This is a genomic window from Fictibacillus iocasae (assembly GCF_042665465.1).
Taxonomy (GTDB): domain Bacteria; phylum Bacillota; class Bacilli; order Bacillales; family Fictibacillaceae; genus Fictibacillus; species Fictibacillus iocasae.
The window spans coordinates 115,344-169,712 of sequence record NZ_JBHTCP010000014.1; the positions used below are offsets into that span (position 1 = coordinate 115,344).

At 43.4% G+C, this 54,369-nt stretch carries 60 protein-coding genes, 1 tRNA gene and 1 other annotated feature (1 of these 62 cut by a window edge); of the genes, 39 read left to right on the forward strand and 22 right to left on the reverse strand.

Annotation, left to right across the window (positions count from 1 at the left end; translation table 11 throughout):
* The 4 genes from ACFQPF_RS08870 to ACFQPF_RS08880 all read left to right on the forward strand — a co-directional run.
* Positions 1 to 219 carry the end of a beta-ketoacyl-ACP synthase III gene (locus ACFQPF_RS08870; protein ID WP_379748711.1) on the forward strand. Its footprint begins 714 nt before the window's first position, so only the last 219 of its 933 coding nucleotides appear in the window; its start codon lies off the left edge, out of view; it ends in the stop codon at positions 217 to 219.
* A 30-nt stretch (positions 220 to 249) separates the two neighbouring features.
* Positions 250 to 1,488, forward strand: a complete 1,239-nt coding sequence (fabF, locus tag ACFQPF_RS08875; protein WP_379748713.1) for a beta-ketoacyl-ACP synthase II — start codon at positions 250 to 252, stop codon at positions 1,486 to 1,488.
* Between the two features lie 148 nt (positions 1,489 to 1,636).
* Positions 1,637 to 1,879 (forward strand): YuzI family membrane protein, encoded by a 243-nt coding sequence (locus ACFQPF_RS18525; protein WP_486599202.1) that lies wholly within the window; start codon positions 1,637 to 1,639, stop codon positions 1,877 to 1,879.
* 57 nt (positions 1,880 to 1,936) lie between these two features.
* Positions 1,937 to 2,683: a YjbA family protein gene (locus ACFQPF_RS08880; RefSeq protein ID WP_379748715.1), complete on the forward strand. Its 747-nt coding sequence runs from the start codon at positions 1,937 to 1,939 to the stop codon at positions 2,681 to 2,683.
* A gap of 56 nt (positions 2,684 to 2,739) precedes the next feature.
* Here the strand turns inward: ACFQPF_RS08880 and trpS are convergent, their stop codons facing one another.
* Together trpS and ACFQPF_RS08890 are read right to left on the reverse strand one after the other, a co-directional pair.
* The gene (gene trpS / locus ACFQPF_RS08885; RefSeq protein ID WP_379748717.1) at positions 2,740 to 3,729 is read right to left on the reverse strand and encodes a tryptophan--tRNA ligase; all 990 of its coding nucleotides are present in this window, start codon (positions 3,727 to 3,729) and stop codon (positions 2,740 to 2,742) included.
* Positions 3,730 to 3,784: 55 nt separating this feature from the next.
* Positions 3,785 to 4,032, reverse strand: a binding site (T-box leader).
* A 27-nt stretch (positions 4,033 to 4,059) separates the two neighbouring features.
* Complete coding sequence (locus ACFQPF_RS08890) at positions 4,060 to 4,428, reverse strand: DUF3899 domain-containing protein (protein ID WP_379748719.1); 369 nt, start codon at positions 4,426 to 4,428, stop codon at positions 4,060 to 4,062.
* Positions 4,429 to 4,837: 409 nt separating this feature from the next.
* On the opposite strand from ACFQPF_RS08890, the gene ACFQPF_RS08895 reads away from it, so the two are divergent.
* From ACFQPF_RS08895 to ACFQPF_RS08920, 6 genes are all read left to right on the forward strand, one after another.
* Positions 4,838 to 6,511: a peptide ABC transporter substrate-binding protein gene (locus ACFQPF_RS08895; RefSeq protein WP_379748721.1), complete on the forward strand. Its 1,674-nt coding sequence runs from the start codon at positions 4,838 to 4,840 to the stop codon at positions 6,509 to 6,511.
* Between the two features lie 201 nt (positions 6,512 to 6,712).
* Entirely contained in the window at positions 6,713 to 7,639 is a 927-nt protein-coding gene (opp3b, locus tag ACFQPF_RS08900; protein ID WP_379748723.1) for an oligopeptide ABC transporter permease, read from the forward strand.
* Positions 7,640 to 7,641: 2 nt separating this feature from the next.
* Positions 7,642 to 8,664 carry an oligopeptide ABC transporter permease gene (gene opp3C, locus ACFQPF_RS08905; RefSeq protein WP_379748725.1) on the forward strand — a complete coding sequence of 341 codons (1,023 nt, stop codon included), beginning with the start codon at positions 7,642 to 7,644 and terminating at the stop codon, positions 8,662 to 8,664.
* Positions 8,665 to 8,675: 11 nt separating this feature from the next.
* Positions 8,676 to 9,695 (forward strand): ABC transporter ATP-binding protein, encoded by a 1,020-nt coding sequence (locus ACFQPF_RS08910; protein ID WP_379748727.1) that lies wholly within the window; start codon positions 8,676 to 8,678, stop codon positions 9,693 to 9,695.
* Positions 9,695 to 10,690: an ABC transporter ATP-binding protein gene (locus ACFQPF_RS08915; protein WP_379748729.1), complete on the forward strand. Its 996-nt coding sequence runs from the start codon at positions 9,695 to 9,697 to the stop codon at positions 10,688 to 10,690. The genes ACFQPF_RS08910 and ACFQPF_RS08915 overlap by 1 nt, the downstream gene beginning before the upstream one ends.
* A gap of 143 nt (positions 10,691 to 10,833) precedes the next feature.
* Positions 10,834 to 11,682 (forward strand): DegV family protein, encoded by an 849-nt coding sequence (locus ACFQPF_RS08920; RefSeq protein WP_379748731.1) that lies wholly within the window; start codon positions 10,834 to 10,836, stop codon positions 11,680 to 11,682.
* 33 nt (positions 11,683 to 11,715) lie between these two features.
* Here ACFQPF_RS08920 and ACFQPF_RS08925 read toward each other — a convergent pair whose 3' ends face one another.
* The 3 genes from ACFQPF_RS08925 to ACFQPF_RS08935 all read right to left on the reverse strand — a co-directional run bounded on the left by ACFQPF_RS08925 (position 11,716) and on the right by ACFQPF_RS08935 (position 14,387).
* Positions 11,716 to 12,255 (reverse strand): HD domain-containing protein, encoded by a 540-nt coding sequence (locus ACFQPF_RS08925; protein WP_379748733.1) that lies wholly within the window; start codon positions 12,253 to 12,255, stop codon positions 11,716 to 11,718.
* Positions 12,256 to 12,347: 92 nt separating this feature from the next.
* Positions 12,348 to 14,108: a UbiD family decarboxylase gene (locus tag ACFQPF_RS08930; RefSeq protein ID WP_379748735.1), complete on the reverse strand. Its 1,761-nt coding sequence runs from the start codon at positions 14,106 to 14,108 to the stop codon at positions 12,348 to 12,350.
* A gap of 93 nt (positions 14,109 to 14,201) precedes the next feature.
* Complete coding sequence (locus ACFQPF_RS08935) at positions 14,202 to 14,387, reverse strand: hypothetical protein (protein ID WP_379748737.1); 186 nt, start codon at positions 14,385 to 14,387, stop codon at positions 14,202 to 14,204.
* Positions 14,388 to 14,492: 105 nt separating this feature from the next.
* Between ACFQPF_RS08935 and ACFQPF_RS08940 the strand changes: the two genes are divergently transcribed.
* The 3 genes from ACFQPF_RS08940 (at position 14,493) to spxA (ending at position 16,058) form a co-directional block, all read left to right on the forward strand.
* Positions 14,493 to 15,065, forward strand: a complete 573-nt coding sequence (locus tag ACFQPF_RS08940) for a GNAT family N-acetyltransferase (RefSeq protein ID WP_379748739.1) — start codon at positions 14,493 to 14,495, stop codon at positions 15,063 to 15,065.
* A gap of 36 nt (positions 15,066 to 15,101) precedes the next feature.
* Entirely contained in the window at positions 15,102 to 15,236 is a 135-nt protein-coding gene (locus ACFQPF_RS08945; protein ID WP_379748741.1) for a hypothetical protein, read from the forward strand.
* Between the two features lie 423 nt (positions 15,237 to 15,659).
* Complete coding sequence (spxA, locus tag ACFQPF_RS08950) at positions 15,660 to 16,058, forward strand: transcriptional regulator SpxA (RefSeq protein WP_379748743.1); 399 nt, start codon at positions 15,660 to 15,662, stop codon at positions 16,056 to 16,058.
* A gap of 44 nt (positions 16,059 to 16,102) precedes the next feature.
* Here the strand turns inward: spxA and ACFQPF_RS08955 are convergent, their stop codons facing one another.
* The gene (locus ACFQPF_RS08955) at positions 16,103 to 16,771 is read right to left on the reverse strand and encodes a TerC family protein (protein WP_379748745.1); all 669 of its coding nucleotides are present in this window, start codon (positions 16,769 to 16,771) and stop codon (positions 16,103 to 16,105) included.
* A gap of 300 nt (positions 16,772 to 17,071) precedes the next feature.
* Between ACFQPF_RS08955 and mecA the strand changes: the two genes are divergently transcribed.
* The 4 genes from mecA to pepF all read left to right on the forward strand — a co-directional run bounded on the left by mecA (position 17,072) and on the right by pepF (position 22,632).
* Positions 17,072 to 17,746, forward strand: coding sequence for an adaptor protein MecA (mecA, locus tag ACFQPF_RS08960; protein ID WP_379748747.1), 675 nt, complete (start codon positions 17,072 to 17,074; stop codon positions 17,744 to 17,746).
* Positions 17,747 to 17,979: 233 nt separating this feature from the next.
* Entirely contained in the window at positions 17,980 to 19,491 is a 1,512-nt protein-coding gene (gene cls / locus ACFQPF_RS08965; protein ID WP_379748749.1) for a cardiolipin synthase, read from the forward strand.
* 81 nt (positions 19,492 to 19,572) lie between these two features.
* Complete coding sequence (locus ACFQPF_RS08970) at positions 19,573 to 20,757, forward strand: competence protein CoiA (RefSeq protein WP_379748751.1); 1,185 nt, start codon at positions 19,573 to 19,575, stop codon at positions 20,755 to 20,757.
* Positions 20,758 to 20,811: 54 nt separating this feature from the next.
* Positions 20,812 to 22,632 (forward strand): oligoendopeptidase F, encoded by a 1,821-nt coding sequence (gene pepF / locus ACFQPF_RS08975; RefSeq protein WP_379748753.1) that lies wholly within the window; start codon positions 20,812 to 20,814, stop codon positions 22,630 to 22,632.
* A 388-nt stretch (positions 22,633 to 23,020) separates the two neighbouring features.
* Here the strand turns inward: pepF and ACFQPF_RS08980 are convergent, their stop codons facing one another.
* The 4 genes from ACFQPF_RS08980 to ACFQPF_RS08995 all read right to left on the reverse strand — a co-directional run bounded on the left by ACFQPF_RS08980 (position 23,021) and on the right by ACFQPF_RS08995 (position 26,289).
* Positions 23,021 to 23,911 (reverse strand): ClpXP adapter SpxH family protein, encoded by an 891-nt coding sequence (locus ACFQPF_RS08980; protein WP_379748755.1) that lies wholly within the window; start codon positions 23,909 to 23,911, stop codon positions 23,021 to 23,023.
* Positions 23,898 to 24,317: a globin domain-containing protein gene (locus tag ACFQPF_RS08985; RefSeq protein WP_379748757.1), complete on the reverse strand. Its 420-nt coding sequence runs from the start codon at positions 24,315 to 24,317 to the stop codon at positions 23,898 to 23,900. The genes ACFQPF_RS08980 and ACFQPF_RS08985 overlap by 14 nt, the downstream gene beginning before the upstream one ends.
* A 699-nt stretch (positions 24,318 to 25,016) precedes the next feature.
* Entirely contained in the window at positions 25,017 to 25,658 is a 642-nt protein-coding gene (locus tag ACFQPF_RS08990; protein WP_379748759.1) for a lytic transglycosylase domain-containing protein, read from the reverse strand.
* A 52-nt stretch (positions 25,659 to 25,710) separates the two neighbouring features.
* Complete coding sequence (locus tag ACFQPF_RS08995) at positions 25,711 to 26,289, reverse strand: CYTH domain-containing protein (protein ID WP_379748761.1); 579 nt, start codon at positions 26,287 to 26,289, stop codon at positions 25,711 to 25,713.
* Between the two features lie 124 nt (positions 26,290 to 26,413).
* On the opposite strand from ACFQPF_RS08995, the gene ACFQPF_RS09000 reads away from it, so the two are divergent.
* The 4 genes from ACFQPF_RS09000 to ACFQPF_RS09015 are packed head-to-tail and all read left to right on the forward strand — an operon-like array spanning position 26,414 to position 29,180.
* Complete coding sequence (locus ACFQPF_RS09000) at positions 26,414 to 26,821, forward strand: UPF0738 family protein (RefSeq protein ID WP_379748763.1); 408 nt, start codon at positions 26,414 to 26,416, stop codon at positions 26,819 to 26,821.
* A gap of 2 nt (positions 26,822 to 26,823) precedes the next feature.
* A complete protein-coding gene (gene yjbM, locus ACFQPF_RS09005; protein ID WP_379748837.1) occupies positions 26,824 to 27,465 on the forward strand; it encodes a GTP diphosphokinase in 642 nt (213 codons plus the stop codon).
* An 18-nt stretch (positions 27,466 to 27,483) separates the two neighbouring features.
* Positions 27,484 to 28,284, forward strand: coding sequence for an NAD kinase (locus ACFQPF_RS09010; protein WP_379748765.1), 801 nt, complete (start codon positions 27,484 to 27,486; stop codon positions 28,282 to 28,284).
* Entirely contained in the window at positions 28,281 to 29,180 is a 900-nt protein-coding gene (locus ACFQPF_RS09015) for an RluA family pseudouridine synthase (RefSeq protein WP_379748767.1), read from the forward strand. The genes ACFQPF_RS09010 and ACFQPF_RS09015 overlap by 4 nt, the downstream gene beginning before the upstream one ends.
* Before the next feature lie 39 nt (positions 29,181 to 29,219).
* On the opposite strand, the gene prpE is transcribed toward ACFQPF_RS09015, so the two are convergent.
* The 3 genes from prpE to ACFQPF_RS09030 all read right to left on the reverse strand — a co-directional run bounded on the left by prpE (position 29,220) and on the right by ACFQPF_RS09030 (position 32,483).
* The gene (prpE, locus tag ACFQPF_RS09020; RefSeq protein WP_379748769.1) at positions 29,220 to 29,957 is read right to left on the reverse strand and encodes a bis(5'-nucleosyl)-tetraphosphatase PrpE; all 738 of its coding nucleotides are present in this window, start codon (positions 29,955 to 29,957) and stop codon (positions 29,220 to 29,222) included.
* Positions 29,958 to 30,023: 66 nt separating this feature from the next.
* Positions 30,024 to 31,169: a rod shape-determining protein RodA gene (gene rodA, locus ACFQPF_RS09025; RefSeq protein ID WP_379748771.1), complete on the reverse strand. Its 1,146-nt coding sequence runs from the start codon at positions 31,167 to 31,169 to the stop codon at positions 30,024 to 30,026.
* Positions 31,170 to 32,120: 951 nt separating this feature from the next.
* Positions 32,121 to 32,483, reverse strand: coding sequence for a hypothetical protein (locus ACFQPF_RS09030; RefSeq protein WP_379748773.1), 363 nt, complete (start codon positions 32,481 to 32,483; stop codon positions 32,121 to 32,123).
* A 283-nt stretch (positions 32,484 to 32,766) separates the two neighbouring features.
* Here ACFQPF_RS09030 and ACFQPF_RS09035 point away from each other — a divergent pair, with 283 nt between their 5' ends.
* From ACFQPF_RS09035 to ACFQPF_RS09045, 3 genes are all read left to right on the forward strand, one after another.
* The gene (locus ACFQPF_RS09035; RefSeq protein WP_379748775.1) at positions 32,767 to 33,006 is read left to right on the forward strand and encodes a hypothetical protein; all 240 of its coding nucleotides are present in this window, start codon (positions 32,767 to 32,769) and stop codon (positions 33,004 to 33,006) included.
* 142 nt (positions 33,007 to 33,148) lie between these two features.
* Positions 33,149 to 34,075 (forward strand): glycosyltransferase family protein, encoded by a 927-nt coding sequence (locus ACFQPF_RS09040; RefSeq protein ID WP_379748777.1) that lies wholly within the window; start codon positions 33,149 to 33,151, stop codon positions 34,073 to 34,075.
* A 13-nt stretch (positions 34,076 to 34,088) separates the two neighbouring features.
* Entirely contained in the window at positions 34,089 to 34,811 is a 723-nt protein-coding gene (locus ACFQPF_RS09045; RefSeq protein WP_379748779.1) for a glycosyltransferase family 2 protein, read from the forward strand.
* A gap of 59 nt (positions 34,812 to 34,870) precedes the next feature.
* Here the strand turns inward: ACFQPF_RS09045 and ACFQPF_RS09050 are convergent, their stop codons facing one another.
* The gene (locus ACFQPF_RS09050) at positions 34,871 to 35,944 is read right to left on the reverse strand and encodes a glycosyltransferase family 4 protein (RefSeq protein WP_379748781.1); all 1,074 of its coding nucleotides are present in this window, start codon (positions 35,942 to 35,944) and stop codon (positions 34,871 to 34,873) included.
* A gap of 217 nt (positions 35,945 to 36,161) precedes the next feature.
* Here ACFQPF_RS09050 and wecB point away from each other — a divergent pair, with 217 nt between their 5' ends.
* The 7 genes from wecB (at position 36,162) to cysC (ending at position 42,780) form a co-directional block, all read left to right on the forward strand.
* Positions 36,162 to 37,253 (forward strand): non-hydrolyzing UDP-N-acetylglucosamine 2-epimerase, encoded by a 1,092-nt coding sequence (gene wecB / locus ACFQPF_RS09055; RefSeq protein WP_379748783.1) that lies wholly within the window; start codon positions 36,162 to 36,164, stop codon positions 37,251 to 37,253.
* The gene (locus tag ACFQPF_RS09060) at positions 37,246 to 38,232 is read left to right on the forward strand and encodes a polysaccharide biosynthesis protein (protein WP_379748785.1); all 987 of its coding nucleotides are present in this window, start codon (positions 37,246 to 37,248) and stop codon (positions 38,230 to 38,232) included. Before wecB ends, ACFQPF_RS09060 begins: the two co-directional genes overlap by 8 nt.
* Positions 38,229 to 39,053 carry a dTDP-4-dehydrorhamnose reductase family protein gene (locus ACFQPF_RS09065; protein ID WP_379748787.1) on the forward strand — a complete coding sequence of 275 codons (825 nt, stop codon included), beginning with the start codon at positions 38,229 to 38,231 and terminating at the stop codon, positions 39,051 to 39,053. The genes ACFQPF_RS09060 and ACFQPF_RS09065 overlap by 4 nt, the downstream gene beginning before the upstream one ends.
* On the forward strand, positions 39,050 to 39,952 hold the full coding sequence (locus tag ACFQPF_RS09070) for an NAD-dependent epimerase/dehydratase family protein (protein ID WP_379748789.1): 903 nt from the start codon (positions 39,050 to 39,052) through the stop codon (positions 39,950 to 39,952). Before ACFQPF_RS09065 ends, ACFQPF_RS09070 begins: the two co-directional genes overlap by 4 nt.
* A 20-nt stretch (positions 39,953 to 39,972) precedes the next feature.
* A complete protein-coding gene (locus ACFQPF_RS09075) occupies positions 39,973 to 40,995 on the forward strand; it encodes a glycosyltransferase family 4 protein (protein WP_379748791.1) in 1,023 nt (340 codons plus the stop codon).
* Positions 40,996 to 41,089: 94 nt separating this feature from the next.
* The gene (gene sat / locus ACFQPF_RS09080; protein ID WP_379748839.1) at positions 41,090 to 42,181 is read left to right on the forward strand and encodes a sulfate adenylyltransferase; all 1,092 of its coding nucleotides are present in this window, start codon (positions 41,090 to 41,092) and stop codon (positions 42,179 to 42,181) included.
* A gap of 8 nt (positions 42,182 to 42,189) precedes the next feature.
* Positions 42,190 to 42,780, forward strand: a complete 591-nt coding sequence (cysC, locus tag ACFQPF_RS09085; protein WP_379748793.1) for an adenylyl-sulfate kinase — start codon at positions 42,190 to 42,192, stop codon at positions 42,778 to 42,780.
* Between the two features lie 50 nt (positions 42,781 to 42,830).
* Here the strand turns inward: cysC and ACFQPF_RS09090 are convergent, their stop codons facing one another.
* The 3 genes from ACFQPF_RS09090 to ACFQPF_RS09100 all read right to left on the reverse strand — a co-directional run bounded on the left by ACFQPF_RS09090 (position 42,831) and on the right by ACFQPF_RS09100 (position 45,335).
* Complete coding sequence (locus ACFQPF_RS09090) at positions 42,831 to 44,072, reverse strand: S8 family peptidase (protein WP_379748795.1); 1,242 nt, start codon at positions 44,070 to 44,072, stop codon at positions 42,831 to 42,833.
* A 179-nt stretch (positions 44,073 to 44,251) separates the two neighbouring features.
* A complete protein-coding gene (locus ACFQPF_RS09095) occupies positions 44,252 to 44,404 on the reverse strand; it encodes a hypothetical protein (RefSeq protein WP_379748797.1) in 153 nt (50 codons plus the stop codon).
* The gene (locus ACFQPF_RS09100; protein WP_379748799.1) at positions 44,397 to 45,335 is read right to left on the reverse strand and encodes a hypothetical protein; all 939 of its coding nucleotides are present in this window, start codon (positions 45,333 to 45,335) and stop codon (positions 44,397 to 44,399) included. The genes ACFQPF_RS09095 and ACFQPF_RS09100 overlap by 8 nt, the downstream gene beginning before the upstream one ends.
* A 116-nt stretch (positions 45,336 to 45,451) precedes the next feature.
* Between ACFQPF_RS09100 and ACFQPF_RS09105 the strand changes: the two genes are divergently transcribed.
* The 4 genes from ACFQPF_RS09105 to ACFQPF_RS09120 all read left to right on the forward strand — a co-directional run bounded on the left by ACFQPF_RS09105 (position 45,452) and on the right by ACFQPF_RS09120 (position 48,497).
* A complete protein-coding gene (locus tag ACFQPF_RS09105) occupies positions 45,452 to 46,630 on the forward strand; it encodes a BMQ_0737 family morphogenetic spore coat protein (protein WP_379748801.1) in 1,179 nt (392 codons plus the stop codon).
* A 119-nt stretch (positions 46,631 to 46,749) separates the two neighbouring features.
* On the forward strand, positions 46,750 to 47,646 hold the full coding sequence (locus ACFQPF_RS09110; RefSeq protein ID WP_379748803.1) for a hypothetical protein: 897 nt from the start codon (positions 46,750 to 46,752) through the stop codon (positions 47,644 to 47,646).
* 68 nt (positions 47,647 to 47,714) lie between these two features.
* Positions 47,715 to 48,182, forward strand: a complete 468-nt coding sequence (locus tag ACFQPF_RS09115) for a hypothetical protein (protein WP_379748805.1) — start codon at positions 47,715 to 47,717, stop codon at positions 48,180 to 48,182.
* A gap of 99 nt (positions 48,183 to 48,281) precedes the next feature.
* Entirely contained in the window at positions 48,282 to 48,497 is a 216-nt protein-coding gene (locus ACFQPF_RS09120) for a hypothetical protein (RefSeq protein WP_379748807.1), read from the forward strand.
* Here the strand turns inward: ACFQPF_RS09120 and ACFQPF_RS09125 are convergent.
* The 4 genes from ACFQPF_RS09125 to ACFQPF_RS09140 form a co-directional block, all read right to left on the reverse strand.
* Positions 48,481 to 49,182, reverse strand: coding sequence for a DUF421 domain-containing protein (locus ACFQPF_RS09125; RefSeq protein WP_379748809.1), 702 nt, complete (start codon positions 49,180 to 49,182; stop codon positions 48,481 to 48,483). The two genes, ACFQPF_RS09120 and ACFQPF_RS09125, sit on opposite strands and share 17 nt — an antisense overlap.
* 71 nt (positions 49,183 to 49,253) lie before the next feature.
* Positions 49,254 to 49,688 (reverse strand): GNAT family N-acetyltransferase, encoded by a 435-nt coding sequence (locus ACFQPF_RS09130; protein ID WP_379748811.1) that lies wholly within the window; start codon positions 49,686 to 49,688, stop codon positions 49,254 to 49,256.
* Between the two features lies 1 nt (position 49,689).
* Entirely contained in the window at positions 49,690 to 50,211 is a 522-nt protein-coding gene (locus ACFQPF_RS09135; RefSeq protein WP_379748813.1) for a YjcG family protein, read from the reverse strand.
* A 62-nt stretch (positions 50,212 to 50,273) separates the two neighbouring features.
* Complete coding sequence (locus ACFQPF_RS09140; protein WP_379748815.1) at positions 50,274 to 51,002, reverse strand: alpha/beta hydrolase; 729 nt, start codon at positions 51,000 to 51,002, stop codon at positions 50,274 to 50,276.
* Between the two features lie 134 nt (positions 51,003 to 51,136).
* On the opposite strand from ACFQPF_RS09140, the gene ACFQPF_RS09145 reads away from it, so the two are divergent.
* Both ACFQPF_RS09145 and ACFQPF_RS09150 read left to right on the forward strand, forming a co-directional pair.
* A complete protein-coding gene (locus ACFQPF_RS09145) occupies positions 51,137 to 51,691 on the forward strand; it encodes a phosphatidylglycerophosphatase A family protein (protein WP_379748817.1) in 555 nt (184 codons plus the stop codon).
* A 176-nt stretch (positions 51,692 to 51,867) separates the two neighbouring features.
* Positions 51,868 to 51,943 (forward strand) — tRNA-Val (locus ACFQPF_RS09150).
* A gap of 189 nt (positions 51,944 to 52,132) precedes the next feature.
* Here ACFQPF_RS09150 and ACFQPF_RS09155 read toward each other — a convergent pair.
* Positions 52,133 to 52,279 (reverse strand): Spo0E family sporulation regulatory protein-aspartic acid phosphatase, encoded by a 147-nt coding sequence (locus ACFQPF_RS09155; RefSeq protein ID WP_379748819.1) that lies wholly within the window; start codon positions 52,277 to 52,279, stop codon positions 52,133 to 52,135.
* A 130-nt stretch (positions 52,280 to 52,409) separates the two neighbouring features.
* On the opposite strand from ACFQPF_RS09155, the gene ACFQPF_RS09160 reads away from it, so the two are divergent.
* Both ACFQPF_RS09160 and ACFQPF_RS09165 read left to right on the forward strand, forming a co-directional pair.
* Positions 52,410 to 53,147 carry an SDR family oxidoreductase gene (locus ACFQPF_RS09160; protein WP_379748821.1) on the forward strand — a complete coding sequence of 246 codons (738 nt, stop codon included), beginning with the start codon at positions 52,410 to 52,412 and terminating at the stop codon, positions 53,145 to 53,147.
* Positions 53,148 to 53,360: 213 nt separating this feature from the next.
* Entirely contained in the window at positions 53,361 to 54,242 is an 882-nt protein-coding gene (locus ACFQPF_RS09165) for a cation diffusion facilitator family transporter (RefSeq protein WP_379748823.1), read from the forward strand.
* Positions 54,243 to 54,369 lie beyond the last annotated feature (127 nt).

Consider the following 54,369-nt stretch of genomic DNA (forward strand, 5'->3'; position numbering starts at 1 on the left):
ATTCGCATCATGGAAGCCGCAAGAGAAAGACTGGGCCTTCCTGTTGAAAAAATGGCGGCGACTATCGAGCGGTTTGGCAACACATCATCGGCATCGATTCCGATGGCCATTCAGGAATCGCTCGAAAATGGTAAAATTAAAGATGATGATCTCATCGTTTTAGTAGGCTTTGGCGGCGGACTCACCTGGGGAGCCGTAGCAATCCGATGGGGAAAATAGCAACCTAACAGAAAAAGGAGTTAATTAGTCATGAAAAGAAGAGTCGTAGTAACTGGAATTGGCGCCGTAACACCTTTAGGAAATTCAGCTGAAGAAACATGGAGAAACATAATAGAAGGCAAAAGCGGTGTCGGAGAACTTACTCGCCGCGATAAAGAAAAATTTCCCGTGAAAGTTGCGGCAGAAGCTACTGATTTTAATCCAGAAGATTTCATGGATAAGCGTGACGCTAGAAGAATGGACCGTTTCACACAGTTTGCGGTTGCTGCTTCTCAGATGGCAGTTAAAGATGCAAACCTTGAAATTACGGACGAGATCGCTCCGCGAGTAGGGGTGTGGATCGGCTCGGGAATCGGCGGTATGGACACACACGAAGAACAGTTTCGTATTTTTGAGCAAAAAGGGTACCGCAGAGTCAGTCCTTTCTTCGTCCCTATGATGATTCCTGATATGGCTGCAGGTCAAGTATCGATTATGCTGGGTGCAAAAGGAATGAACTCTTGCTCTGTTACCGCTTGTGCTTCAGGTGCCAACTCGATTGGAGATGCGTTTAAAGTCATCCAGCGCGGCGATGCCGATGTCATGATCACAGGAGGAACGGAAGCACCGATCACAGATATGTCATTAGCAGGGTTCTGCCAGGCAGGGGCATTGTCTTTAAATCCAGATCCGAAAACGGCAAGCCGTCCGTTCGATGCACAAAGAACAGGCTTCATTATTGGCGAAGGGGCGGGTATTCTCGTATTAGAAGATTATGAATCAGCCAAAAAGCGCGGAGCAAAAATTTATGCAGAAATCGCAGGCTACGGTGCGACAGGAGATGCCTACCACATCACACAGCCGGCTCCTGGGGGTGAAGGCGGAGTGCGCGCGATGAAACAGGCGATAGATGACAGCGGACTGGCACCGGAAGACTTCACGTATGTAAACGCCCACGGAACTAGCACAGAGTACAATGATAAATTTGAGACGATGGCGATAAAGGAAGCCTTTGGGCAGCATGCTTACAAGCTTGCGGTAAGTTCAACTAAATCAATGACAGGCCATCTTCTAGGAGCGGCCGGCGGAATTGAGGCAATTTTTTCTGTGAAAGCCATTCAAGAGAATATCCTTCCTCCGACGATCAATTACGAGAATCCAGATCCTGACTGTGATTTGGACTACGTCCCGAACAAAGCGAGAAAAGCGGAAGTGCGTGCGGTATTGTCTAATTCACTCGGCTTTGGCGGACATAATGCTTCACTCGTTTTCAAGAAAATAGAGTTTTAATTCGAGACCCTTAAAGAAGCGCTGCCTCTTAAAGGGTCTTCTCGTATGCTGAAATCTGGCATCATAATCTGTATAGCTGCTGAATACAGTGAATAAAAAGCGGTGGAGGGATTAGGTTGAATATCGTTTTGATCCCCCTTTTTATAGTATGCTGAGGCTTTATGCACTGTCAGCAGGATTCATCCTCACACTGATCGGTGTGGTTTCCAATGTATTCTTCTTGAATTACATTCCTGCAGGACTTAGTGTAAGGGATTACCTCCATTTTTCAGCAACACGAATGGAAACGCTGTTCCTTATTGTCGGTATCTTTCTTTTTGTTTATGGGGCAATGAAGCCGCGTTCAAAAAAGAAAACACGATACAAGAAATATCAAGAAGAAAAAGAATAAATTGGACAGCCTCTGACTATACTGTTTTTAACAAAACAGTAGAAGTGAGGGGTATTCATGCTGTACTTGCGCGATGTTTGGGTCAACTGGTTTGAAGGGGAAGAGAACGGTTATAACGTGTGTGAATTTCATGAATGGCGAAAAGATGATTATATCGAGCTGCTTGACCAGGTTCCCATTATTAAAATTGATTCCCTGCTGTTTTCATATATCGAGAATGATTTGAACGAGCTGCCAGATTCCTTGTTAGAAGAAGTGCATCAGAAGGCGTATGTAAGAAAGAACAACCAAAGAGTGCAGCTTGAGCATTGCTTCATCATGACTGATGAAAAGAAGTCGATGACGATTGATACGATGGGATACCGCATTCCAATAAGAAAGAGCCGGCTTATTCCACGTCAAGAGCAGCTTGTATTTGAGATGGCAGAACAAGTGAGCGTACAGAGCTACAGCTTCTTCACGGCCGAAAAAGAGAAGGAATATCATATTCTTTCTCCAAATCCTGAAGATATGCGAGGGTTGACTCGGAAAGAAAGACAATTGAAGCAGCTTCTCTTCATGGCGCTCGATCAGCTTCATACAACGAAAAACACAGCAGAGATGAGATATTGGTGCACAGAGTGGACACCAAATGCCTACGGCAAAATTCAGCGTATGGAATTTGACGAAGCATGGGAAGCTCTGTATAACGAACTTCGCTCAGGCTGGTCCAGCCAGCATTATGCGATGTGTGAAAGACTCATAAAAGGACAGCCATATTTCGAAAAAATTTGGGAGCTTGAAAACGGAACACATGTCAATTGAATCCTAACAAAAGCAGCGGCCATCACAAGCCGCTGCTTTTCTTTCGGTTATCCGTCTTAGATGCGGTGCCGTGCCAGCCCCATCGCTCGTTCTGCTTTATTCAGCATCTTATCTGCTTTTCTGGCGGCTTTAGCAGCCCCTTCGTCTAGGATTTTATCGAGTTCTGATGATTGCAAATAGTGTTCATACCTTTCTTGAATCGGCTTCAGTACTGAAATGACGGCATTCGCAACAGCCTCTTTAAAGTCACCGTACCCTTTGCCTTCAAACTTCTGGACAAGTGACTCAACAGGTTCACCTGAGCATAAAGAGTAAATGGTTAATAAGTTAGAAATGCCAGGTTTGTTTTCCTTGTCGTACGCGACCACTCCATCAGAATCGGTCGTCGCTCGCTTTATTTTCTTCATGATCGTCTTTTCATCATCCAGCATGGAGATAAACGCATTGACATTCTCATCGGATTTACTCATTTTCTTCAAAGGGTCGACAAGGCTCATAATACGCGCGCCTTCTTTGGCGATGTGCGGCTGTGGAATGGTAAAGATTTCGCGGTATTTTTTGTTGAAGCGCTCGGCGATATCCCGTGTCAATTCAATATGCTGCTTCTGATCATCCCCGACCGGAACGAAATCTGTTCCATAAAGGAGGATGTCTGCAGCCATTAAAGGCGGATAGGTGAGAAGGCCGGCTGACACAGCTTCTTTACCTTTTGATTTGTCTTTATATTGAGTCATGCGCTCTAGCTCGCCTATATAAGAGACACATTGCAAAATCCATCCTAGCTTTGTATGTGCAGCCACTTCTGATTGAATGAACAGCGTAGAGTCTTCGGGACTGATGCCTGCTGCCAAGTATAGAGCGGCAAGTTTTTTGCTGTTCTTTTTCAGTTCAGCAGGATCTTGCTGAACAGTAATCGCGTGCTGGTTAACAACACAGAAATAACATTCATGCTCTTTCTGATAACCAACGAAATGCCTTAGTGCACCTAAATAATTTCCGATCGTAATCGTCCCGCTTGGCTGTATGCCTGAAAAAATAACTGACATCCTTCTCACTCCTAATGATTAATATACAACACAAAAAGGCCCATCCGTCCCTTGTATAAGGGACGAATGGACCGCGGTGCCACCCTTGTTATTCAGTAAACACTGAATCGCTTGTAAACGCACAGCCATCTATGCGCTGTCCAATTCGTATCGTGCGGACATACACGCTCTGGCCTACTAGGAAACCAACGTTCGGCAGAGATGCTCCAAAGTCCATTCTATGTGATCCGCTGCCTGTTCACACCATCCACAGGCTCTCTGAAAGCTTCAACATCATATACTACTCTTTATCATCGCAATATTTTTTTAGTTTTTTAGATTATATACAGATTAAAGTAAAAACGCAACCATAGTTGTAAGGATAGCTATACCGATCCCAGAATAGAGAAGAGGCTTCATATAGGCCGTGTTAACATTCTCCGAAAGTGAAAAGGCGCTTTCTATCGTCATTTCGTGAAATTTTGGGTTCCTGGTCAGCAGTCTTACCATTTTCTTGAAGCTGTAAACAAAGAGATCAAACAGGCCGCCCTTCAGGATATACAGGACAAGTCCAGCCATTGCGGCGAAAAGGGAAGCCATGAACAGGGTGTTTATATAGTGTAAAAGAGAAATTTCTTGATAAAAGAAAAAAGAGAAAAGGAAACTACCTAAAGCCAGTATACTGGCAATCAAGAGCGAGCGCGATGCAATGTTCGACATAAATGATTAAACCTCCATAGGTAATAGGGATGACTTGGCAGAGACTCGACATCCAAATAAAATTGGATGCCATGTTTATTGTATCAAAATGATGCCAATAAGGAGATACAAATCTGTTGCGGCAGAGTGAGAAGAGAGAGAAAAAAGTGGGATGCAGGAATAAAGGTCTAGAAAAAAATGTAAGAAATAAGGCGTAAATGAGGTGATTTTCTATTGTTACAATATAGTTCTTTGTACCTATTTTTTGTTAAGTAAACGTAAATATCATGCGGTTTTTGTAAAAAGAGCAAAAAAATTAAATGCACAATTGTTAGAAAACTTGTATAATCGAACTTGTAGATGAAAATGTCTGATAATTCACGATACTTTCATCCGATAAAGCAACAACAAATAAAGGGGAGGTCAACGCATGAAAAAGTCAAAATGGTCATTTCTAATGACACTCGTACTTATTCTGAGCGTATTCCTTGCAGCGTGCAGCGGCAAAGAAAGCGGATCAGAAAAGCCAGCGAACAAACCGGGAGAAAAGGACAAAGCTCCTTCAGAACCACAGGTGCTTAACTTGCTTGAAGGAGAAGAGATTCCATCAATGGATTCTTCACAAGCAACTGACTCTGTATCTTTCGAAGTTATGAACAACGTATTTGAAGGTCTTTACCGTCTAGACAAAGACCAAAAGCCAACACCAGGTGTGGCGAAAGACCACAAAGTTTCTGAAGATGGAACAGTTTATACATTCACTCTTAACGAAAACGCAAAATGGAGCAACGGCGAGCCTGTAACGGCCAACGACTTCGTTTACTCTTGGAGAAAAGCACTTCACCCTGATACTCTTTCTGAGTATGCGTACATCATGGGGCCGGTTAAGAACGCTAACGCGATTCAAAACGACAAGGACCCTCTTTACGGAAAAGTTGATCAGCTTGGTGTTAAAGCGATCGATGATAAGACACTAGAAGTAACACTTGAAGCTCCGGCTCCTTACTTCCTAGGTCTTACTGGATTCGCAACATTCTACCCGCAAAACGAAAAGTTTGCAAAATCACAAGGCGACAAGTTCGCTCTTGAAGCTAACACACTTATCTACAACGGACCGTTCGTCCTTTCTGAATGGAAGCACAACGAAGGATGGCAGTTAAAGAAAAACGACCAGTATTGGGATAAAGATGCTGTAAAGCTTGACGAAATTAACTTTAAGATCGTAAAAGACACTGCAACTGGTGTGAACCTATATGAAACTGGACAAGTTGATCGTGCTGGCCTTGATGCTGAGTTCGTTGACCAGTTCAAAGACAACCCTGATTTCACGACTGAATCTGAAGCGACTGTGTTCTTCCTTCGTCTGAACCAGAAGAACGAAGCGCTTAAGAACGTAAACATCCGTAAAGCGATCGACATGGGTTACGACAAGAAGGCAATGACTGATGTTATCCTTAACAATGGATCAAAGCCAGCTTACTACCTTGTACCATCTGACTTCACGTTCTCTAAGGACGGAGAAGACTTCCGCAAGACAAACGGTGACTTTGGCGGATTTGACGCTGCTAAAGCGAAAGAGCATTTTGAAAAAGGTCTAAAAGAGCTTGGCAAGAAAGAAATCACTCTTGAGCTTTTGAACTATGACTCTGATTCTTCTAAGAAGATCGGTGAGTTTATCCAGTCACAGCTTGAAAAGAACCTTCCTGGCCTTAAAGTAAAAATCAAGGCACAGCCGTTCAAGCAAAAGCTTGAAATCGAAAGCAAGGGCGAGTATGACTTCTCATTCGCTGGATGGGGCCCTGACTACCAGGATCCAATGACATTCATCGACATGTTCATCACTGATGGCGCTCATAACCAAATGGGTTACTCTAACAAGAAATACGATGAGCTTGTAACAAATGCGAAGAAAGAAACAGATGAGAAGAAGCGTTGGGAAATGATGCTTGAAGCTGAGAAGATCCTCTTCGAAGATCAAGGTATCTCTCCAATGTACCAGCGTGGTGCTGCAGTACTTCAAAAACCTTACGTGAAGGAACGTGTTAACCACCTATTCGGTGCGGACGTATCTTACAAGTGGGTTTATATCGAAGGCAAGAAGTAAGATTATAGGTTTCTCAGGAGAGTGCATGTGTTCCTGACATGTGCTCTCTTTTTCCATGATTTAGAATAGATTGGCTTTATGCCAGAATTGTCGAAAAACAGAGAAATTTATATTGCTATATAGTAAATTGTCCCTTACTATAGAGATTACAGAAAGTTATCAATTGAAACACTAGTGAAACATTTGGGGGAGGTGTGTGTAATGCTGCGATATGTATTGAAGCGTGTTGGATACATGCTTTTGACGTTGTTCGTCATCGCAACACTTACATTCTTTTTGATGAAATTGCTTCCGGGTTCTCCTTTTAACAACCAGGACCGACTTTCGGAGCAGCAGCGTTATATGCTTAATGAAAAATACGGGTTAAATGACCCGGTGCCTGTTCAATACATGAATTATATAGTGAAATTGGCACAGGGTGATTTAGGAATTACGTTCCAGTATGACGGCCGCACAGTATCAGGGATGATTGTTGACCGAATTAGCCCATCCGCCACTTTAGGGATGGAAGCACTCATTTTTGGCACGATCGTTGGTCTGCTATTAGGAATTGCAGCAGCACTGAGACACAACACGTTTGTTGACTACGGCGCTATGGTTATCGCGGTTTTCGGAATCGCAGTGCCGAGCTTCGTACTCGCAGGTCTGCTGCAGTATTTTGTAGGCGTAAAGGCCCAGTGGCTTCCTGTAGCCTTTTGGGAGGGGCCAGAAACCCATATACTTCCGGCACTGTCACTATCCGTAGGGGTAATCGCGACCATTGCCCGATTTATGAGAACAGAGATGCTTGAGGTGCTTGGACAGGACTATATTACGACTGCACGTTCCAAAGGAATGAGCGAAAATGTCGTCATCCTGCAGCACTGTATCCGCAACTCGATGATTCCAATCATTACGATTCTTGGACCTTTGGCGGTCAACCTTATTACCGGTTCACTCGTTGTAGAGCGAATCTTTGCAATTCCTGGAATCGGCGACCAGTTCGTAAAGTCGATTATGGTAAACGACTATCCGACGATCATGGGCATCACTCTTTTCTATAGTGCTTTGATTGTCGTCATCCTTCTTGTCGTTGACATTCTTTACGGACTAATCGATCCTCGTATCCGTATCGCAGGAGGGAAATAACCATGAGTATGATAGAGAAAAAGCTGACAGATGACCTGTTCCAGCCTGCCAAGCAAGATAAACAAAAAAGTGAAGAAATCAGCAAGCCATCGCTTAGCTTTTGGCAAGATGCATGGCGCCGGCTAAAGAAAAACCGCGGAGCCGTTATCGGCCTTGTCGCGATTGTTGCCATCATGCTTATGGCTTTTATTGCTCCAGTATTCAGCAAATGGGACTTTAATGATCAAGAGCTGATGCGAGCCAATTTGCCGCCAAAAGTTAAAATGCTTGAAAATGTTGAATTCCTCGGCTTAAACGGTGTTGATATCCGCGGAGTGGATCAATATAAGATGAAAAATGTTCCAAAGGATCAATACTTTGTGTTCGGGACAGACGGACTTGGCCGTGACCAATGGGTCCGTGTTTGGAAAGGTACCCAAATCTCTTTATACATTGCATTTTTAGCTGCTGCCATTGAACTGATCATCGGTGTCACCTATGGCGGTATCTCAGGCTTTTATGGCGGGCGCGTCGACAATATCATGATGCGATTTGTCGAAGTCCTTATGGGGATTCCTTACCTCATTCTAGTAATCTTGTTCATTATCGTACTGAAGCCTGGCGTACTATCCATCACCCTTGCTCTCGTAGCAACCGGCTGGATAGGGATGGCTCGTCTTGTCCGCGGCCAGGTCATGAAGCTGAAGCACCAAGAATATGTCTTATCTTCAAAAACACTCGGTTCAACAAACGGAAGACTGATCACGAAGCACTTGCTTCCGAACGTGCTCGGCACCATTATTATCTCGATTACGTTTTCAATTCCGGCTGCCATCTTTGCTGAAGCGTTTCTTAGCTTCATCGGGCTTGGTATTCAGCCGCCGACAGCTTCACTTGGATCATTGATCAGTGATGGATTCCGCTCGATTCGAATTTATCCGCACCTTGCGATTTATCCATCAATTGTCATGTGTATACTGCTAATCAGTTTTAACTTGCTCGGGGACGGTTTGCGTGACGCATTGGATCCGAAGATGCGCAAATAGGGGGTTATGAAATGGAGAAATTATTAGAATTGCAAAATGTGCACGTCTCCTTTCAAACATATGGCGGCGAGGTAAAGGCTGTCCGAGGCGTCAGTCTTCAGCTGGCAAAAGGAGAATCGCTGGCAATTGTGGGTGAATCCGGTTCAGGTAAATCGGTTACATCCAAGGCGGTCATGCGATTGCTGCCGCAAAAAACCAGTAAAATTAAAGAAGGAAAGATCTTGTTTGAAGGCAAAGATCTAGCCAAGGCTTCAGAAAGAGAGATGGAAAAAATCCGTGGTGCGGAAATTTCTATGATCTTTCAGGATCCGATGACGTCACTTAACCCGACCATGACAGTAGGCAAGCAGATCATGGAAGGACTGAGAAAGCATCAAAACATGTCAAAGAGCGAAGCGAAAGAGCGTGCGATCAACCTGCTGAAGCTAGTTGGCATCCCAAATCCTGAAATTCGTGTGGATGAATATCCTCATCAGTTTTCAGGGGGGATGAGACAGCGTGTGGTAATCGCAATCGCACTAGCATGCAACCCGAAAGTTTTGATCGCGGATGAGCCTACAACAGCTCTTGATGTTACCATTCAGGCACAGATTCTTGATCTTATGCGTGACTTGCAGGAAAAGACAGGTACAGCGATTATCCTGATCACTCACGATCTTGGTGTAGTTGCCAACCTGGCACAGCGTGTTGCAGTTATGTATGGCGGTACTATAGTAGAAACTGGAACAGTAGACGAAATTTTCTACAACCCGAAGCATCCTTATACGTGGGGACTATTGGCATCAATGCCTAAGCTGAACGCGGACTCTAAGGACCTTCTGGCCATTCCGGGAACTCCGCCAGATCTGCTGAACCCGCCTAAAGGCTGCCCTTTCGCAGCCCGCTGTCCATATGCGATGGAAGTTTGTGTGGATCATATGCCAAGCTACTTCGATGTATCCTCTACACAGAAATCGGCGTGCTGGCTGCTCGATGAGCGCGCACCGAAAGTAGAGCCGCCTGAAGAAGCATTAGTAGGAGGTGCTCGTTAATGGCTGTACAAGAACGTGAAGTATTGTTAGAAGTTAAAGGCCTGAAAAAATATTTCGAAGTAGGTAAAAAGCAGGTTCTAAAAGCTGTTGATAACGTATCGTTTCAAATCTATAAAGGTGAAACACTAGGCCTTGTAGGAGAATCCGGGTGCGGTAAATCCACAACAGGACGTACGATCATCCGTCTTTACGGTGCGACAGATGGCGAAGTATTGTATGAAGGCGAAGACGTACATGATAAGAAGTCCCGCAAGGACCTGAAGAGGTTTAACCGTAAGATGCAGATGATCTTTCAGGATCCTTATGCGTCCCTTAACCCGCGCATGACCGTCAAAGACATTATTGCCGAGGGAATTGATATCCACGGACTTGCTAAGAATGCTAAAGAGCGTGAAGATCGTGTGCTCGAACTTCTGGAAACCGTTGGTCTGAACAAAGACCATGCCAGCCGCTACCCGCACGAATTTTCTGGCGGACAGCGCCAGCGTATCGGGATTGCCCGTGCACTTGCAGTCGATCCAGACTTTATCATCGCCGATGAGCCGATTTCCGCTCTTGACGTATCCATTCAAGCTCAGGTCGTCAACTTGATGATGAAGCTTCAGAAAGAGCGTGGCTTAACGTACTTGTTTATTGCTCATGACCTTTCCATGGTCAAACACATCTCAGACCGTGTAGGTGTAATGTACCTAGGAAACATGGTTGAATTGACAGGCAGTGATGAGCTGTATGAAGAGCCGCTCCACCCGTATACTCAAGCTTTGCTTTCGGCAATCCCTGTTCCAGATCCGGAAGTAGAACGAAGCCGTGAGCGTATTATCCTTGAAGGCGATGTGCCATCACCAATTAATTCGCCTAGCGGATGCCGTTTCCGCACACGCTGTCCGCATGCTATGGACGTATGTGCCGCTCTTGAGCCTAAATGGCTTGAAGCGCGCGAAGGGCACTGGGTTGCTTGCCACCTTTACGATGAGGAAGCCATGAAACAGAACTAATAGGCTGATAAAAATGATCTCCTGTATATCAGGAGGTCTTTTTATGTTAAAATAGAGGTATAAAAGCGGATTCATAATCGTTTTGTGCAATCAATATGTACAGAGATATATGTCTATGCAGTATGAAATGGAGTTGTCGAATTATGAAATTTTCATTTGTTCTTGATAGTGCCAGTGATTATCGTATCGACCCAATCGAAGGATATCCTCTTGCAATCGTTCCATTAAACGTTCAATTTGGAGATGACCACTATCTTGACGGAGTAAATATATCTGAAAACGAATTTTATAATAGAATGGGTGCGGAGAACGAGCTTCCGAAAACGAGCCAGCCGTCGCCTCAGTCTTTTTTAGATACGTTTCAAAACCAAATTGACCAAGGATACGATGTTTTTTACTTAGGAATCTCCTCGAACTTAAGCGGTACGGTTCAAAGTGCGACACTTGCTAAAAGCATGCTGAAAGAGGAGGACCAAAACAGGGTCCACATTTTTGAAACTGGAACGGCTTCCGGAGGTGTTCATGTCCTGTATGAAAAAGCAGTAGCCCTAGCTAAGGAAGGCAAAAATACGGATGAAATCGCTTCAGTTCTATCAGAAGATAAAAAGAGCCTTACTGCTTATGTTTTGCTTGAGACACTTGAAAACCTTAAAAAAGGCGGAAGAATTTCGGCTGTACAAGGCGCTATCGCTGATTTTCTTAACATTAAACCGCTTATCTCCATTCATGATGGAGTAGTTGAAACCGTTGCAAAGTTTAGAGGCAGGAAAAAAGGAGTTTCTAAGCTTAACGAAATGATTCAGGAATGGCGTTCGCAAAATCCAGACAAAAAGCTGTTTATCATCCATTCCTTGCCTTCTAAGGAAGAGGTTTTGAAGGAGTTCAGTGATACTTTGAACCTGGAATCCTTTAAAGACGTTTCTTTTACGCGTTTTGGAAGCACGATCGGGACGTATTCAGGCGTTAATGCTATCGGATATATCCATTATTAAACCAAACAAAGAAGCACTCTTATTTCCTGCGATTCAGGAAACAGAGTGCTTTATTGTTTGGTCTGACATTTCATTCTCGATCATTCTGTCTAGTTTTTCCAGCATTCTTAACACTTTTTCGTCATTCGTTTTCCGATAATGATGCATTCCGCCGGGTTCTTCGTCCATTTCGTCCGCTTTAGCTACCGCTTCTTGAAGAGGTGTGCGCACAATTGAGTGGTCTGGGAGGTAGGAATCGGTATGCAGCAAAATAGCCAGCGCAATCTCCTTGGCCTTTTTCGGCTCTTCGCCAAGTCGCACTAATAGCTTATGTGCTCGTTCGGCTCCTTTAATGGCATGAATATCATTTTCTTTATACAGGTCATAATCCCACGTTCCGTTATTGTACCATGTGTAATGACCGATATCATGTAGCAGAGCAGCCTTTGCAGCAGAATCGGCGTCGGCGCCGTTCTTTTTTGCAATATGAAATGCATGATAAGCAGTGGATACGGCATGTACAATACCAGCGCGCTTCATATACTTTTGAGCGTAAGGGTGTTCAAATATTTGCGTGAGTGTCACGTTTCTCATTAGCAAGATCTCCTTTCCTGAAAAAATGTATTTCTAAATAATATACCATTTTTGTTACATGTAATCAATATAAAAAGCTGAGAGGCATTCTCTCAGCTTTTAAAGTATTCTGTCCAACGGCTGTCGACAAGGTTTTTAATGTCTTCTCTTGTTTCAACTACAGGAGGATAGAATGGTTTCATTCGGGCATCAATGATGATCGTGCCTTCGTATCTCACACGGTTGCGATCGATCGTTCCTTTAGCATGTACATCATAAGCAGGATCGAAACGTGTGAACACCGTCCATAGGAAGGATGATTGTTCACGTGCTATCGAAGCATCGTCTACTAATATAACAAGCGGCCACTCTTCAAAAGAACTTACGGTCGACTTTAGCAGTTCCTCTGCATAATCTGGCGCTTCTTCGAATGTAGGGCCTGAGACACACAAACATCCGCCGCAAAACACTTCAACGTTGTCTGCCCTTCCAACAGGGCCGCCATGATAAGCTCTTGGGAGCTCTCTAACCGGCTCACCTAAGCCTGTCATGATAGCTTTGGAGCCAGTGTTGAACTTGCGGCCTGTATAGTCCAGGGTATCCATCGATGTATCATGAATGATAAGAAGGTCTCGCTCAGGCAGGAAGCGTTCAAGCACTCCTTCAAGCAATTCGCTGAAATTTTGCAGGTTGACCGGTTTATTTGTGACCATTAGAAACTTTGTCAGCGTAAGCTGCCCTTCGCCCATTATACGGAAGGCATGTGCCAGCCCTTCTTTATAATAAGATTCCCGCACAACTGCTCCAGCTAAAGCGTGAAATCCTGTTTCTGCGTATGTCCATAGATCACGAACGCCATTCATCACGACTGGGAACAGCGGGCTCATAAGACGCTGCAGGTATTCGCCGATAAAATAATCCTCCTGCCGAGGTTTTCCTACAACGGTTGCAGGATAGATCGCATCTTTCCTTCGCCACATTTTTTCTACATTGAAGATAGGGAAATCGTGCGCCCAAGAATAATAGCCATAATGGTCGCCGAAAGGCCCTTCAGGCTCCCTCACATGCGGAGGAACATGGCCGCCGAACGCAAACTCCGCTTCAGCGATTAGCGGATGCGGATGCCCAGCTACGTTTGTCATCTTCAGCTTCTCTCCCATAAGAAGCGACGAGAACATCAGCTCAGGAACGGCTTCAGGAAGTGGTGCGATCGCACTGATCATTAAGGCAGGTGGACCTCCTAAAAAGAGTGTAACAGGCAGAGCTTCGTTTCTTTGCTCAGCGGCATGATAATGAAAGCCTCCGCCTTTATGGATCTGCCAATGTATGCCCGTCTTTTTAGGCTCTTTTATCTCGATTCTGTACATACCAAGGTTATGCTCATGCTTGTCTGGGTGCTCTGTGTAAACGAGAGGCAACGTGACAAAGGGGTTGGAATCAAGATGCCATCCCGTTAAAGCTGGCAGATCCTGCATGTTAAATGATGTTGTTGATATCTCGTTGATCGGTGCGTTTTTATTTGACACGGTTTTAGTGCCAAGACTGGCAACATCTTTTAATAATCCTTTTCTCTTCCAAAGAGCAGAGAAGGTAGGTGGCATTAGTTCATCAATGGAAGACACGAGGTCTTTTACGATATTTTCTGGTTTTGGTCCGAAAGCCATGTCCACGCGTCGAATCGTACCGAACAAGTTCGTGACAACCGGTGTATTTTTTCCTTTAACGTTCGTGAACAATAGAGCTGGCCCTTGTTCATCAATCACTCTTCTGTGAAGTTCAGGTAATTCCAGGTACGGATCGACTTCTTGACTGATTGTGATGATTTCTTTTTCTTTTTGAAGCATGCTGATGAAACTGCGAAGGTTAGAATGCATAGTTACACCTCTTTATGTAGATTCCCTTGTCTATTATACCGTTTTTTCTTTGCGGCAGTAAAAAAACAGCCAAGAATAGGCTGTTTTTACAAGCTAAATATCACGGCGTTCAACTTTCTTCCAGTTTTGTTGATAACCTTGCGACTTTGTTAGGAAGAAATCTTTTCTCTTGCCGCCAAAAAGCAGCTGAGCAATAAATCGAGATATGGTTCCCATCAATGCTGTTAGACCGATCAAGCATAGTGACAAAAGAGCAAAGTCTGTGAGGTATTCCTTCATTGTTACCTCCTTTATAATAAGAAGAAAATCATGCTAATTCTATTGTAAACAATGATAAAGAAGTTAGAAAGAGGGGAAAGTAAATAAAAAGAGGTGAGTGGATAAATGAACTGGTATGAAAAGCTGAATCAATATTTCCCTATTGAAGAGATGAAATCGAGAGAACACATGGAATTGCTTCTAAAAGAAAAAGGAGAGATATACCATAAAGACGAAGGGAAGTATCATGTTCTAATGTATGTAGAGCTGGAGGACTTTATATTTATTGATTATCTATTTGTTTCTAAGGAAGCGAGAGGTAAAGGAATAGGGCATGAGCTTTTAGAGAAGCTGAAGGAAAGAGGAAAACCGATCCTTTTAGAGGTTGAGCCAGTAGATTACGAAGACAGTGACACAGAAAAGCGGCAGAGGTTCTATAAGCGAGAGGGATTCAAACATGCAGCGGCAATCGGATACCGCAGGCGATCTCTCGCAACAGGAAAAGTGAACGAAATGGAGATTCTTTACTGGACCCCGCGAGAAGATTCTGAGAAAGCTATTTATGAAAACATGAAAAAGACGTATAATGAGATACACACGTATAAAGATGTTGAGCTATACGGAGAAAAATATCAGTCTGCAGCTGAAGTACTAACGATGAAACCTTCCGCAAAGGGGAGCTCACATATTGCAGAATAATTTTCCTTATCACACGAAAAGGAGGATGTATGCAAAATGAAAAATAAAGACCGTAAGAAGAAAAGCAAGCGCGAGCTGTTAAAAGAGATGCTGAAGAAAAATTTAAAAAATTTAACTCCGGGCTTGAACCGGAAAGGACCTGCTTCATCGATAAGGAAGGCAAGTGCCTGACAAATTCACTTGGCTCAAGCATCGTTATGAGATGCTTGAGCTGTTTTTTTATTTCTTTTAAAAGGGATAACTTTTTAAAAGTGAAGGTCTTCTACACAGTCAGTATACGTGCAGCTAAGGCTGACTTATTGGCTTGGCGTCAGCCAAGCTTTCTTACGCATTTTTTCGTCTTTTTAGAGCAATGGATGGAGTCCTGTCTCACTTCATCAAAAAGGTTTTTATTTTTTTAGGTTTAGTGAAACTTTTAATCGGGTAATACGTCTAATATATTGTGGTGATACATAGAAGTATGTTTTGTATAGGTTTTGTTAAATATACAAAGGGTGCTTTCTTTAACAAAAAATATGTAGTATAATATCAAATATGATTAAATAACTTTTTTAAAGTGACGTAATCATAAAGAAGGGGAAGGAGAGATCCATTATGGTCACACTATTTACTTCGCCGAGCTGCACATCATGCAGAAAAGCAAAAGCATGGTTAAAAGAGAATGATATTCCTTATTCAGAACGCAACATTTTTTCAGAGCCTTTATCAATAGAAGAAGTGAAACAAATTCTGCGTATGACTGAAGATGGAACAGATGAAATTATTTCTACTCGTTCCAAAACATTTCAAGAATTGGACATTCAACTCGAGTCCATGCCTTTACAGGATCTTTACAAGCTTATTGCGGATAACCCTGGTCTACTAAGACGTCCGATCATTCTTGACGAAAAGCGTCTGCAGGTGGGTTATAACGAAGATGAAATCAGACGTTTCCTTCCACGCAAAGTAAGAACATTCCATCTGTTGGAAGCTCAGCGACTTGTAAATGAATAAAGAATAAATAAAGACTTTCGCTGTTTTACGCGAAAGTCTTTTATTTATCCTTTTTTTGTTGACGCAAAACGATTGCGAAGCCATCCAGAAAGCATGACTCCCAGAATAATGAAGGCTGTTACGGCGTATGTTACGGTATTGTTATCTTTGAAAATGGACGAAAAGGCTTTCTCAGAGGTAATCATCCCTGCAGCGGTGAAGGCTAGAACGGCGGCCCCCAAATAGACAAGCAGTGGATATCGTTCCAGGAAGTAGAGAATGACTTTGCTCCCCCAAATGATGATAGGAACCGAAATAATTAACCCGGCAATGACGAGTGTAATATTTCCATGAGCGGCACCGGCGATTGCGAGCACATTGTCCAGCCCCATGGCTATGTCAGCAAAAACAATCGTCTTGACCGCATCGGCGAGGTTCTTTCCAGGCTTGATGCTGCTTTCTTCCTCTTTATCAACGAGAAGCTGATAGGATATGTAGACGAGCATGAGGCCGCCGATAAAATAAAGATAAGGAATCTTTAGCAGGTAAACAGCTAATATGGTTAAGATAATGCGCAGAATGATCGCAAGCCCTGTTCCTAAAAAGATGGCTTTGTTCCGTTGATGCTCGGGAAGGTTTCGGCTTGCAAGCGCGATGACGATGGCATTATCGCCGCCAAGCAGTATATCAATGGCAATGATTTGAAGAAGGGCGAGCAGAAAATCTGGATCCATCGTGTTCCTCCTCGTTATAGGTGAAATCAAAGGGTATATATGGTACAATATTTTAACCTTATAGAGTTTTTATGTAAAAGTCAACTCGTCCATCTTTTGATATCTGATGGGCAAAAGATTGAAAAAAGGGCTTAACTACAAGCCTTTTTTATTTCCAACTTTATGGTTCTGTCATAGAATAAAGTACAAGAGTTTCGAATGGATTCATTGTTCGCTCTGTTGGGAATAGAATAAATAACATTACATTTTTGGGGAGTTTGTCCCTTCACAAAATTTAAGAGGAGAAGGGAGAGGGGCATTATGGAAATTGAAAGAGTCAACGAATTTACAATAAAGTTTTTTATTACTTACCGTGATATTGAACATAGAGGATTTGACAGAGAAGAAATCTGGTCCAATCGCGAACGCGGGGAAGAGCTTTTTTGGGAGATGATGGACGAAGCTCACCAAATGGAGCAGTTTCCGCTTGAAGGCCCCTTATGGATACAAGTACAGGCATTGGACAAAGGGCTCGAAATTATTGTGACAAGAGCTCAGATGTCCAAGGATGGCACGAAAATTGAACTTCCTATCGGGGAAGACAAGTTGGATATGCCGGTTGATGAGAACATTGAGAAGCTCATCGATCAACAGTTCCAGCAGGACGATGATGAAGACTTGGAAGATCTTGAAGAATTAGATGAGGATTTTCTTTCGTTCTTGCTGCATTTTAAGGACATTGATGATGTCGTTATGCTAAGCCACTCTATCAAGAGTGACTCCTTTACAAGCTCGTTATATCATTTTGAAAATAAATACTTCTTATATGTATCGTTCTTTCCAGATGTGCCGGATAAAGAGCAAGATGATCTGCTTGCCCAGCTTCTCGAATATGGCCACGATTCCGGACTTTCCATATACCGCATACAAGAATATGGGAAAACGATCATTGAAGAAGAAGCGCTGCAGAGCATTAAGAAAAATTTCCCGCTATAATGAGAAAAGCCGATTTCGCTATACAGAAATCGGCCTTTTTTTACACTATAGAAGAGGATAAATTTTTTGCACGTTGATTATTCGACGCGGCAATAAGTTAACGTACATCGTGTACGTTGCGTCTAAGGCTGACTTAAAAGCGTGGCGACAGTAAAATTTACTTAAAGTCGCTATTTTGCTCTTGCCTTTTCTGTTTGACCTCTATCTTACAAAACCTGTTTTAGGAGAAATTCATGAAAAAGACAGTCAAAATGATCATTGCTGCCATATTGCTGGCTATCATTCTCATCCTATCAGTCTTCTTAAAAAATCACACAATCTTCACTGGCTTTTCTCTTTTATTTTCGATCACTGCGCTTTTTGTAGGAGTCGTCATTTTCTTAGAGAACAGGCATCCATCGAGTACATTGGCGTGGCTGATCGTGCTTGCGCTTTTTCCGCTGCTTGGGTTTATCGTCTATTTATTTGTAGGACAAAGCTACCGTAAGCAAAAAATGTTTTACAGGAAAAGCTTGGAGGACGAAGATTTCTATCTTCAAATCGAAACAAGATTGTCGAAGGAAAGCAGTTTGAATTGGATGGATGCCCATCAAAAACAATTTCTTAAGCTTGCGAGCAAGCTTGGAAAAACGCCTGTATCATTCGCAAGCGAAACGACAGTACTCGCTGATGGGGAAGAAAAGTTTGCGGCGCTGTTTGAAATGATTGATAAAGCGAAAAGACATATTCACTTAGAATATTATATTTTACGATCAGACAAGACAGGGAACAAGCTCAAAGAAAAACTGATAGCAAAGGCAAGGGAGGGCGTTGAGGTCAGACTTTTGTATGATGCTGTCGGCTGCCTGGCATTACAAGAATCCTATATTTATGAGCTTAGAAATGAAGGGATAAAAGCGGAACCCTTTTTTCCAGTTAAGCTTCCTTATTTCAATCAAAAGATTAATTTTCGCAATCACAGAAAGATTGTGGTTGTGGATGGTCAGACAGGGCTTGTCGGCGGCTTGAACATTGGGGATGAGTACATGGGTTTGCATCCTTATTACGGTCATTGGCGTGATACGCACCTTAAAGTGACCGGTGAGGCGGTGAACAGCCTGCAGCTTATTTTTTTGCAGGATTGGCGGCATGCAACAGGAGAAAAGCTGGTTCCTGATTTCTTCATCCATCCGTCACCTAGCGAGGCACAGCGCAATCAAGGCGGAGTGCAGCTTATTGCCGGGGGTCCGGACAATGAATGGGAAGTGATGAAGAACCTTTATTTTTCCATGATCGTATCAGCCAGAAAATCGGTCTGGATTGCTTCTCCTTACTTTGTTCCTGACGAAGAAGTATACATGGCATTGAAAGTGGCGGCATTGAGCGGAATCGATGTGAAGATTCTTGTGCCGAACAAACCGGATAAACGGACTGTCTTTTATGCGTCCCGTTCTTATTTCAGTGAACTCTTGAAAGCAGGAGCGGAAATATATGAATACGAAAATGGGTTCATGCACAGCAAGTTTGTAATCGTAGATGGAGAAATGGCTTCAGTCGGTACATGCAACATGGATATGAGAAGTTTTCATCTGAATTTTGAAGTGAATGCTTTTTTATATAAAACAGAGAGCATCCAATCATTGCAGTATCATTATGAAAATGACTTAACTTTTTCAAAAAAGATGGATTTAGGCGATTTCAGCTCAAGAAAGTTCCGATATCGAGTGTTTGAATCTCTTGCACGCCTCCTTTCACCACTATTATAGCTATGAAAACAGCCATTTTACGGCTGTTTTTTTTCTTTGTCGTCGTGCATGATGGAAAAAATGATAAAGGTGGCGATTGCGTTGCTGACAGCGGATTATAAGGGGAAAAGGATAAGCATGCTGGATGGCTGGAAAAGGGAGCAGATAATGGAGATGAATGAAAAGGAGTCCTTTTCTTGCCCTATATGCAAAGAGGCTGTTGTTCCTAAGTTAGGGACAAAAAAGATGTGGCACTTTGCTCATCGAAGTACATCGCAATGCTTGGACAGCTTCGAAAAAGAATCCTATTACCATTTACTTGGTAAAAAACAGCTCTATCGCTGGCTTTCAAATTTAGGTCATGATGCCATACTCGAGCCATTTCTGCCTCAATCTAAACAGCGTCCTGATGTAATGATCAGAAAAGATCAAGTGGCGATCGAGTTTCAATGTGCAACGATTACTGAAGACCTTTTCTTGCAGCGCACGAACGGCTATAAGAAAGAAGACATTCAGGTATTCTGGATTCTTGGTGATAAACGGGTTAAAAGGATAGGGGTTAATCTTTTCCGTATCTCGTCATATGATTTGGCGATGCTTATGGGTCATGAACGACTTGTCTTCTTTTGTCCTCTTTCTATGGTATTCCGTATCCTTTCCCATATCAGGCCGCTTTCTGCGACTAAGATTTATGCGGATGAATGCCTGGTTCCATTAAAGTCCATGACATTACAATCGTTAACAGAAGACTGTACAGCAGAGGAGCATGATGAAAAGTTCCATCAGCTATGGACAGCAGAAAAGAAAAAATGGCGCCTTCAATCGTTTCAATACCACTCACCGGCTTATCGCTATGTGAAAAAAATTTTCAGCCTTCACGGTCATTCGCTTGCCAGCTTCCCATCTGTCTGCGGTGTTCCATCGTACGGATATTATTACATCCATACTCCGGCCTTCTTGTGGCAATCGTGGATCAGCTTTTATATAACGTCTTGTTCGCCATTTACAGAAGGACAGCTTTCTGATGCCTTTTTGCGGCTTGTCAATAGCAGGATCTTCAGCATAAGAGCTTACCCTTTCTTAGAAGGCAGCTATGAAACGGCGCTTAATCATTACCTCGATTACTTGTTAAGAAAGGGAATTTTACGTGAGGAGGATGGCTTTTATACTGCTGTCCAAGCGTTTCGTTTTCATTTCTCTACGCTAAAAGCGCTTGAAGAAGATGAAAAATTACGTGTTCATGAGGCAAATTTTAGCCAGATACGGTCATTTTCTGGTAAAATGTAGATATGTTTTATATCAAAATATAACTGCTTTATAACTTAACTGGAGGTGCTCCGGATGGCGCAGACAAAGACAAAGGCTTTGCCAAAACGAAACGAAATAGCCGTTGAAGATACTTGGGATCTTGAAGCCATTTATGCTACAGACGATGAATGGGAAAAAGAGTTTACGGCCATAAAAGAACTTCTGCCTTCCATCAGTGATTTCCAAGGCACGTTAGGAAATTCTGCTGAGGTCCTTTACAGCTTTTTTCAACGTCAGGATGAAGTGACAAAAAAGCTTGGGAAGCTATATACATATGCCCATATGCGCTATGACCAGGATACGGCCAATTCTTTTTATCAGAGCTTAAATGACCGTGCCTCTACATTAGCTACTCAGGTCAGCAGCACGATGTCGTTTGCTGTACCAGAGATTCTATCGCTGCCAGAAGAAAAAGTTAATGAATTTGTCGGGAACTATGAGCCTCTTAAATTGTACAAACACGCTCTTGATGAAATTAACAGACAGCGTCCCCATGTCCTCTCTAAGGAGGAAGAAGCGCTGCTTGCCGGAGTGAGAGAGGTTACATCCAGCTCTAGCAGCACGTTCGGCATGCTGAACAACGCTGATTTAAAATTCCCGGTCGTAAAAGATGAAAACGGGGAGGAAGTCGAGCTTACTCACGGTCGATACATCCGCTTCCTTGAAAGCTCGGATCAAAATGTGCGCAGAGAAGCATTCGAAGCGATGTACAGCACTTATGGAAACTTCAAAAATACGTTTTCAAGCACGCTGTACGGCCAAGTGAAAAAAGATAATTTCTTCGCCCGTGTACGAAACTTCGGTTCGGCAAGAGAAGCGGCACTGAACAACAATAACATCCCTGAATCTGTTTACGAAAACCTTGTTCAGACGGTTAACAGCAACCTTCACCTGCTGCACAGATATGTGCGGCTGCGCAAAAAGGCACTCGGTGTAGAGGAACTGCACATGTACGATCTGTACACTCCGCTCGTCAAGGACGTGAAAATGGAAATACCGTTTGCTGAAGCCAAAAAGCTAGTTGTCGACTCTCTGGCACCGATGGGTGAAGAGTATGTGAATATCGTAAAAGAAGGATACGAGAAGCGCTGGATCGATGTGCATGAGAACGCGGGCAAAAGAAGCGGTGCTTATTCCTCAGGTGCGTATGGAACGATGCCATATATTTTGATGAACTGGCAGGACAACGTGAACAACCTGTTTACGTTAACACATGAGATCGGCCATTCGGTTCACAGCTATTATACTCGCGAAACACAGCCTTATCCATATGCGGATTATTCAATCTTTGTTGCTGAAGTCGCGTCAACGTGCAACGAAGCACTTCTAAACCATTACATGCTTGAGAAGACAACGGATAAGAGGGAGAAATTGTATCTGCTCAACCATCATCTTGAAGGTTTCCGCGGTACGGTGTTCCGTCAGACGATGTTTGCCGAGTTTGAACAGGAAATTCATAAGCGTGCAGCTGCAGGTGAGCCATTAACACCTGAGCTCCTTACAAAAATATATTATGAGCTAAACGTGAAATACTTTGGTGATGATCTTGTGATTGATGAACAGATTGGCTTGGAATGGGCGCGTATCCCGCATTTTTATTACAATTTCTATGTGTATCAATATGCGACAGGATTCAGTGCTGCAGCTTCTTTATCACAGCAGATATTGGATGAAGGCCAGCCGGCTGTTGACCGCTATTTAGAATTCTTAAAAGCAGGCAGCTCGGATTACCCGATTGAAGTGCTGAAGAAAGCTGGTGTGGATATGACAACACCTGAACCGATCGAAAATGCACTAAAAGTGTTCGAGTCCATCTTAGAAGAGATGGAACAGCTCTTGTTTGAAGAGAATTAAAGAAAAGCTGAATCCGCTTACTTAGCGGGTTCAGCTTTTTTTCAAGAATAAACGATTCTGCAAGTCTCTGATTTTGGAGCGGTAATTGTAGCAGAGAACACTGAGGAATACCGTACAGAACAGCAGCGGGATGGAGAAAAGAAACGAAGTCAGCTGCAAAAGAGAAAGCAGGAAATAATAAAAGCTTGAAGCGGTTAAAAACAAACACAATACAAATAAAAACAAGTACATGTACATCACCTCAGTATTACTGTATTAGAGATCGTGAGTAAAAATGTAACGCTTTTTCAGAAATAAAGCTGAAGTTTCAAATAAGCTCATTTTAATGTTTAGAAAACAACAAAAGGGACTTGCTCATATTTGGCAAGTCCCTTTTGTCATCCAGTTTTCAATTCATATATCGCCAAAAGGTACCGTGCTTGACAGGTATTCTTTCCACGGTTTGCTGCAGCAATAGTTTCTTCAACTGGCGTTCCGCTTCTTCTAGTGACCAGTTATACACGAGTGAAACTTCTTTGGCTGCGACAAACTGGTGTATTTTCATAAATTCGCTCAATGGAGGCGGAGAAGAAGCATCAGGCTTTTTGCCGAGCATTTCTTTGAGCACTTCAACATACACCTCATAAGAGTAGCAGCCTGACACTTTAATGCCTTCTTCGTCTGCCCGGTCGTTAAAGATTATGAGTGTTGGCATCTGGCTGACTGCCATCTCGTTAGAAAACTTCAGATCGCACTGCAGTGCTTTGACGGCCGCCTCTGAATGCAAATCACGAAGAAATTCCGTTAAATCAAGCCCGACCGATGTGGCGATCTCTTCAAGTACATGATCCTCGCCAATATTTTGCTTGTTCAAAAACAGCATCTCCCGCAACTTTCTCAAAAAACGTGTGCCTGCTGATTTTCCTTGCAGCTCAGCAGCTTTAATGGCGAGTGAGGCCCTGTACGGAGCAGAGATGGGGTTCTCAAACCATAGGTCTCCATCACAGCTCATACCAGAAAGGCTCGCTGCACGCTCCCATCGTTCTGCCATTTTTTCTGCCTGCTTAGCGCCTTTTCGAGACGCTGTTGACAAGCCGTTGTATGAGTTCAGAGTTCCGCTGATAAAATGCCGCAGCGTAAAGTACTGTCCGTATTCGGTTTGCAGCTTTTTTAAGACGGGTTCTAATGACCAGCAGTCGGCACATAAAGGGTCTATGACAGAATAGATTTCCAGCGGCTTATGACATGAACTTGGCTTTTGGTTATCCTGATAGGGAAACGTTGGATCAAACCATGTCATTATCCTGCTCCTTTCTTGTCTGTAAGTCTGCGGTATTGACCATATGATAGGCGGTCATCGTAAGCCGGCTGAGGATAAGCTCCTGCAGCGGCATAGGGACGCTTCTTGTGTTCAATGCTTTTTTCATGCACTCTATCCAGGCGGCAGCATGCTGGTTCGTGATAGGAAAAGGCATGTGCCGTGCACGCAGCATAGGGTGCCCATGTTCCTCTGTATAAAGTGCAGGCCCGCCAAAAAATTGGCTTAGAAACTGTGCCTGCTTCCGCGCTGTCTCGGTTAGATCCTTTGGAAAAAGCGGAGAGAGCAGCGGATCTTCGCTCACATACGAGTAAAATACGGTAACAAGCTTTTCAATACCTTGCAGACCTCCAAGGTGTTCAAATGGTGCAGCTGTATTTTCGTTCATGCTGAAAACTCCTTGGACAATTCATTTTAGTAACCTTATTTTAGCAAGGCACTATTTGAGAACGCAAATAATAAGGCTGTCTTATGTTTTATGCTGATTCTGAAAAGAGGTAAAAGAATGATTCATAAAAAGGCTGTTTTCGTAAACATTGTTGCTTTTAGAATTCGAGGATAGGTTGATCTCCGTTACAGGTGCATGCTTTCCGCGGGGTGATGGGGAAAAGCAGAAAGGACTCGTCCAGCCCCGACAAGCAAATGAGAAAGGGACCGGTAAGTCGGTTTGTGACTTATTGGGCACTGGCTCATTTGACCTCGAGGGGCTAGCCCTTTTTGCTGGACAAGTGAGCTATCCGCTAGCCAAGCGCCATTGGAAGGTCTCACCTTCTCACTCCCACTCGCAGGATAAGGAAAGCTATGTAACAAGACATCAAACGCAAGAAAAAGTGAACTTCTTTTTCGAGGAGTCGGCACCTTTCACTCCGTTCAACTATCAATGAAGTATTCAATGTTGATTAAGATATCGATTTAGAAGAAGTCAGTTTATGATAATATGCAAGCAATCCTCATAGATAGAGTATTGAAGGATGATGTACTACAAAGAGAAACTTCAGCCTTCAATGCTTCTCATAGTCGTTCAGTCATTAGCAACAATTTCTGCGAAAAGAGCCTTAAAAAAACACCTGCACAATTTTAGCAGGTGTTAAAGGGATGAGCGGTATGTGTCCATTACTTTATTGACGTAGGCGATCGTCTCTTTGAACGGAGGTATTCCATTGTATCGATTCACATTTCCAGGTCCGGCATTATAGGCAGCCAGCGCCAGCTTTTCATTGCCGTTGAATTGATCGAGCATCATCCGTAAATATTTAGTGCCGCCTTCAATGTTCTGCCGAGCGTCATAAGGATCTTGAACACCGAGATACCGAGCGGTCCCGGGCATTAATTGCATGAGGCCGGCAGCACCAGCATGACTTCTCGCTCCTGCATTATAATTCGATTCGTGCTTAATGACCGCATGTATAAGAGCAGGATTAACATTATATTTCTCAGATGCTTGCTGAATGGCATCTTCAAGGTCTTGAGTGGGTATTCTCAATGCTGCAGCGGGCTTTTGCAAGGATACTGCTGCAGCATCTGGCACACCTTGAAGCATGAGATGTCTGCTGTATAAATGATTTTCACTAGGTAATGCTGGCTGCAAAGGAAAACCGGAAGAGCCTTCATTCAGCATTGAACGGAGCATTTCGTCAAAAGGCCGCTGTTGTTCTGCAGCTGATGATGGGAAGGGCAGTGTGTTCAATGATTGAAGCTGGATGAATGCTTTTAACATTTGTATGTTCATATAATGTGCTCCTTTATTTAACTTTAAGAAAGGATAATGATTTAACAGAGGTTTACTGCTGCTGTTTGAAATTGAAAAAACGCTGAATTTTGTTCTCCGTCTTCACGATAGGAATAGACAGCTCATCCATCAGTGCTGAAAAAATCGCCGCACCACTTTTATCATCGTCACATTCGTACTCGATTTCATAGTCAATTGTGCCTAAATAATGGCTGCGGTCAAAAAATAACAATCCGCTCTTATAAGCCACTTGCGTACGGTAAGTTGTTAAAGATCCTAAATAGCGAATCTCTTTAGGGGAGATGCCCATCTGTTCAACTAATTCTCGAACCCCGCCTTCAGGAAAAAAAGAGGATGAAATCATTTCTCTGGAAACAGTGTCTGTCAAGATTTCATGGCTTTCAAGCAAGTGTCCTTGAGACGGCTGCTTCAATGTAAGAACATAGCCTTCCTCAATGTGTCTGATCCTAAGGGCTGATCGTTGTGCTTTTAATGAGAAGTCAGGTGTGTCAAAATAATGGTTGGTCTGTTTTTTTAACTGATCTTCCTTTAACTGAAACGTATCCATTATCTTATGAAAGTCTTTTTCACTTACTAGGTTTTTAAATTCAATCTCTAATTCCTGTTTCATTTCTGGTGAGCTCCATTTCTTTTTGTATTCTTTTTATTATGTCATAAGGCATGTATCCCAACAATTTCAATCACACCACTTTGTGATAAACTATAGATAGAGAACGTAGGAGGGTGTTAGAACCATGGCACAACGAATTACAGTCGAAACATCTAAGATTGGCGAGGAATTATCTTTGTTTGTACAAGCCGGGCAGGAAGTAAATGAACAAACTCAGGATGCAATGAGGATGCTTGTGGATTCGGATCATTTGGCTTTTCTTTATGTACTGGACACGGAGGATGACCTTATTTATGTGGACCTGGGAGTCGAGCATTGGGAGAAAATGGACCAGGCCGCTGCTGCTGACCTTAAGGCTGTGCTGCATTTTAGAGATGGAAAGACAATGACTCTTTCCGCGCTTACTTCTGAGATGGAATATTTGGTCAGCAACATTAAAGGAAACGCTAACTATGGAGAAAAGATGGTAAGCGCAGTAGAAAGGAGCTTTCCATCCATCATTTCTAAGACGGAAGAAGGAAACGAAGGGTGAATATGGACTGGGAAACACTTCTCGCACCATATAAACAAGCAGTAGACGAGTTGAAAGTGAAATTTAGGGGCATAAGAGAACAGTCTCAAAAATTTAACCGGCATTCTCCTGTTGAATTTGTGACAGGCAGGGTTAAGCCTGTTAATTCCATCTTGAACAAGGCATGGCAGAAAAACATCCTGCCTGAAAATCTCGAGGCAGAGCTGCAAGATCTAGCAGGACTCCGGATAATGTGCCAGTTTACTGAGGACATTTCAACAATGATTAGTTTGCTTCGCAACAGGACGGACTTTGAGATTGTTGAAGAAAGAGATTATATTACGCATAAGAAGCCGAGCGGGTACCGTTCATACCATGTGGTCATCAAGTATCCTGTGCAAACGTTAGAAGGAGAAAGAAAAATATTAGTCGAAATTCAAATACGCACGCTCGCGATGAATTTTTGGGCGACGATTGAACATTCCATCAATTATAAATACCAAGGCCAGATTCCAGAAGATATCAGGCAGCGGCTTCAACGTGCGGCCGAAGCCGCTTTTAGGCTGGACGAAGAGATGTCTCAGATCAAAGGTGAAATACAAGAAGCGCAGCGGCTGTTCAATGAACGAGCAGATGATGCGGCAGAAAATGATTCTGATAACTAATCAAAGGATGATGTACGGATGAAATTTTCCATCATTTCAAAGGGTGACCAAAAATCGAATACACTCGCTGCCAAAATACGTACATATCTCGAAGAATTCGAACTGGAATATGAAGAGAAAGCACCCGAGATTGTCATAACCGTTGGCGGTGACGGCACGTTGCTTCACGCCTTCCACCAGTACGCACACCGAGTGAATGAGACCGCATTTGTCGGCGTGCATACGGGGCATCTCGGCTTTTTTGCGGACTGGACGCCTGAAGAGGTGGAAAAGCTCGTGATTCATATTGCCAAGACGCCGTTCCAAATCGTTGAGTATCCGCTTCTTGAAGTGACAGTCCGATATTTAGATGATATGGACGAGAAAAGGTATCTGGCAGTAAATGAATGCACGGTTAAAAGCGGAGAAGGTTCTCTTGTTATGGACGTAGACATCAAGGGAGATCGGTTTGAAACATTCCGTGGCGATGGACTTTGCATGTCAACACCTTCTGGAAGCACCGCTTACAACAAAGCGCTTGGAGGTGCCATCATTCATCCATCTCTACCGAGCATTCAAATAGCCGAAATGGCATCCATTAATAATCGGGTTTTCAGGACGATCGGCTCTCCTCTTGTCCTGCCGCAGCACCACACATGCTTGTTAAAACCGATCAATAACGTAGACTTTCATATTACAATTGATCATCTTTTTTTGCTGCAAAAGAAGGTAAAATCCATTCAATGCCGCGTGGCAGAAGAAAAAATCCGTTTTGCGCGTTTTCGGCCATTTCCTTTTTGGAAGCGCGTTAAAGATTCCTTTATAGGTGAGAGAGAATGACAAAGCCCTTTAGCATCACGTGGACCGTCGAATCCTTAGACGGTCCATTGCTGTTGCGAGAATTTTTGAAAAGCAAACAGCTGTCAAAAGCGGCATTGACAGATATAAAATTTCACGGCGGTTCACTTTTTGTGAATGGGCAAGAAGAGAGTGTACGAAAGAAGCTGACAGAAGGGGATATAATTAAGGTTGTCTTTCCGATAGAAGAGAGAAGCAGCCATATGGTACCGGTTGATATGCCGATCGACATTTTATTTGAAGATGACCATTTTCTTGCTGTCAACAAACCTCCTGGCATTCCGACCATTCCGTCCCGTTATCAACAAAACGGGTCACTCGCTCAAGCGGTTCTATATTATTATGAACATGAGGGCATAAGCGGGACTTTTCATGCTGTGAACAGATTGGATCGAGATACTTCAGGAGTGGTGCTGATTGCCAAGCACAGGTTCGCTCATTCCCTCTTGTCGCTGCAGCAGACCGCAGGAGCGTATCACCGGAGTTATACAGCGATTGTAGAAGGGGAAGTGCTTGAAAAAAAAACGATTGTGGCACCGATCGGCCGCAATCCTGAGAGCATTGTAGAGCGGATGGTGAGGGAAGATGGCCAGCATGCCGTCACACATGTTATTCCGTTAATGCCGCTTCCTGAAATGGGTGGAACATTGGTCAATCTTGAACTCGAAACAGGAAGGACACACCAGATAAGAGTGCACCTTTCTTACATGGGGCATCCGCTGGCAGGAGACGATTTATATGGAGGCTCAAAAAAATGGATGAACCGGCAGGCGCTGCATAGCACGAATGCTGTGTTCTTTCATCCGTTTCTCGAGAAGCTCGTGGAAGTGTCAGCTCGTTTGCCAGATGATATGAAATGTTGGATCAAGGAGAAATAATAGCGCTTCTGCCTTATTGAAGGCGGAAGCGCTGTTCTTTTACGAGAACTCATGGAATTTTTCTTCTTGATACGGCATGCTGGAAACCACACTCACCACTTCTTTTTCGGGATAGCGGAAAGCAGACAGCTTTCCGCCGAACACACAGCCTGTGTCGATGTTCCATGTGTTGTTGACGTGCCGGACTTTCTGTACTGGTGTGTGGCCGTAAACGATAATGTGTTCTCCTTCATAGCTCATCGCCCAATCTCGCCTGACAGGCATGCCGTTAGGGTGTTTTTCTCCTGTGATATCTCCATAAAGCACGAACGTTTTTACTTGTTTATCAGATCTTCCGATGAATCCTTGCTTGATGCCTGCATGAGCCACGATTAACCTGTTATCGTCGAGGGAAAGGTATAGCGGTGCGTTTTCATAAAGGGAGATAAACAGCGTTTTTATTTTGTTTCTTGTGGCTGCACGAGTGTTTTCAAGCTCAGCTACTGTTGTTTCTAATCCATGTGTGATCTGTACTTTTCTGCCTAAAAAGTAGCGGTACAGCTTATTGCAATGATTGCCTGGCGTATAAAACCCGAGATTGTTAGAAATGAGCTGGCAGACCGTTTCAATGACCTTCAAGGATTGCGGGCCACGGTCCGTTAAATCTCCGACAAACGCGAGCATTCGTCCTTCAGGATGGACCGGCAGGCCGGTATCCCACGTATAGCCAAGTTTCTTGGTAAGCTGCTCGAATTCTATATAACACCCGTGTATGTCTCCGATTACATCGATCTTCATCTCTTTCATCCTCCTACATCTAGCATACGGTTTATAAACAAAAAAAACACCTGATAAACAGGTGTTCTACTCGAACATGTACTTTCTCGTCCTGGAGCGGACATTTAGGACGAGGCCGAATGCAATCATACAAGCTAGAATGGAGCTTCCTCCGTAGCTGATGAACGGGAGGGGAATTCCGGTGATCGGCATGACTTGAATGTTCATGCCAATATTCTGGAACACCTGAAAGGTCAGCATCCCTATAACGCCTGAGCACAGATAACTTCCGAATGGCTCATTGCTTTCAAGCGCCGTGTTGATCATTCTGTAAATCATTAAGAAGAATAGGGATATAACGATGCTTGTGCCTAAAAAGCCAAACTCTTCCCCGATAACAGAAAAGATAAAATCGGTCTGCGCCTCAGGAAGGTAAATGGCGCCTTCCTTAAATCCTTTTCCGAACAGCATGCCGGATCCGATAGCCAAGAGCGCGTTTCGTGTGTGATACCCTGCATCAGGGTGACCGTATGGATCCAGCCACGCATAGAAACGTTCTAGCTGATACTGATCGAGAATGTAATCCATAAAAAACTGCGGAAACGTAAAGTAAATCCAGACCAATACCGAAACAAAAAGGACAAACATCGTGACCAGTGTCAGGATGATGCGCCAGCGTATTCCTGAAACGAGCAGAAGACTTCCCGTGATAGCGATAAATACGAGACTTGTTCCTAAGTCGGGCTGCAAAAGGACAAGGAACATCGGAAGACCGACAGCGAGGCCTATTTTGCCGAGCAGAAGCATATCCTCACGCATCGTCCGAATGATGTACTTCTCATTATGTCCTGCAATAATGTTGCTGATGGTAATCACAAGGGACACCTTCACAATCTCTGAAGGCTGGAAAGCGATGCCCCCAAACTTATACCAGCTTTTCGCACCGTTTACTTCCGATCCGAAAACCATAATTCCAAGCAATAGAAGGATACCGACACCATAAAGGTACCAAGAAAGCTTACGGAATTGATCATAGTCTAAGATCATGACACCGATGATGGCAATTCCGCCAATGACATACCATACAATTTGTTTGAGGACAAAGTTCTCGCCGTACTGACCGATAAGCTGAGCGCTATAAATGGCCACACAGCTCGTACAAAGCATTAAAAATAAAAGAAAAAGCAAATTATAATCAATTTGCTGCCACGGAGATTTATGGTTATCTTCCAAATCTTACAACTCCTTAAATGGGGTGATGCTGTCATGAATAGGCAGCCTATTAACATCCGGCTGGCTGCCCCATTGGCGCTTCAATTAGTGTAACAAGTTCTATCTTAACCGAAAGCTTAGGACAATGAAAACAAAAATAGTAGTAATAAAAGAAAAATCGTATTAAACATATCGTAAAGGATAAAGGAAAAATGGGGATAATAAGAAAAATTAATCCTTAACATCATGGAGGTATAAATATGGTGCCACTCGTTCTTTGTCCAAAATGTACTCATCAAGAAATACTTGAGGAAGTTCTGACAGCACAGTCTAATCAAAACGTGATCTACCGCTGCACAAAATGCGGTTACACAATCAGAGACATCGAAACATCAAAAGGGTGAAGAATTACTATTATGTAAGGCCAGGCTGCAGCTTAGAAATGAGCAGCCTGGCTGGCTTTAGATCAAGATTCGCACATTATGGGAATCAAAGACCGTTTAGGCAAACAATACCACAAATGCAGCGGCAGTCTGTTACATACGTGCGAGTTACTGTATTACCTTGACCATCAACGTCCTGGTAAGTGAAGACTGCGCAAGATGTAGCAGCGTCAAAACGTGCCACCGTAAATTCTGTCGGTGTCGTAAGACCAAGCAGATCCAGTGGACCGCTAGTGCCTTTGTTAACGATTAACACACGAGTGTTAGCGCCAACTGCACATAGATTTGTTGTTGTATTTGCTAACTGATTCAAAAGCTCGCAAACACAACCTTTGCTCTTTGTGTGACCTGCGTCTGCTGCATTAGCGTTACATCCGCAGGAATTATTGAATAGGCTGCCCATTCAAATTGCCTCCTTAATAAGATACATGTACCTGATTCTCGTTTCAGGGTTAATACACTATATTAAAAAAGAAGGTGTTTGGCATAAGCCAAACACCTATTTTATATGAAAACAAGCATATGCCTATTAAAGGCCGTTCAAGCACACGATGCCGCAGATGCAGCGGCAGTCTGTTACGTACGTGCGAGTGATTGTATCTCCTGCACCGTTTACATCTTGATAAGTGAAGACTGCGCAAGAGGTTTCTGCATCAAATCGAGCGACCGTAAATTCTGTTGGTGTTGTAAGGCCAAGAAGATCAAGTGGAGTAGAAGTTCCTTTGTTCACGATCAAGACACGTGTATTCGCTCCGCTCGAGCAAAGATTGGTTGTTGTGTTGGCTAGCTGGTTCAGTACTTCGCAAACACATCCCTCACTTTTTTTGTGTTCTGCAGCACCGGCATTGCTGGACCCACAGCCGCATGATGAATGATTAAATAAGCTTCCCATTATAATTCCTCCTTATATTACCTTCGTTTTCTGACCCGCTTCCCATACAGGGATACTACACTATATTACGCGGCCAAGTTATTGGTTTCTTTTGTTTGAAAATTAACCATATGCCCAATGTGAAATCTTACATAGTAGAAAAGAAAAATCACATGAGAAAACAGACTCTAAATTTGCAAAAATATGATAAAAGTCCAATCACACCAACAAGAAAAGACATATAAAGTAAAAGAACTAGTATTCACCATGTACTAGGAACTAAATGAAAGGGGAGTTTTCATAAATGGCACTTGTAGACCGCATTGCTCTGCGTGCGCAATTAGCGCTTTTGGCAGCATCCGGCCAGCTTATTTCTGAAGTATACGTTCTAGCAACTCAAATTCCTGGAGAGCCTGATTTAACAGGTGTAACAGTAAAGCGCGTTAGCGGAAATTTTGTAACATTCAACCAGGCTGGTTCTGGCGCTATCGGCGATATCATTATTGCAATCGATAAAATTGTTGCAATCGACCTTGCGCTTTAAAACTTGGAAGCCCGTGTGCATCATGCACCGGGCTTTTTTCATGATGGAAATGGAAGAGCTCTTTTCAACAGCAAACTAGGTATTTTCAATAAGCAATCGTTGTCTCGCTACATATGATAAGGAGAAGAGAAGGTGATGTTACTTGAGGAAATTGAATTTGCTGTTTATTACGAAGGATCGTTCACAGCAGGTGGAAAGAAGCAGCTTTTATTTAGCTGATGAATTAAGCGGAAGAACAAATCTAGTGATGTGGGGAGCGGACGGCCACATTCAAAACATATTAGCTTCTTTGCCGTTCACGCCAGACTTTATATTGATAAATGATTACCGCTCTGAATATATGCCAAAGGTTAGGGGACTTCACGCCGTTTCCATTCCTAAAGGCATGATCATGCATGACCTGCATTATAAAAAGTACCAGCGCAAACGATTCATAGAAAAGGAAAACATCCAGCTCGTATTTACACATTACAGGGACGCATTTTTGCAATATTTTCCAGAACTATCACCAAGGATGGTCTGGTTTCCGCATTTCATCCATCCGGGAGTGTTCAAGGACTATCATCAGCCAAAAGCCATCAATTATCTAATGATGGGTGCGAGCTTTCCACATTTGTATCCTGTAAGAAATAGCTTTATGCATCAATTAAAAAAAGAGCCTGGGTTTGTCTGTCATGCTCACCCCGGATACAGGGCGATTGGAAGAAGCGAGAAAGGCGCGGTTGCAGGCACTGCGTATGCAATGGAACTGAATAGATCGAAAATTTTTTTAACGTGTGACAGCATATATCACTACCCTGTCATGAAATATTTTGAAGCGCTCGCTGCGAATGCACTCCTAATTGCACCTGCATCAAAAGAGCTTGCTGATCTTGGGTTTATTGATGGTCACACGTTTGTAGCGGCTGATTCATCCAATGTCCTTCATAAAGCGAGAACGTACCTTGCTAACGAGCAGCAGCGTTTGCAGATCGCGCACCGAGGCATGAATATGGTGAGAAGCAGGCATACAACCACGCAGAGAGTGACAGAGCTGCTGCAGAAAATAAAAGAAGTGACTGGAAAGTGAGGAGAAGGCACTCATGGCAAAAGTAAGCATCATTATCCCTTTCTACAACTGCCCGTATATAGGGCAAGCGATATCGAGCGCTTTAAATCAAACGTATAAAGACATTGAGGTTATTGTAGTGAATGACGGATCGACGATGCATGTTGATAAGGTCATGCCGTATATTAGCCGCATTAAATATATCGCCAAAGGAAACGGCGGAACGGCTAGTGCACTGAATACAGGAATCCGCAACGCGGCAGGACAGTATTTTGCCTGGTTAAGCTCGGATGACGTCTATCATCCCCGGAAGATTGAAAAACAGGTGCAGCAGATGATATCAAGCGGAGCGATGGTTAGCTATACAAACTATTATTTGATCAACGAGCGCGGGCAGGTTATTTCCCAGCCGGCAGGAGTATATTATTCTTCTTTCGTTCAATTTGCAAAACGAATGCGGCGCGGCTGCATCATAAATGGCTGTACGGTCATGCTCAATATGAACGTTTTTAAAGAATTTGGCCTTTTTGATGAAAGCCTCCCCTATACGCATGATTACGATTATTGGCTGCGCATCATGAAAAAGCATCAGTTTCATTATTTAGTAGAACCTCTATTAAATTACCGCGTGCACAGCGAGATGGGCACAAAAAAGCATGGCGATAAGATCAAACAGGAAATAAGGACTACAATCCGAAGGCATAGAGGGGAACTGAACAACTTAATCAATCTAGAGCTTAGAAGAAGAAATGCATAATAACACCCGGTTCACTTTGAACCGGGTGTTATTTCGTGCCGACTGGTTAGCCAGCGATTTTAGATTGAATACCCAAGGGTACGCAGCATCTGTTTAAAATTAGCAACATATTGAGCAGCCGAGCAGTTGGCATTCATATGATTAAAAGCGTTCGTTTTCATGGCGTTGCGCAGAGGAATATTTCGCATTAAGTCCATTCCCTCTGCAACAGCTGCTTCCGTATTATTCAAAGGAAAAAATTTACCTGTTACATTATGGATGATAAACGTTCGAACGCCATCAGAATCTGTAGTGAGCACCGGACATCGGCAGCTGATGGCTTCCGCTATCGCGTAACCGAAGCCTTCAACCTTTGAGGTAGACAGAAGAAAACCGCCAGAGTCACCAATCATGGAATAATAGTCGGGCATTTCATTGTGAAGGACGTTGGACCGGATGACTAAGTGAGGAGACAACCGAAGATCCTGTACCATCTTGTCAAACTTCAGCCGTTCTGCAGGTTTTGCAAGTGTGGCATCCTCGAACATCCAAAGCTTGATAGCAGGGTTATGGTCAATGAGCCTTCTTCCGATTTGCAGAAAGCTTGCCCAATTTTTATTGTCTTCAATTCTCCCCACCCAGCCGATGACAGGTGAAGGAGGCTTAGGATTCTTCCGATAGCAGAACGTTCTCGTGTCCATGATGTCATGAAAGCAGAATTTAGGGAAACCGCTGTACAGTTCATCGATAATATTCATGAGATGCGGTGTTTTGGGATACAATATGCCGTTGCAGCATGACAGCACATTCTGTTTAGCGTCAATTAATATATTTCTAGCATCGTATACACTTCCTAAACCTTGCACTTCAAATATTATATGCCCTTTGTAACGAGTCCTTCTCAACCTTGGAAGAATCATATAATTGGAACAGACAACAATGCAATTGTATTGATGTGCAAGCAGATGCCTGCGTATGTCGCGGTCTCTGCTCATGACGAACGTTGGAATGCCCTCGATGTTCTGCATCCCAGATCCTTGTTCCAAATACATCAGATGGCACTCGATGCCTTGAGCTTGAAGTGCTTTGCATCTTTGTCTATTAAGGGTTTCTACGCCTCCGCTGGGAATATAGAAGACGAATAGAATCTTCATAAGCTCTCTCCTTTAAAAAAACACAACAGTTAATGCATTCTATGCCTGATGCAATAAGACGTTCTAAACAATTCTGGAAATGTGCAAATGATCGCAAATAGACAGGTGGCTGAAGCCTCTTTTTTACAAGGGCTAGGTCATCTGTCTATTGCATTCAGCGTGCAAATTCATAGTTTAATACAGAAGGCCATTATTACGCATTAGAAAGGAGAGTTATATGAAGATATTAACTGTTCTCGGAACACGGCCTGAAATCATCCGTTTAAGCCTTGTGATCGGCAAGCTGGATAGGCTGGCAGACAGCCATGTGCTTGTTCATACCGGGCAGAACTTTACGTATTCTTTGAGCGACGTTTTTTTTCAAGAGTTAAATGTCCGGCTCCCGGATTACTCTATTAATTTGCCTTCTCCATCATTAGGAAGCCAGTTATCCAATATGTTCTTAGAACTTGAAAAGATATTTATAGCAGAAAAGCCTGACAAAGTCCTTGTTTTAGGAGATACGAACAGTGCACTTGCAGCCATATTAGCAGAAAGAATGAACATTCCTGTCATTCATATGGAAGCGGGAAACCGCTGCTTCGATCTTAAAGTGCCTGAAGAGAAAAACCGTAAGCTCATTGACACGATTTCCTCATTTAATCTGCCTTATACCCCGCAGAGCAGGGAAAATCTCCTGCGTGAAGGATTCCCAGTGCAGCGGATTATGGTTTCAGGCAATCCGATATACGAAGTTCTGACAGCTTATGAAGAACAAATAGAAAGAAGCGAAATCTTAAACGACCTATCGCTTGAAGAGAAAGACTACTTTCTCGTCACAGCTCACCGGGCTGAAAATGTAGATGATCATCATAATCTTATTGAAATTTTAGAAGGCTTGAACGGAACAGCCAAGCTTTATGGAAAAAGAATCATCTGCTCCGTCCATCCTCGCACAAAATCAAAGATTTCAGGTTTAACCGATCTTCATATGGACCCGCTCGTTGAGTTTCATGAGCCGTTTGGTTTTTTTGATTTTATCAAGCTTGAAAAAAATGCCCTCTGTGTTTTGACAGACAGTGGAACAGTTCAGGAAGAATGCTGTTTGTTTCATGTCCCGGCGGTGACGATGCGCAACAGTACAGAAAGGCCAGAAACCGTTGAATGCGGAAGCAACTGTGTTTCAGGCGTTATGTCTGATCAAATCGTCAAAGCGGTACAAGTGATGCTTAACCAAAAGGAAGAATGGGAGTTCCCTGCGGGCTATAAAGATCCGCATGTATCGGAAAAAGTAGTGAAATTTATTTTAGGAGGAAAACGAGTTGTATAACAGTACCATATTGATCACAGGCGGAACAGGCTCTTGGGGGCATGAGCTTGTCAAGCAGCTGCTTCAGAAAAGACCGAAAGAGATCAGGATCTTTTCTCGTAACGAAGCAAGCCAGGTGGCCATGCAGCGGATGTTTGACAAGGACAACATCTTAAAGTTCGTCATCGGCGACATCCGTGATAAAGAAGCAGTCACAAAGGCTAGCGCCAATGTGGACTACGTCTATCACTTGGCTGCACTCAAGCATGTTCCGATCTGTGAGCATCAGCCGTATGAAGCGTTAAAGACGAACATTGTCGGCACTCAGAATGTTATCGAAGCGGCAATCGAGAACAAAGTAAATAAAGTGATCTATATTTCTACAGATAAGTCGGCCAATCCTTCTAACTTTTACGGGATGACAAAAGCAATAGGTGAAAAGCTGATTATTCATGCAAACCTCCTCAGCGACCATACAAAATTTGTCTGTGTGCGCGGCGGAAATGTCTTAGGCACAAACGGAAGTGTCATCCATCTATTCAAGGATCATATCAAAACAAGAGGACAGGTCGGCATCACGGATCTGCGCATGACGCGATTTTTCCTTACACTGCAGGATGCGATCAAGCTTTTGTTCAAAGCGACCTATGAAAGCTTAGGCGGTGAAATTTTTGTTATGAAAATGCCTACGTGCAAGATTACCGATCTAGCAGAAATATTGATTGAAGAGTCTGGCAGAGAAGATGTTGATATGGTCGAAATTGGGACGCGTCCCGGTGAAAAACTGCACGAGCTTCTGCTATCTGAATATGAGAGTGTGACATCTGTTCTATACGATAATGAATATTTCGTCATCCTGCCTACGATTCATATTGAAGGGCTTAATGAGTTCTATTCGGTGTTTGATAAAGCCGATCTGAAAAGCTACAGCTCAGAGGATGACCTCATGTCCAAGGAAGAAATAAGGGAAATGCTAAAAAAAGGCGGGTTTCTGTCATGAAACTCCTAGTCTTAGGGGGAAGAGGCATGGCCGGTCACGTGGTCACCTCTTTTCTAAAAAAAAACAGCCCTCATGATGTGCTTTATACATCAAGAGACATCGACGACACAGATGGCTATTATTTAGATGCGGCAGACCTAGAGCGGGTAAAAGAAATGATATTCAGCATAAAGCCGGACGCGGTCATCAACTGTATCGGTATCTTAAACCATTTTGCCGATCAAGACCCAGGCAGAGCAATCCTCATTAACAGTTACCTCCCTCACTATGTTGCCAGTCTGCTGGACACTTATGGAGGAAAGTTCATTCATATTAGTACGGACTGTGTCTTTTCAGGCAAAAAAGGCGATTACAGTTTGTCAGATGAACCGGATGGAACCTCGCTTTATGCTCGTACGAAAATATTAGGTGAAGTGAAAACAGCCCCTCACCTGACGATCCGAACGTCCATTATTGGTCCAGAGCTTAAAAATGGCATCGGCTTGCTGCACTGGTTCTTAAAGCAAACCGGCACAATAAAAGGATTTACAAACGTGTACTGGAACGGAGTGACAACACTTCAATTAGCTAAAACGATCCTTGAAGCGGCAGAGCGCGACTTATCAGGAATCATTCAGCTTTCAGCATCTGGAAAGCTATCGAAATATGAGCTGTTAGCATTGTTTCAAAAGACGTTCAACAAACAAGATGTCATGATCGAAAAGTACAGCGATGAGAGGCATGATAAATCACTGATTAACGGGGGGGCTCAAGCGGCGTTTCTTGTTCCGTCATATGAGGTCATGCTGCAAGAATTAAAGGAATGGATGGATTCTCAATGAACGTCAGGCAGGCAATCCTCATAACAGGTGCTAAAGGGTTTACCGGTATGCATGCTTGCCGCCATTTTCACGAGAAAGGCTTGCACGTTTGCGGATTGTATCGCAGCTTGCCTGCCGTACAAGTTCCATGGCAGACCGAAATAGCCGATTTAAGCGATCCTATCGCCATAGTGCAGGTCATAAAAAAAGTAAAACCATCTTACGTGCTGCACTTGGCTGGCGTTAATTCTGTCCGTGCTTCATGGAGTGATCCGTTAAGCTGCATGAACATTAACGTCATGGGAACGCTGAACCTTCTTCATGCTATAAAGGAAGAATCGAGAGTATCTAAAATTATTGTCACCGGCTCTATGCTTGAATACAATCTTGCAAAAGGTTCTGCTCCTCATCCATACAGTCTGTCAAAAACAATGCAAACCATCGCAGCAGAAAGCTGGTTTCATTTTTATCACCTTCATCTTATGGTCGTCAAGCCTAGCAATTTAATCGGTCCAGGGCCAAGTGAGGGTGTATGCACAGCTCTTGCAAGAAAAGTTGCTATGATGGAAAAAGGCCTTTCTGATAACGTGCTTGAAGTTGGCAGCCTTAACAGTGCAAGAGACTTTCTGGATGTGCGGGATGCGGTTCGTGCGTATGATGTCATCTTTGAACAAGGAACACCAGGAACGTCATATGAACTTGGATCGGGCCATTTACGGAGCATCGAGGATGTGGTGAAGCAATTGAAAAAGCTATCTGCCGTATCGTTCAGTGTCATGGAACGAACGCCATTGTCAGCAGATGCCGCTTCATGCCATGATCTATCAAAAATAGAGAAACTTGGCTGGCACTCTGCATTCCCATTTGAGCGTTCGATAACAGATGTGCTGCAAGCGATGCGTAAGGAAGTCGCTGACTGAAAACACAAGGAGAATCAAAAATGAGAATCACATTTCCAATCATAACGCTTTGCAAGGGTGGAGCACAGCGGATGCTGGCTGAACTGGTAAACAGGCTTGCCGCAAAAGGACATGATGTTAAGATTCTAATGCCGTCATATGGGATCGTAGAGTACTCTATTTCGGTACCGGTTATTCGTGTAAGCGGAACGCTGCCTCTCGCTGCTGAATACCCCTTATCCGATGTTATCGTTTCTAACTTTTACACAACCGTAGATTCGGCAGCCCAGGCAAGCAAGATTGGCAGAGGAAAACATGCTCGTCTGAGCTTATGCTATGAGCCGCCTTTTTTAAAGGACAATTTTATCTCTTTTAAAACGTATCATGTGACTAAGAATTTGTTCGTTCTTTCCAAATGGCAGCAAGATATCATTTTTTTAAATCACGGCATTAGAGGCCATATTGTGCCAGTCGGCATTTCTCCTGAATTCAAAAATCTCGGCAACCGCGTTCCGCACGATGCCATTCAAGTAAGTGCCATCTTAAGAAAGCCTGAAGGGGGATACTCCTGGCATCGTGATCAGAACTATTTAATCGAACAGCTGCACAAAGTAATGATGGCTGTACCGTCTATTAAAGTAAACCTCATTATTCCGCCGACAGAATTTGCGGAATCTCCCTCTTTACAACAGCTGAAGAACGCTCCATGGCTTAATGTCTATACTCCTGCCAATGACTTTGAACTCAATTACCACCTTAACCATACCGATATTTTCGTCAGTTCATCTCTATATGATAGTGCATCCATGCCTGGACTTGAAGCGATGAAAACAGGTGCCGCTCTTGTCACGACCTATTCAGGCGGCAACATGGATTATTGCCGCAACGGACAGAACTGTCTTATCTCACACCGCTACGAAGATAAGCTGCATGCCAACGTTATCCAGCTTGTGAACAATACACCACTTCGCAACCGTTTGGCACAAGAAGGCATGAAGGAAGCTCAGAAATGGACATGGGACAGAAGTGCAGCCTTGTTTGAAGCCGGATTACAAAGAATGTAACGATTTTGATTGAAAGCGAATTATAAAGCTAGACAGCGTTAGAAAAGAAAGGAGGCTCGTTTTGAGCGGGAATTTTGTACCTGAAAGATTTGCGATCGGACATAGTCCGTCAACCTCTTTTGTTATTGAATTGGATGATACGGCATTAGCCGATCTGTATTTAATCAGCTGTGGAGCCTATTTTCCGTTAGTCGGATTCATGAACCAAAGTGATTATGATGCCGTACTAAAATCGATGCATCTTAAGGATGGCAGTGTGTGGAGTATTCCTGTTGTGCTCCCTGTATTATCCGAAGAAGCAAATAGTATTCCGATAGGATCTTACGTCAAGCTCATGCAAGGCGATGTAGAGTATGGGTATATGATTTTACAAGAATTCTTTGTGCCGGATAAAGCGTTTGAAGCGTCTTCCGTCTATTTGACTGAAGATCGAGCTCATCCAGGTGTGAAGAAACTGTTTGATCGAAAAGAGGTGTATGCGGCGGGACCGGTATGGATGTCGACAAGGCCAGCTTCTCCATTTCCTTATGCTTCATTTACACCTAATGAAGCAAGAGAACAATTCAAACAGAACGGTTGGAAGACGATCGTCGGATTTCAAACGAGAAACCCGATCCATCGAGCTCATGAGTATATTCAAAAATGTGCTATGGAAACAGTGGATGGCCTTTTTCTCCATCCATTAGTTGGAGAAACGAAAAGTGATGATGTGCCGGCTGCTATTCGAATGGAAAGCTATGATGCACTATTAAGCCGATATTATCCTCCAACCCGTGTTTTGCTAGGTACCTTTCCTGCAAGCATGAGATACGCTGGGCCAAAAGAGGCGGTTCATCATGCACTCGTAAGGAGAAATTATGGGTGCACCCATTTTATCGTAGGACGCGATCATGCCGGTGTTGGCGATTTTTATGGAACGTATGATGCTCAGAAAATCTTTGCCTCCTTTACAGACAATGAGCTTGGCATTACACCCATGTTTTTTGACCATAGCTTTTATTGCAAAGCGTGCGGACAGATGGCTTCTATTAAAACGTGTCCGCATGAAGAAAACGACAGAATGACACTTTCAGGCACTAAAGTAAGAGAGATGCTGCGGCAAGGCATAAGGCCGCCGGGTGAGTTTACACGGCCAGAGGTAGCAGATGTTCTCATTCAAGGCATGAGAGAGAATGAAGGAAAGTGAAACGGAAAATGGATAAAAACATCTTTTGGCAAAACATGTCTGTTAGCAAACAGGACCGCGAGAAGCTGCACGGCCATAAGAGTACCGTGCTATGGTTCACAGGTCTTTCTGGTTCAGGGAAGTCAACGATCGCGGCACACGTAGAAAAGGCTCTCCATGAACGTGGCATCTCCACATATTTGCTGGATGGTGACAATATCAGGCATGGCTTAAATAATGACCTTGGCTTTTCAGCAAATGACCGTACCGAGAATATAAGGCGAATTGGAGAAGTGTCGAAACTCTTTACAGAGGCAGGAGTGATTGTGCTGTCTGCTTTTGTTTCGCCTTATCATTCAGACAGGCAGAAAGTAAGAAGCTTGTTTGAGAGCGGAGGCTTTATCGAAGTATATGTGAAGTGCAGTCTAGAGGAGTGTGAGAGACGCGATCCTAAAGGGCTATATAAGAAGGCGAGAAGCGGCTTGATCGGTGATTTCACTGGAATCAGTGCTCCGTACGAGGAACCCTTGAATCCAGAGATTACGTTAGATACACTTCATCTGAGCCTTGAACAATGCGTGGAGAAAATCGTGTCTTATGTAACGGAAACATATATATAAAAGAAATGAGCGGCCGGAGATCCGGCCGCTTTGCTTTGTGCATCACAATGCTATTGAGAGGTTGTCAGCTTGAACACTTCCTGCAAAAGAAGGCGTGCTTCATTTTCATTGTTAAATACTTGAATCGTTTGCAGCATGATGAGCTTGATTCTCTGCGGAGAATAAGAGGGGTATGCCTGCAGCATTAAAGCCGCAGCACCCGAGCACAATCCTGTTGCCATGGATGTACCGGAAATTTTCATATATTGTCCGTTCAAGACGAGAAGGCCAGGATACTGAAAAGTCAAGGTTGAGTTGGGAGAAATAGGAGCGGTAATGTTGGAGCCTGGAACAAATAGATCAGGCTTTAACAGCCCATCGATTGTAGGTCCTACACTGGTATAGGCTGCCTTTATATCATCGGAAAGAGAAACTGTATCACGGTCATCGATGGCACCTACAGTTAATACACGCGGATGGATACCGGGTGAATTGACCTTTCCGTCTGGACCCGAATTCCCAGCGGCCGCTATTACGAGAATTCCGGCATTAAACGCGGACTCACAAGCTTGAGCAAGCGGATCATTGATGTAGGAGGTGTAGGCTTCCACACCAAGTGAGAGATTCATAATTTTAATATTTAATCGTGCTTTGTTTTGTATGCAATAATTAATTCCCGCGATAACCGTCGAGACGCTGCCATCACCCGTTGCGTTCAAGACTTTAACGCCGACAAGAGTTGCTTCTGGAGCAGGGCTGACATATTTTCCTCCAGACGCGATGCCGTTACCCGCGGCACAGCCGGCGCAATGTGTCCCGTGGCCGTTATCATCATAGGGAGTTGTCCGACCTTGAACAAAATCTACGAACTCGACGATTCTATTAACAGGCTGTACAAAATCTGGATGAGGATGGATGCCTGTATCCAAAACGGCAATCGTGACTCCCTTTCCTGTCAATCCGAACGCGTTCTTTGCATATGATCCACCTACACTAGGTGTGGCTACATCCAGCGACGCTTTAACAGGAGCATCTAGATGGAGCATGGCTACGTCTGCGTGATCGGCAAGCTTTCTTATGTTTTCCAGCTTGATTCTCCCAGCTAAGAAATGAATTTCGGAAATGTTATGTGTTTCTTTTTCCGCAGCTGTTAACGAGCATAAATCGGTTATTTTTTTTGCTTTAGCCTCATTCGTTAATCGGATGAGTAGCGGAATAGGATCAGATTTTTGCGAAGTGTTAGATTGAACCGATTTTAAACGGTTTAAAAGTTTTTCATCCAGCTTTTTCTGGCTTTTTAATATCCAATCCATCTATTAAATAAATCTCCCTTCTACTGCTTTGCCTTAAGAAGACAATAACGAAAATGTTCTTTTGCTAAGAACATCCCGTTTTACAGCTTATGCAGACAAGCTCGCAAAGGTATAGATGATTGGTGTATGAATGGATAAAAAAGAACAAAAAAAGCCGGGAGGAATCTCCCGGCTGCGGGTTAAGAGTTTTTTTTAGGCTTCCATGTTACCTTGCCGCAAGTAGAACAGCCTTGCTTTTTAGGCGGTCCGAACAGCGTTTTCACTTTGGAAGCAGCTTTCGCTTTCGCTGCTTTTATCTCTGTGTATTTTTTTTGGACATCCTTTTTATTCATCCTTGCCTCTCCCCTTTTTAAAATTCAGGAACGTATGATTACTATATTCTGATCCTCGGGACGGGGTGTGCTTATTTAACTGAAATGGACGGATGACATCCGTGTTTTTTTTAGGATAAGAGGAGGGAAAGGGTGAGATTACAGAGCGCTGCGGGCTGGATTGGCGAAATGGATTTATCGGGTGAACACGTGTTGGTTGAGAACGTATGTCTGCAGAATTGGAATGATAGACGGCCGATTCGGCAATTTGCCAACTATCGGAATCATCCGTTCGTATTGCTTTTTCTTCTGGTTCTTTATTTCTGGTAATGGAGGAAACCGCCTTTTCAGCAGTCATCCTTTTTTGAGTAGAGGAAAAGGATGGAGCGATTACATTCAATAGTTTATCGTTCAATGTGTGGTAATCCCATTCTGTAATGCTTGACAGCGAAGTGAATTCCTTGCGGAGGCAGATCTGGATGATCATATAAGAGAGATATTCACACATATTCGTCTCATGCTCCGCGCTTATGGTTATGTGAAGCTTCCCTTTTTTAGGCTTTAACGTTATATGCTTGTGCACGGACTTCTGAACACTCGTCACACCATCTGGCTGAACAGGGTTTAAATAGAAGGTTTCACCTGATTCTGTACGTACACTCAATGGCACATGATGCACAGGCTCTAATTGGATGTACAAGTGCTGCAGGGCAGAAGCTTCTGGATGATTGGTTAAGGATATTCCAGTATGCTCCAAAAGTTGGCTTAGCTGTTTGAATTTTTTTGGTGATAGGCCATGCACACCCATCATAAAAGTGGAGAGAGCACCTAATATAACGTTTGCTTCTTCTATTAAACTTAAACCCCAGTAAGGACAGAGAAGCTTGAACTGTTCATATTCCTTCTCTGTGACAGAACAGATCATTTTGCTGTTAAAATACAATTCCTGCACTATGCCACACCTCGGCTTTCTTCTAAAAATAGGCATCTGTTTCTGTGTCATTACCTGCTTCAATTCCATAGTATGTATGGAATCTTAAGAACATGATGAGGAAAGGAAGGGAAAAGATGGGATACAATCACAAGCACATCCCGAAAGCAGCGAACAGCTTGCAGGATGAATGTATACGCGTTCAGAAAGTTTACGACTGGGTGACCGATTCACTTACTGTCCGAAAATCTGTCGCTTTCTCTCCAGAACAGATCAAAAAGATAGAAAAAGCGATGGATGACCCTTGCCGCAGACCGCTTAGAATCGTGACAAAGGTGCCAAAAACACCTCCAGTCTTTCCGCTCTCCGAAAGCGAACCGGGCAAAAAGCACACTGCACATTTTCTGTGTGAACAAGTAGGAGAAAAAAGGAACGTCACGGTTTCCTTAAACGGCGGCTTTGCCGACGCTCAGCTTGTTGATCTGCTGTTCACAACTGACGTAAAAGTTCAGGTAGTCGATCGAACCGGAGAAGTGGTTACAGAGTTAATCGTTAACGCATCTGTATTTGAGTCATTCGTCCTCTGCTATCCAGATGGCACGGATCTCTTCTGCCGAATCACAAAGATCTTTTCAAGAATTCCTTCAGGTACAGTGCTGTTGAACAATCCAGCCCCGATGAGCTTTGATATCGAGATCACATTCTGTGTCGATATTCAAGTAGAAGCTGAAGTGAAGCTTGAAGTGCTGGCGAAGTTCTGCTCACCTCGTGAAAACGATCTTGTAGCACCAGAAGATGTCAACATGTGCCCGCCGATCACGTTCCCGCAGCAATGCCCGGATATTTATCCGCGCCCGAACTGTGATTGCTCTGCAAAGGGTGAGGCGAGCGGATTGACTGGCAATAACGCAACAGAAAGCGGAAGGCTTGCTATCTTAGTGGATATTTGCCCGAACTGCAGCATTACCAACAGCACTTTCCGCCTAAGCTTCAACGATACGAATACGAGCGATGGGCAAAAGGATTTCAACTTTACAGCAACATCATTCGACCAAGATACGCTTTGCTGCGAGCCTTGCCAAAACGGCTTAAAGCTGACAGTATCCGGCGGAGGACGGGCGAGCTCCAACGGTGAATCCTACGACTTTAACCTTGCTATCGTACAAAGCGACGGCAGAAACCAGTTCCAAGTTCAGCTTATCGATGGAGAAGGTGTCACGGTGTTCGAGTCAGGCATCGTTAGTGCAGATTCAGGAGATATTGAACTTGAGGACTGCGTAACATTTGAAGATATCAAGTTCAAACATCAGCCATAATAAGCGTTTTAGAGGAAAAGAGGAGAGGGATTCTCCTCTTTTTTGATTGAAAAAGGAAAAGGCAGGCCACCACCTACATACAATAAGAAAAGGAGCCTATCATTCAAGGGGGAAACAGCATGAATACACAAGATAAATTAAGCTATGAACGATTAATATCGCGAACAGAATATTATAAAGAAAAGGCACTTGATCTAGAGAAGAAATTATTATTCGCAGAAGAGCAAATTGAGAAGCTAGAAAGCGATCTGCAGCAAAACGGGAACGCCGAACTTGTGGAAACAAAAGAAAAAGAACTCACTCATCTGAAAGCGGAAATGGAGGAGCTGGAATATAAGCTAAAGCGTTCTGAAAATGTGGAGCTTGAAAAGAGAATCAGCGGATATGAAGAACTTCTCAGCAAGATTCAGCTTGAATTGAATGAAAAAGATCAGCAGATTGATTTATACCAGCAGCGGATAAAGAGCATGGAAAAAAGGCTGAACATCAATCGAATGCTAGAACCTGTCTTGGCAGGAGAAGATGCTGCGGGGGCTGCACATGAAACGTCTGCCAAAGAGAAAGAAGAGGTACGCTGTACCAGCTATTTTGATTACTCTGTTATCTTTACAGAAGAGAAAAACGGTTTCATTCGAGGCTCCATTCATATGGAAAATACAGGGCTTCAGCCCATTACGAACCCCCACATCTGTTTCAGGTTCTTACCCGCCGAGGCTGCTGCGATGAAAGGGAAGATCCTTTCACTATTGTCCAATCCATCGGCAGAAGAAATCGGGCAGTCACAATGGATGTATATGGACAATGAATGGGCGGCCAGTGCAAAAGACCGTGGTGAACTATGGATATGCCCATTAAAAGAGACAGTCCTTGCTCCAGGAGGACAGCTCTCATTAAATGATTTCCAGATTCCATTTAAAAAACAGATCGACAACAACATTACAGTGGAAGCGTTTCTGTATTTTCATAAGCAAAATTATAAGACGAAGGCCGTTAATCATATTGCGGTCAATTTTTAGGCAGTGTGCCTATACCCCTTCTTTGGTCAAGTGCATAAAATGTACTATACCGAGAAGGAGGTTGTAGAATGTCAGAATCCTACGATAAGAAGAAAATCTACTACACCGATAAGATTATCATCCGTGCCAAAAAGGTCATTATTAAAGAAGAGGATTGCTGGTCAGAGTCATCTAGCAGCCATAAGCATGAATCATCCTTGAAATGTTCCAGCACGAGCAGCTATATCCCAGAATCTTCTTCCAGCAGCTATGTGCCAGAGTCGTCATCCAGCTGCAGCAGCATTGTACCAGAATCGTCTTCCTCAAGCAGTTATATTCCAGAATCTTCTAGCAGCTATATCCGAGAATCGTCGTCATCATCCTCGAGCTCCTGTTCAAGCTCAAGTTCGAGCAGCTATGTCTGTGAATCGTCTTCGTCCAGCAGCTATGTCTGTGAATCTTCCTCCTCTTCATCCAACTGGTGCGATGTCTGTAATCCAAAGAAGAAAAAGAAAAAGAACGACTGCTCAAGTTCACTTTATGATCCTTGGGTTTAACAGAAAAAAGAGCCGCCTGCTGTGAATAAAAGCGACAGGTGCTCTTTTTTGCATACATTTAAACCATTCTGGGTATCGAAGGAAAAGGAGGGGTTTCGAATGTCGTACCTATTGCCAATAACGAATTTTACCTCAGTGCAGTATGCAGAAAGGATGCTTCACCGTTCAAAGGGATTGCCGCGCATCTCTTCTGTCATTCCGGTTCAGCTTTCGCTACGGGATGCAAGAAAAAAGGAGCAAATGCTGCGTCCTAGAACAGAGTACATTCGAAATGCTGGCTGTACAGCCGGATTGTATGTTAATGAGTTGATCTAATTTTCTTAGGAAGCTGTATCGGCATAGCGTGCAGTTCACCTTCCACCATTTCGGCATACATCACCTCTTTTATAGAGTGAAAGCCTTGGTTGGATAGCAGCTGATTCAGCATGTTTTCTGTCAACTGTGCCGTCTTTAAATTGTCATAGATCGTCTCTCCATCAATAATTACAGTAACAGGAAGCTCGGCTTCTTTTCCTTGAAGATGAAGCTCCTCTCGGTTGGCTGAGCCATACATATATTTGGGCAGAACAGAAATGGTGCCATTCGTTTCAAGGATAGCGTAATGAATCTCTCTCATACTGAAATAGCCTTTCTGTCTGATCAGGTTTTGCAGCTGATTCACATCAAGCTTATTCCTTTTTAATTCTTCCCTTACGATTAAGCCTTCTCGAATGACAATTGATGGAGCTCCTTCCAGCATTTTTCGCATTCCTTTGACTTTCTGAGACAAGATTTCAATACCGTAAACTAGACCACCCCAAACAGCGACCGCATAAAATATCATCCATAAGTTTGTTTCTGAGTCATAAATAGCATTTCCGAGCAGTTCACCGAGGATAAGGGATGAAATGAAATCAAAGGGTGTCAGCTGGGTGATTTGAGTTTTGCCCAGTACTTTCGTCAAAATAAACAACGCAATAAATCCAAAAAATAGTTCAGCAGTCAATGACCCGATGTTCACCGCTCACACTCCTTTTTGTATTAGTGTGGACCAATACAAAAGCTTGTAAACAAAAAAACATTGACCCTCATTTAAGGGGCCAATGTTTTCTTCATGGTCACGTGGGGTATTCCTGCGTCAAGAAACGTTTCAGTAGAAATCGTCGTGTATCCTAGTTTACTATAAAAGGGTTCAGCCTGAGTTTGTGCGTTTAATGTAAGAGAGCTATACCCCTTTTGCAAGGAATAGTGCTCCATGGCTTTCATCAATTCATCACCAAGACCTTTTTTGCGAAACCTTTTTTCGACGCAAACGCGTTCCACTTTTCCTCCGTCGCCATATGCTCTTAACCGGCTCGCGCCGACCGGCATGCTGTCCACATACAAGACAAAATGAAGAGATTCTCCTTCAAGGTGGTCAATTTCCTCTTCTTCCGGTATTTCCTGCTCTATGACGAAAACGTTTTTCCTGATGGCCAATGCGTCAAGAAATCCTTCATCAGTCGATAAGTAGGTTTGAATCTGCATTCTAACGGCCGGACCTTCCTTTCAATCTGAATGTTTCATATACGGTCCATGATCCGTTATCAAGCTGATAGAGAAGCTGGAAACGGTCAATCGTCTCAGAATGACGGATATCGAGCATTTTCAGTCTTTCTAAAACATCGGAGTGTTCGTCATCAGATAATTTTTGGCCTAATGTCAGATGCGGAACAAAATTATAAGGCTGCTCATGCTCAAGCGGTCCAGAATATAACTGGTCATGAAGAGCGGAAAGATTGCTGTTTTCTTCCACTTTTAAATAAATCACATTGTTGACAGGGTAAAATGAGCTTACTTTTGTAATATCGATCGTTATAGGATCCGTCTCTGCCGCGATCCGCTCAATATAGGAGATGATGCTCTTAACTTCATTCTCGTCAGCTTCAAAAGGATCTTTCAACGTAATGTGAGGAGCGATTAAAGCATAGTGCGGATCATAGCGTTTACGGTAAGAATTAACTTTATCCTGCAGCATTTTAGATGGAAACATTGCAATTCCATATTTCATAAGTGGTCCTCCTCATCTTTTTGCCTAGTATATCACAACATTCTGTCACTTTCCCACTGCCGTCAGTCTTGAAACATAAAGATAAGAGCGGGTTCGATATCATGCTGCCAGTGAGCCCATAGGTGTCCGCCTTGAAATTCTTTGTATTCATAGTGCAAGTTTTTATCTGTTAAAATCTGGTGAAGCTTTCTGTTAGGATCGAGAAAATTTTTCACCTCACCGCTCGGGACCTTAAAGGCAGATTCTTCAGTTCCGATGGATTGATAGATTTGAATAGTCTGCATTTTATCGCTGGACTTTATCTCTTCCATTAAAACCTCTGGCACATAAGGAGATTGAAGGATGAGCTTTCCGAACGTGTGAGGATAGAGTGTTGCCGCTTTTAATGAGATATAGCCTCCTAATGAATCGCCTATCAGCGCGGTGGATCCACCGAGCATCAGGGTGTTGAATTCTTTTGAGATCCATGGAACAAGTTCATGAGCTAGGAATTTGAGATAGGCATCATGCTTGTCTCCTTCTGGGCGGTATTTGCGGTTACGGTCATCAATTCCTTTATGAAGGACACCAATGAGGATGAATTCTCTTATTGACTCATCTGTCATCAGCCGGTCTGCCGTCTTTGCCAGTTTGCCAAGCTGAAAGTAATCTCGTCCGTCCTGTGCAATTAATACCGGATATTTAATGAGTGTTGAGTATTTGGGTGGAAGATAGACAAATAACTCGATCTCCTCATTTAACTGCGCGCTGTAAAGGGAGCGGTCTTCTATCTTTCCTTGCAGTATAGCCATCTTTTTTGCCTCCTTGAAAAAAAGAACGTAAATATAAATAAGCGCTTACATCGCGTTCATTTTAACATAAGATGGTATAATAAACGTACTAATCGATTTCGCTAAACGCTTACCATTATGAATGAGGTGATGTTTTGAACAGAAGAGTGCACAGTCGTGATGTGGAAGCAGCCGCTAGAGCCTTGCTGATTGAACGAGGTGTTACGACACCTGATATAGCTGAGATCGTCTATGAAATGCAGGCGCCTTTTTCCCCGAACTTATCGCTGGCAGAGTGTGTGGAGAGCGTAGAGGCCGTGCTTACCAAGCGTGAGATTCAGCACGCGGTGCTTGTCGGAGTAGAACTGGATAAACTGGCAGAAAGAAAGATGCTATCAGAGCCATTGCAGTCCATCGTTGAAAGTGATGAAGGCTTGTTCGGCGTCGATGAAACGATTGCCCTTGGAGCTGTATTCGGTTATGGAAGTATCGCAGTCACTACATTCGGCCATCTGGACAAATATAAGACTGGCATCATCCGCAAACTGGATACGAAAACATCAGAAGGTATTCATACGTTCCTCGATGATCTTGTTGCAAGCATTGCTGCGAACGCATCTAGCAGGCTGGCACACAGGCTGCGCGACAGAGAAGAGAACCTCAGCCCGATTGAACTGAAACTGCATGATGAGGAAGAAAAGATCGGGTGACGTTTTAAATTAAGGGGTCCGGTACCATTAATCAAGGCATGCTGATCAGAAGCGGTTTGGCTAGGTTGGTACCGGTACCTGTCCCTTACGAAAAAAAAGAAGAAAAAAGTTTCGTAATCTAGTTGACAGCTTGCTTGCTTTCGAGTAAAGTAGGTATTGTCTTTAATACATAAGTTGATCCGATAGCTCAGCTGGGAGAGCGCTACCTTGACAGGGTAGAGGTCGGGGGTTCGAACCCCTCTCGGGTCACCATAACTTTGATATGAATAAGAATACATAGATAAACAGAGCCGCTCAACTGCTGAGCGGCTCTGTTTTAATTTATAGAAATAAATGATGAGCGATTCTGTTCGGGCTCTTAGTTGAAAATTGAGAAATTGAGATTAGCCTTACACAAACAAAAGACTGAAACAGCATCGTTTCAGCCTAACCGGCCTTTCTTTATGCACTGGTTTTCTTTAACGTCTGAAGAAGGTCAAGCAGCCTGTCAAGCTCCTGGCTGCACCGTATGGTCTCATTGGCTGTCATCCCGAAAACCCTTGCTGTGTGAATCAGCTGCTTTCTTTTTAATTCTATTAAATAGTCCATTCCTGCGGCCCCCTGAATGACAATCTCTCTAAAAAGGTATATACATACTATCGTAAGAAGATAGTTGATTTTTAAGGGTTTCGGGAAAACTTCCTATCAATCGACAAAAATTTACAGTTGGAGGCGTCATATGAATAACAAACGAACCGTATTGATAACAGGAGCGGCAAATGGAATCGGAAAAGGGATTGCTTCGTATTTTCTAAAAAGAGGATGGAATGCTGTGCTGACAGACATTGATCATCAGGCATTGGCCAAGGTAAGAACAGAGTTCAAGATTTCTCATCCTGAGGCTGAAATCACAGCAAAAGCTGCCGATGTGTCTGATCCTGAAGCCGTAAAAGCATTGTTCGCTTCAGTGGGGCAGCTTGACGCACTCGTTAACAACGCGGGTAAAATGATTTATAAATCGCTGTTTGAGCTGGATGTGGAAGAGTGGGATACCGTGTTGAACACCAACTTACGGGGTGTGTTCCTCTGCTCACGTGAAGGTGCCAAAATAATGAAGAAACAAGAGAACGGTGTCATTATCAATATAGCATCAACACGAGCTTCCATGTCTGAACCCGACACGGAAGCGTATGCGGCTTCCAAGGGAGGAATAGTGGCATTGACCCATGCCTTGGCTGTATCACTCAGTCCATTTCATATCCGAGTGAACTGCATTAGCCCTGGGTGGATTGAAACAGGAGATTATTCATCGCTAAGAGAAGTGGATCATGACCAGCATCTGTCTAATCGGGTCGGCGTCCCAGAGGATATTGCCAGAGCCTGTTATTTTTTGGCGGACACGCAAAATGATTTTATAAATGGGCATAATATGGTGATAGATGGCGGAATGACAAAAAAGATGATATATGAACATTAATTTTTATCAGCACTAATTTGTTGCACTCGGGGAAAAACGTTTCTCTAGACCCACCCGTTTTCTCTTTTTTACACTATGGAAAGGTTAACTTACTTGCACGAATATTTGCTGCTCGGCTAAACAGTTACCGAAGGCTGACTCAACTCAAATGGCTTGGCGTCAGCCAAGTTTCTCAAAGATAAGTAAGTGAATGTGGAAAAGGGAGTCGAACGTATGAACGAAAACATGCAAAAAAAGGTCGAGAGAGGCGTTTACTTCAGCCTTGGTGCCTATATCTTTCTATCGATCGTCAAGCTTGCGGCCGGCTGGAAGTTCTCTTCTGATGCCCTTGTGGCAGACGGATTAAATAATGCAACAGATATAGTGGCTTCTGTTGCCGTATTGATCGGATTAAAAATATCGCGAAAGCCTGCAGATGATGATCATCCTTATGGCCATTTAAGAGCAGAGACCATCGCGTCGATGGTCGCATCTTTTATCATGGTGGTCATCGGTTTGCAGGTATTAATTTCTTCGGTGAAAAAAATTTTTGCAGGTACAGGAGAAGAACCGTCGTTTCTGGCTGCAGCTGTCGCTGTTTTTTCTGGAGTGGTTATGATCGTGATTTACGCAATGAATATGAAAACAGCAAAAGAGACGGACAGCCAGGGGCTAAAAGCAGCCGCTCTTGATAACCGTTCCGATGCACTGGTCAGCTTTGGCGCAGCTGTCGGTATTGCTGGATCACAAATCGGCTTGCCTTGGCTTGATTCTGCGGCTGCCGTACTAGTTGGTTTGATCATTATTAAAACAGGCTGGGATATCTTTTCGGAAACCTCCCATAATCTATCGGATGGGTTCGATTACGAAGAAGGTAAAACGATGGAAAAGCAGATTAAAAGTGTGAGCGGGGTAGAAACAGTCGGTGACCTGAAAGCGAGAAAACATGGCAACCGGGCGATCATTGATGTGACCATTACCGTCGACCCCCAGCTGAATGTCGTAGAAAGCCATGACATTACAGAACGGGTGGAAGATCTTCTTAAAGAAGCTTACCGTGTGGAAAGCATACAAGTGCACGTTGAGCCACATTCCAAGGATAAAAAAACAGAGTGAAGCGGTCACCCGTTTACGCTCTGTTTTTTTCTGTGAAAATAATTAAATCCATAGCTCTTTTGTATACGGATCTTTTTGAAAGGTAATCCTTAAAATATCCTAAAAAGCCAATAAGAAAGCTAAGCTA

Excerpts from the sequence above, each read along its gene's own strand:
- fabF (WP_379748713.1), top strand. The coding sequence starts at position 250 with ATGAAAAGAAGAGTCGTAGTAACTGGAATTGGCGCCGTAACACCTTTA.
- ACFQPF_RS18525 (WP_486599202.1), top strand. The coding sequence starts at position 1,637 with ATGCTGAGGCTTTATGCACTGTCAGCAGGATTCATCCTCACACTGATC.
- ACFQPF_RS08880 (WP_379748715.1), top strand. The coding sequence starts at position 1,937 with ATGCTGTACTTGCGCGATGTTTGGGTCAACTGGTTTGAAGGGGAAGAG.
- trpS (WP_379748717.1), bottom strand. The coding sequence starts at position 3,729 with ATGTCAGTTATTTTTTCAGGCATACAGCCAAGCGGGACGATTACGATC.
- ACFQPF_RS08890 (WP_379748719.1), bottom strand. The coding sequence starts at position 4,428 with ATGTCGAACATTGCATCGCGCTCGCTCTTGATTGCCAGTATACTGGCT.
- ACFQPF_RS08895 (WP_379748721.1), top strand. The coding sequence starts at position 4,838 with ATGAAAAAGTCAAAATGGTCATTTCTAATGACACTCGTACTTATTCTG.
- opp3b (WP_379748723.1), top strand. The coding sequence starts at position 6,713 with ATGCTGCGATATGTATTGAAGCGTGTTGGATACATGCTTTTGACGTTG.
- opp3C (WP_379748725.1), top strand. The coding sequence starts at position 7,642 with ATGAGTATGATAGAGAAAAAGCTGACAGATGACCTGTTCCAGCCTGCC.
- ACFQPF_RS08910 (WP_379748727.1), top strand. The coding sequence starts at position 8,676 with ATGGAGAAATTATTAGAATTGCAAAATGTGCACGTCTCCTTTCAAACA.
- ACFQPF_RS08915 (WP_379748729.1), top strand. The coding sequence starts at position 9,695 with ATGGCTGTACAAGAACGTGAAGTATTGTTAGAAGTTAAAGGCCTGAAA.
- ACFQPF_RS08920 (WP_379748731.1), top strand. The coding sequence starts at position 10,834 with ATGAAATTTTCATTTGTTCTTGATAGTGCCAGTGATTATCGTATCGAC.
- ACFQPF_RS08925 (WP_379748733.1), bottom strand. The coding sequence starts at position 12,255 with ATGAGAAACGTGACACTCACGCAAATATTTGAACACCCTTACGCTCAA.
- ACFQPF_RS08930 (WP_379748735.1), bottom strand. The coding sequence starts at position 14,108 with ATGCATTCTAACCTTCGCAGTTTCATCAGCATGCTTCAAAAAGAAAAA.
- ACFQPF_RS08935 (WP_379748737.1), bottom strand. The coding sequence starts at position 14,387 with ATGAAGGAATACCTCACAGACTTTGCTCTTTTGTCACTATGCTTGATC.
- ACFQPF_RS08940 (WP_379748739.1), top strand. The coding sequence starts at position 14,493 with ATGAACTGGTATGAAAAGCTGAATCAATATTTCCCTATTGAAGAGATG.
- ACFQPF_RS08945 (WP_379748741.1), top strand. The coding sequence starts at position 15,102 with ATGAAAAATAAAGACCGTAAGAAGAAAAGCAAGCGCGAGCTGTTAAAA.
- spxA (WP_379748743.1), top strand. The coding sequence starts at position 15,660 with ATGGTCACACTATTTACTTCGCCGAGCTGCACATCATGCAGAAAAGCA.
- ACFQPF_RS08955 (WP_379748745.1), bottom strand. The coding sequence starts at position 16,771 with ATGGATCCAGATTTTCTGCTCGCCCTTCTTCAAATCATTGCCATTGAT.
- mecA (WP_379748747.1), top strand. The coding sequence starts at position 17,072 with ATGGAAATTGAAAGAGTCAACGAATTTACAATAAAGTTTTTTATTACT.
- cls (WP_379748749.1), top strand. The coding sequence starts at position 17,980 with ATGAAAAAGACAGTCAAAATGATCATTGCTGCCATATTGCTGGCTATC.
- pepF (WP_379748753.1), top strand. The coding sequence starts at position 20,812 with ATGGCGCAGACAAAGACAAAGGCTTTGCCAAAACGAAACGAAATAGCC.
- ACFQPF_RS08980 (WP_379748755.1), bottom strand. The coding sequence starts at position 23,911 with ATGACATGGTTTGATCCAACGTTTCCCTATCAGGATAACCAAAAGCCA.
- ACFQPF_RS08985 (WP_379748757.1), bottom strand. The coding sequence starts at position 24,317 with ATGAACGAAAATACAGCTGCACCATTTGAACACCTTGGAGGTCTGCAA.
- ACFQPF_RS08990 (WP_379748759.1), bottom strand. The coding sequence starts at position 25,658 with ATGAACATACAAATGTTAAAAGCATTCATCCAGCTTCAATCATTGAAC.
- ACFQPF_RS08995 (WP_379748761.1), bottom strand. The coding sequence starts at position 26,289 with ATGAAACAGGAATTAGAGATTGAATTTAAAAACCTAGTAAGTGAAAAA.
- ACFQPF_RS09000 (WP_379748763.1), top strand. The coding sequence starts at position 26,414 with ATGGCACAACGAATTACAGTCGAAACATCTAAGATTGGCGAGGAATTA.
- yjbM (WP_379748837.1), top strand. The coding sequence starts at position 26,824 with ATGGACTGGGAAACACTTCTCGCACCATATAAACAAGCAGTAGACGAG.
- ACFQPF_RS09010 (WP_379748765.1), top strand. The coding sequence starts at position 27,484 with ATGAAATTTTCCATCATTTCAAAGGGTGACCAAAAATCGAATACACTC.
- ACFQPF_RS09015 (WP_379748767.1), top strand. The coding sequence starts at position 28,281 with ATGACAAAGCCCTTTAGCATCACGTGGACCGTCGAATCCTTAGACGGT.
- prpE (WP_379748769.1), bottom strand. The coding sequence starts at position 29,957 with ATGAAGATCGATGTAATCGGAGACATACACGGGTGTTATATAGAATTC.
- ACFQPF_RS09030 (WP_379748773.1), bottom strand. The coding sequence starts at position 32,483 with ATGGGAAGCTTATTTAATCATTCATCATGCGGCTGTGGGTCCAGCAAT.
- ACFQPF_RS09035 (WP_379748775.1), top strand. The coding sequence starts at position 32,767 with ATGGCACTTGTAGACCGCATTGCTCTGCGTGCGCAATTAGCGCTTTTG.
- ACFQPF_RS09045 (WP_379748779.1), top strand. The coding sequence starts at position 34,089 with ATGGCAAAAGTAAGCATCATTATCCCTTTCTACAACTGCCCGTATATA.
- ACFQPF_RS09050 (WP_379748781.1), bottom strand. The coding sequence starts at position 35,944 with ATGAAGATTCTATTCGTCTTCTATATTCCCAGCGGAGGCGTAGAAACC.
- wecB (WP_379748783.1), top strand. The coding sequence starts at position 36,162 with ATGAAGATATTAACTGTTCTCGGAACACGGCCTGAAATCATCCGTTTA.
- ACFQPF_RS09065 (WP_379748787.1), top strand. The coding sequence starts at position 38,229 with ATGAAACTCCTAGTCTTAGGGGGAAGAGGCATGGCCGGTCACGTGGTC.
- ACFQPF_RS09070 (WP_379748789.1), top strand. The coding sequence starts at position 39,050 with ATGAACGTCAGGCAGGCAATCCTCATAACAGGTGCTAAAGGGTTTACC.
- ACFQPF_RS09075 (WP_379748791.1), top strand. The coding sequence starts at position 39,973 with ATGAGAATCACATTTCCAATCATAACGCTTTGCAAGGGTGGAGCACAG.
- cysC (WP_379748793.1), top strand. The coding sequence starts at position 42,190 with ATGGATAAAAACATCTTTTGGCAAAACATGTCTGTTAGCAAACAGGAC.
- ACFQPF_RS09090 (WP_379748795.1), bottom strand. The coding sequence starts at position 44,072 with ATGGATTGGATATTAAAAAGCCAGAAAAAGCTGGATGAAAAACTTTTA.
- ACFQPF_RS09095 (WP_379748797.1), bottom strand. The coding sequence starts at position 44,404 with ATGAATAAAAAGGATGTCCAAAAAAAATACACAGAGATAAAAGCAGCG.
- ACFQPF_RS09105 (WP_379748801.1), top strand. The coding sequence starts at position 45,452 with ATGGGATACAATCACAAGCACATCCCGAAAGCAGCGAACAGCTTGCAG.
- ACFQPF_RS09110 (WP_379748803.1), top strand. The coding sequence starts at position 46,750 with ATGAATACACAAGATAAATTAAGCTATGAACGATTAATATCGCGAACA.
- ACFQPF_RS09115 (WP_379748805.1), top strand. The coding sequence starts at position 47,715 with ATGTCAGAATCCTACGATAAGAAGAAAATCTACTACACCGATAAGATT.
- ACFQPF_RS09120 (WP_379748807.1), top strand. The coding sequence starts at position 48,282 with ATGTCGTACCTATTGCCAATAACGAATTTTACCTCAGTGCAGTATGCA.
- ACFQPF_RS09130 (WP_379748811.1), bottom strand. The coding sequence starts at position 49,688 with ATGCAGATTCAAACCTACTTATCGACTGATGAAGGATTTCTTGACGCA.
- ACFQPF_RS09135 (WP_379748813.1), bottom strand. The coding sequence starts at position 50,211 with ATGAAATATGGAATTGCAATGTTTCCATCTAAAATGCTGCAGGATAAA.
- ACFQPF_RS09140 (WP_379748815.1), bottom strand. The coding sequence starts at position 51,002 with ATGGCTATACTGCAAGGAAAGATAGAAGACCGCTCCCTTTACAGCGCG.
- ACFQPF_RS09155 (WP_379748819.1), bottom strand. The coding sequence starts at position 52,279 with ATGGACTATTTAATAGAATTAAAAAGAAAGCAGCTGATTCACACAGCA.
- ACFQPF_RS09160 (WP_379748821.1), top strand. The coding sequence starts at position 52,410 with ATGAATAACAAACGAACCGTATTGATAACAGGAGCGGCAAATGGAATC.
- ACFQPF_RS09165 (WP_379748823.1), top strand. The coding sequence starts at position 53,361 with ATGAACGAAAACATGCAAAAAAAGGTCGAGAGAGGCGTTTACTTCAGC.